Origin of the sequence: Kitasatospora sp. NPDC057738 (genome assembly GCF_042798815.1) — a bacterium.
Taxonomy (GTDB): domain Bacteria; phylum Actinomycetota; class Actinomycetes; order Streptomycetales; family Streptomycetaceae; genus Kitasatospora; species Kitasatospora lactacystinica.
Map to the genome: position 1 here is coordinate 1 of NZ_JBHVJT010000079.1, position 47,642 is coordinate 47,642.

40 protein-coding genes are annotated in these 47,642 nt (G+C 72.9%); 20 read left to right on the plus strand and 20 right to left on the minus strand.

Going from position 1 to position 47,642, the window contains the following annotated elements:
• Positions 1–93 precede the first annotated feature (93 nt).
• The 12 genes from ACFVGO_RS32380 to ACFVGO_RS32435 all read right to left on the minus strand — a co-directional run bounded on the left by ACFVGO_RS32380 (position 94) and on the right by ACFVGO_RS32435 (position 18,970).
• Positions 94–2,277: an LPXTG cell wall anchor domain-containing protein gene (locus ACFVGO_RS32380; protein WP_380635645.1), complete on the minus strand. Its 2,184-nt coding sequence runs from the start codon at positions 2,275–2,277 to the stop codon at positions 94–96.
• A 352-nt stretch (positions 2,278–2,629) separates the two neighbouring features.
• Entirely contained in the window at positions 2,630–3,343 is a 714-nt protein-coding gene (locus ACFVGO_RS32385) for an alpha-ketoglutarate-dependent dioxygenase AlkB family protein (RefSeq protein ID WP_380635647.1), read from the minus strand.
• 28 nt (positions 3,344–3,371) lie between these two features.
• Positions 3,372–3,938 (minus strand): hypothetical protein, encoded by a 567-nt coding sequence (locus ACFVGO_RS32390; protein ID WP_359908916.1) that lies wholly within the window; start codon positions 3,936–3,938, stop codon positions 3,372–3,374.
• Positions 3,935–4,291 (minus strand): metal-binding protein, encoded by a 357-nt coding sequence (locus ACFVGO_RS32395; RefSeq protein WP_380635649.1) that lies wholly within the window; start codon positions 4,289–4,291, stop codon positions 3,935–3,937. Before ACFVGO_RS32395 ends, ACFVGO_RS32390 begins: the two co-directional genes overlap by 4 nt.
• An 11-nt stretch (positions 4,292–4,302) precedes the next feature.
• Positions 4,303–4,998 (minus strand): 2OG-Fe(II) oxygenase, encoded by a 696-nt coding sequence (locus ACFVGO_RS32400; RefSeq protein ID WP_359908928.1) that lies wholly within the window; start codon positions 4,996–4,998, stop codon positions 4,303–4,305.
• 367 nt (positions 4,999–5,365) lie between these two features.
• The gene (locus ACFVGO_RS32405) at positions 5,366–6,124 is read right to left on the minus strand and encodes a thioesterase II family protein (protein ID WP_380635651.1); all 759 of its coding nucleotides are present in this window, start codon (positions 6,122–6,124) and stop codon (positions 5,366–5,368) included.
• Between the two features lie 78 nt (positions 6,125–6,202).
• Positions 6,203–7,438, minus strand: a complete 1,236-nt coding sequence (locus tag ACFVGO_RS32410) for a cytochrome P450 (RefSeq protein ID WP_380635653.1) — start codon at positions 7,436–7,438, stop codon at positions 6,203–6,205.
• On the minus strand, positions 7,435–9,342 hold the full coding sequence (locus ACFVGO_RS32415) for a non-ribosomal peptide synthetase (RefSeq protein ID WP_359908904.1): 1,908 nt from the start codon (positions 9,340–9,342) through the stop codon (positions 7,435–7,437). Before ACFVGO_RS32415 ends, ACFVGO_RS32410 begins: the two co-directional genes overlap by 4 nt.
• Positions 9,343–9,470: 128 nt before the next feature.
• The gene (locus tag ACFVGO_RS32420; RefSeq protein ID WP_359908901.1) at positions 9,471–9,914 is read right to left on the minus strand and encodes a nuclear transport factor 2 family protein; all 444 of its coding nucleotides are present in this window, start codon (positions 9,912–9,914) and stop codon (positions 9,471–9,473) included.
• A gap of 43 nt (positions 9,915–9,957) precedes the next feature.
• Positions 9,958–13,104 carry an amino acid adenylation domain-containing protein gene (locus ACFVGO_RS32425; protein WP_380635656.1) on the minus strand — a complete coding sequence of 1,049 codons (3,147 nt, stop codon included), beginning with the start codon at positions 13,102–13,104 and terminating at the stop codon, positions 9,958–9,960.
• Positions 13,101–17,174: an amino acid adenylation domain-containing protein gene (locus ACFVGO_RS32430; protein ID WP_380635658.1), complete on the minus strand. Its 4,074-nt coding sequence runs from the start codon at positions 17,172–17,174 to the stop codon at positions 13,101–13,103. Before ACFVGO_RS32430 ends, ACFVGO_RS32425 begins: the two co-directional genes overlap by 4 nt.
• Positions 17,171–18,970, minus strand: a complete 1,800-nt coding sequence (locus tag ACFVGO_RS32435) for a condensation domain-containing protein (RefSeq protein ID WP_380635660.1) — start codon at positions 18,968–18,970, stop codon at positions 17,171–17,173. Before ACFVGO_RS32435 ends, ACFVGO_RS32430 begins: the two co-directional genes overlap by 4 nt.
• 437 nt (positions 18,971–19,407) lie before the next feature.
• Here ACFVGO_RS32435 and ACFVGO_RS32440 point away from each other — a divergent pair, with 437 nt between their 5' ends.
• The 10 genes from ACFVGO_RS32440 to ACFVGO_RS32485 are packed head-to-tail and all read left to right on the plus strand — an operon-like array spanning position 19,408 to position 27,529.
• Positions 19,408–20,946, plus strand: coding sequence for an AMP-binding protein (locus ACFVGO_RS32440; protein WP_380635662.1), 1,539 nt, complete (start codon positions 19,408–19,410; stop codon positions 20,944–20,946).
• On the plus strand, positions 20,943–21,206 hold the full coding sequence (locus tag ACFVGO_RS32445) for an acyl carrier protein (protein WP_359908886.1): 264 nt from the start codon (positions 20,943–20,945) through the stop codon (positions 21,204–21,206). The genes ACFVGO_RS32440 and ACFVGO_RS32445 overlap by 4 nt, the downstream gene beginning before the upstream one ends.
• Before the next feature lie 2 nt (positions 21,207–21,208).
• Positions 21,209–22,288 carry an anthranilate phosphoribosyltransferase gene (locus ACFVGO_RS32450; RefSeq protein WP_380635665.1) on the plus strand — a complete coding sequence of 360 codons (1,080 nt, stop codon included), beginning with the start codon at positions 21,209–21,211 and terminating at the stop codon, positions 22,286–22,288.
• Entirely contained in the window at positions 22,285–23,088 is an 804-nt protein-coding gene (gene trpA, locus ACFVGO_RS32455; RefSeq protein WP_380635667.1) for a tryptophan synthase subunit alpha, read from the plus strand. Before ACFVGO_RS32450 ends, trpA begins: the two co-directional genes overlap by 4 nt.
• Positions 23,089–23,099: 11 nt before the next feature.
• On the plus strand, positions 23,100–23,474 hold the full coding sequence (locus tag ACFVGO_RS32460) for an ectoine synthase (RefSeq protein ID WP_049650325.1): 375 nt from the start codon (positions 23,100–23,102) through the stop codon (positions 23,472–23,474).
• A gap of 30 nt (positions 23,475–23,504) precedes the next feature.
• Positions 23,505–24,644, plus strand: coding sequence for an acyl-CoA dehydrogenase family protein (locus ACFVGO_RS32465; protein ID WP_359908877.1), 1,140 nt, complete (start codon positions 23,505–23,507; stop codon positions 24,642–24,644).
• 6 nt (positions 24,645–24,650) lie between these two features.
• Positions 24,651–25,334: an N-(5'-phosphoribosyl)anthranilate isomerase gene (locus ACFVGO_RS32470; protein WP_380635670.1), complete on the plus strand. Its 684-nt coding sequence runs from the start codon at positions 24,651–24,653 to the stop codon at positions 25,332–25,334.
• Positions 25,331–26,101, plus strand: coding sequence for an indole-3-glycerol-phosphate synthase (locus ACFVGO_RS32475; protein WP_380635672.1), 771 nt, complete (start codon positions 25,331–25,333; stop codon positions 26,099–26,101). Before ACFVGO_RS32470 ends, ACFVGO_RS32475 begins: the two co-directional genes overlap by 4 nt.
• A 4-nt stretch (positions 26,102–26,105) precedes the next feature.
• Positions 26,106–26,321: an MbtH family NRPS accessory protein gene (locus tag ACFVGO_RS32480; protein ID WP_359908868.1), complete on the plus strand. Its 216-nt coding sequence runs from the start codon at positions 26,106–26,108 to the stop codon at positions 26,319–26,321.
• Entirely contained in the window at positions 26,318–27,529 is a 1,212-nt protein-coding gene (locus ACFVGO_RS32485; protein WP_380635674.1) for a Glu/Leu/Phe/Val dehydrogenase dimerization domain-containing protein, read from the plus strand. The genes ACFVGO_RS32480 and ACFVGO_RS32485 overlap by 4 nt, the downstream gene beginning before the upstream one ends.
• Positions 27,530–27,594: 65 nt before the next feature.
• On the opposite strand, the gene ACFVGO_RS32490 is transcribed toward ACFVGO_RS32485, so the two are convergent.
• Together ACFVGO_RS32490 and ACFVGO_RS32495 are read right to left on the minus strand one after the other, a co-directional pair.
• Complete coding sequence (locus ACFVGO_RS32490) at positions 27,595–29,790, minus strand: hypothetical protein (protein ID WP_359908862.1); 2,196 nt, start codon at positions 29,788–29,790, stop codon at positions 27,595–27,597.
• Between the two features lie 29 nt (positions 29,791–29,819).
• Positions 29,820–31,301 carry a M20/M25/M40 family metallo-hydrolase gene (locus ACFVGO_RS32495; protein WP_359908859.1) on the minus strand — a complete coding sequence of 494 codons (1,482 nt, stop codon included), beginning with the start codon at positions 31,299–31,301 and terminating at the stop codon, positions 29,820–29,822.
• Between the two features lie 234 nt (positions 31,302–31,535).
• Here ACFVGO_RS32495 and ACFVGO_RS32500 point away from each other — a divergent pair, with 234 nt between their 5' ends.
• Positions 31,536–32,387 (plus strand): aldo/keto reductase, encoded by an 852-nt coding sequence (locus ACFVGO_RS32500; RefSeq protein WP_359908856.1) that lies wholly within the window; start codon positions 31,536–31,538, stop codon positions 32,385–32,387.
• A 32-nt stretch (positions 32,388–32,419) separates the two neighbouring features.
• On the opposite strand, the gene ACFVGO_RS32505 is transcribed toward ACFVGO_RS32500, so the two are convergent.
• On the minus strand, positions 32,420–32,782 hold the full coding sequence (locus tag ACFVGO_RS32505; RefSeq protein ID WP_359908853.1) for a hypothetical protein: 363 nt from the start codon (positions 32,780–32,782) through the stop codon (positions 32,420–32,422).
• 459 nt (positions 32,783–33,241) lie between these two features.
• On the opposite strand from ACFVGO_RS32505, the gene ACFVGO_RS32510 reads away from it, so the two are divergent.
• Both ACFVGO_RS32510 and ACFVGO_RS32515 read left to right on the plus strand, forming a co-directional pair.
• Positions 33,242–33,445, plus strand: coding sequence for a cold-shock protein (locus ACFVGO_RS32510; RefSeq protein ID WP_045694210.1), 204 nt, complete (start codon positions 33,242–33,244; stop codon positions 33,443–33,445).
• 370 nt (positions 33,446–33,815) lie between these two features.
• Positions 33,816–35,372: a DEAD/DEAH box helicase gene (locus ACFVGO_RS32515; protein ID WP_380349086.1), complete on the plus strand. Its 1,557-nt coding sequence runs from the start codon at positions 33,816–33,818 to the stop codon at positions 35,370–35,372.
• A gap of 124 nt (positions 35,373–35,496) precedes the next feature.
• Here the strand turns inward: ACFVGO_RS32515 and ACFVGO_RS32520 are convergent, their stop codons facing one another.
• Complete coding sequence (locus tag ACFVGO_RS32520) at positions 35,497–36,075, minus strand: TetR/AcrR family transcriptional regulator (RefSeq protein WP_359908848.1); 579 nt, start codon at positions 36,073–36,075, stop codon at positions 35,497–35,499.
• 89 nt (positions 36,076–36,164) lie between these two features.
• Here ACFVGO_RS32520 and ACFVGO_RS32525 point away from each other — a divergent pair, with 89 nt between their 5' ends.
• Together ACFVGO_RS32525 and ACFVGO_RS32530 are read left to right on the plus strand one after the other, a co-directional pair.
• Positions 36,165–36,611 (plus strand): DUF1772 domain-containing protein, encoded by a 447-nt coding sequence (locus tag ACFVGO_RS32525; protein WP_359908845.1) that lies wholly within the window; start codon positions 36,165–36,167, stop codon positions 36,609–36,611.
• Between the two features lie 203 nt (positions 36,612–36,814).
• Positions 36,815–37,243, plus strand: a complete 429-nt coding sequence (locus tag ACFVGO_RS32530; protein ID WP_380635679.1) for an NUDIX domain-containing protein — start codon at positions 36,815–36,817, stop codon at positions 37,241–37,243.
• Positions 37,244–37,361: 118 nt separating this feature from the next.
• Here the strand turns inward: ACFVGO_RS32530 and ACFVGO_RS32535 are convergent, their stop codons facing one another.
• Genes ACFVGO_RS32535 through ACFVGO_RS32545 form a run of 3 tightly spaced genes read right to left on the minus strand, consistent with a single transcriptional unit; the run spans position 37,362 to position 40,478 of the window.
• Positions 37,362–38,210, minus strand: coding sequence for a carbohydrate ABC transporter permease (locus ACFVGO_RS32535; protein WP_359908842.1), 849 nt, complete (start codon positions 38,208–38,210; stop codon positions 37,362–37,364).
• Entirely contained in the window at positions 38,210–39,187 is a 978-nt protein-coding gene (locus ACFVGO_RS32540) for a carbohydrate ABC transporter permease (RefSeq protein ID WP_380635681.1), read from the minus strand. Before ACFVGO_RS32540 ends, ACFVGO_RS32535 begins: the two co-directional genes overlap by 1 nt.
• Positions 39,188–39,218: 31 nt before the next feature.
• Complete coding sequence (locus ACFVGO_RS32545; RefSeq protein WP_359908839.1) at positions 39,219–40,478, minus strand: extracellular solute-binding protein; 1,260 nt, start codon at positions 40,476–40,478, stop codon at positions 39,219–39,221.
• Positions 40,479–40,801: 323 nt separating this feature from the next.
• Here ACFVGO_RS32545 and ACFVGO_RS32550 point away from each other — a divergent pair, with 323 nt between their 5' ends.
• The gene (locus ACFVGO_RS32550) at positions 40,802–42,799 is read left to right on the plus strand and encodes an alpha-galactosidase (protein ID WP_380349077.1); all 1,998 of its coding nucleotides are present in this window, start codon (positions 40,802–40,804) and stop codon (positions 42,797–42,799) included.
• 79 nt (positions 42,800–42,878) lie between these two features.
• Here the strand turns inward: ACFVGO_RS32550 and ACFVGO_RS32555 are convergent, their stop codons facing one another.
• The gene (locus tag ACFVGO_RS32555; RefSeq protein ID WP_359915536.1) at positions 42,879–43,664 is read right to left on the minus strand and encodes a DeoR/GlpR family DNA-binding transcription regulator; all 786 of its coding nucleotides are present in this window, start codon (positions 43,662–43,664) and stop codon (positions 42,879–42,881) included.
• Between the two features lie 213 nt (positions 43,665–43,877).
• Here ACFVGO_RS32555 and ACFVGO_RS32560 point away from each other — a divergent pair, with 213 nt between their 5' ends.
• From ACFVGO_RS32560 to ACFVGO_RS32575, 4 genes are read left to right on the plus strand one after another with little or no spacing between them, the layout of a single operon-like run.
• Positions 43,878–44,750, plus strand: a complete 873-nt coding sequence (locus ACFVGO_RS32560) for a sugar isomerase (RefSeq protein ID WP_359915528.1) — start codon at positions 43,878–43,880, stop codon at positions 44,748–44,750.
• Complete coding sequence (locus ACFVGO_RS32565; protein WP_380635685.1) at positions 44,747–45,661, plus strand: ROK family protein; 915 nt, start codon at positions 44,747–44,749, stop codon at positions 45,659–45,661. The genes ACFVGO_RS32560 and ACFVGO_RS32565 overlap by 4 nt, the downstream gene beginning before the upstream one ends.
• On the plus strand, positions 45,658–46,599 hold the full coding sequence (locus ACFVGO_RS32570; protein WP_380349071.1) for a 1-phosphofructokinase family hexose kinase: 942 nt from the start codon (positions 45,658–45,660) through the stop codon (positions 46,597–46,599). Before ACFVGO_RS32565 ends, ACFVGO_RS32570 begins: the two co-directional genes overlap by 4 nt.
• Positions 46,590–47,438, plus strand: a complete 849-nt coding sequence (locus ACFVGO_RS32575; protein ID WP_380349069.1) for a ketose-bisphosphate aldolase — start codon at positions 46,590–46,592, stop codon at positions 47,436–47,438. The genes ACFVGO_RS32570 and ACFVGO_RS32575 overlap by 10 nt, the downstream gene beginning before the upstream one ends.
• Positions 47,439–47,642: the final 204 nt, after the last annotated feature.

A 47,642-nucleotide genomic window follows, 5' to 3' on the forward strand; every position in this document is an offset into this window, starting at 1 on the left:
TGGCTAGGGGCGGGGCGCCGGAGGGGGCTGGGGGGGTCAGCCCCCGGGCCTGCTCCCCCCCCCCCCCCCCCACGTCAGGGTCGGGACGGGGTGTCAGTGCCGGTGGCGCCGACGGCGGGAGGCGAGGACGAGGGCCGCACCGCCGAGGAGGACGGCGGCGCCGATGCCGCCGATCAGCGCGACCTGGCTGCCCGTCGCGGCGAGACCGCCGCTACCGCCCGGCTGCTGCGGCTTGCCGGTGGGCGCCGGGTCGACGCCGTTGCCGTCGGTCGCGGTCGGCGAGGGCGCGGAGGTCGGCGTGGTGGAGGGCGACGTGGACGGGGAGGCCGTCGGGGACGGTGCGGACGTGGTCACCGTCACGGTGGCCGTGCATTCCCCGGCCGTCGCACCGGCCGGGCAGTTGCCGCCGGGCCGGTCGGCCACCACGGTGTTGCGCAGCGTGTGGTCCCCGGCGGCGGGGTCCTTCACCTTGACGGTGTAGGTGAGCCGGGCGTTGCCGCCGGCCGGCAGGTCGCCGGTCCAGGTGAGGACCGGCTGCGTGTAGGAGGGGGTGCCGAGGGTGGCGGTGGCGTCGCCGTTGTAGGTGGCGTCGTCGAGGACGGCGCTCAGGTCGTCGGTGACGGTCAGTGCGGTGAGGGGCGTGTTCCCGGTGTTGGTGACGTCCACGTGGTAGGTGACGGTGTCGCCGGGGGCGGCCTGGCTCTTGTCGGCGGTCTTGGTGACCCGGTAGCCGGTGTGCTCGGCGACGGTGTTGCGCACGGTGTTGCTGGTGCGGTGCTGTTCGCGGCCGGTCTGGGTGCCGCGGTAGGCGAGGGAGGCGGTGTCGTCGAGCCTGGTGCCCGGTACGAGGCCGGCGTCGACCCTGGCCCGGAAGGAGACGGTGGTCTCGGCGCCCGGTGCGAGGTCGGCGGTGGGGCAGCTGACGTTGCGTCCGGAGGCGGTGCAGCCGGTGCCGGAGCCGTCGACGTAACTGGTGCCCTGGGGCAGCACGTCGGTCAGGGTGACGCCGGTGGCGGTGTCGAGGTCGGCGGTGGTGCCGTCGGGGTGCCGGTTGGCGATGGTGAAGGTGTAGGTGATCTCGGCTCCGGGGTCGACGAGCCCGGGCGGGTTGTTGGTGGTGGTACCGGCCGGGGTGTTGGCCTTGACGACCTGGAGGTCGGGTTCCAGGGCCTCGACGGCGAGCCAGACCGCCTGGGGGTGCAGCGCGTCGCCCTGGCCGGTGACGCGGAGCACGGCCTGCTTGCTGCCGGCGGGCAGCTTGCCGGTGACGTCGATCGTCCGGGCGTCGTAGCCGACGTTGTTGACCGTGTTCGGGTTGCGGTCGGTCAGGTTGGTGCCAGTGCCGTCGGGCGCGACCCGGTCGATGCGGCTGGTGAAGGCGTTGTCGGGGGCGGGTCCGGTGGCGGTCGGCATCAGCAGCGGTGTCAGCCGGCCGGCGTCGGGGCCGACTTCCAGGGAGTCCCCGGCGATGGGGGCGTCGCCGTCGCCGACGATGACGCCCATGGTGGCGGCCGGTGCGCGGCCGGCCGGGGTGCGGATGCCGTCGAGGGTCATGGTGATGCTGGGCTCGGGCGGGCGGATGAGCTGGTAGCCGTCCCAGACCTGCAGGTAGCGCAGCGGCTCCTTGGCGTCCTCGTAGGCGACGACCAGGGACCATCCGCCCCAGCAGCCGACGTTCTGGCCGCCGAAGTCGGAGGTGGAGGAGCGGCCCTGACAGGCCTGGATGTCGGCCACGGTGTACTCGCCGGAACCGGCCGCCCGCACCAGGTCGGTGACGTCCTTGACGCCCGCGTGGGCGGTGAGCGGGGCCGGGGGCGTGCCGCCGGTCTTCTGGTCGAACCAGTCGTAGGTGTCGGCGGTGAGCCGCTGGTAGCCGGTGGCGCCGGGGACCTTGAACTCGACCTGGTCGGCCTTGGAGGCGTCACCGGAGGTGGACAGCCGCGAGGTTCCGACGGGGTTGGACTGCCAGTACAGCCGGGCGTTGAGCACCTTGGCACCCGGCGGGACGGTCAGGGTGGCCGCGGAGGCGGTGTTCCCGGGGGCCTTGGGGTCGGTCTTGACCCAGTTGACCCGGTTGTTGTTGTAGGCGTTGAGGTCGCAGTCGCTGTCCTCGGGGTCGCAGGAGACCACCGAGTTGGACGCCATCGTGAGGTTGCCGTGCGCCAGCAGGTCCAGCGCCGGCTTCGGACCGATCGGCCGCTGCGCCCCGCTCGTACCGGCCTTCGCCGGCGGTGCCGCGGCGGCGTGCACGGCGAACGGCACGGACGACGCGAGCACGAGCGTCGTGGTGGCGAGAGCCCCGAGTACCGCGCGACCGGGCACGCGCCGGGCCCGGGATCCGGGTATCGGCCGCACCGCGTTCGTGACGGATGGTATGCGGTCGCTCAAGGTAGGTCTCCTGGGAGTGCTTGAGGGTACGGGAGGGTGAGGGGATGCCCTCCGGGCGGGTTCAGGACGATTGGTCCGAATTCATCCGCCGAGGAAGAATATGTCACACACTGACCAGTTTGGGTTAATGCAGCGTTCACAATCGGCGCGCCCGGGGTTGACGCGGCCTCAAGGCCCTGATCCCGGCCGGTGGCCGGGCGGGGGCGGTCACCAGGCGGGGGCGGTCACCGGGCGGGGGCGGTCACCGGGCCGATCCGGTCGGAGCGGGTGCGGGGTCGGTCAGGCCCGTGACGCGCAGGGTGATGTTGAGGCGTCCCCGGGCGGGACCGATGGCGGGGTCGCCGGTGCCGGGGAGGATCTTCGGCACGGCGTGGTACGCGAGGCGGGAGGGGCCGCCGAAAACGAGGAGGTCGCCGGAGGCGAGGGTCAGGTCGGTCCAGGGCCGGTTGCGGCCGCGGGTGTTGCCGAAGCGGAAGAGGCAGGTGTCGCCGATGCTGAGGGAGACCACCGGGGCGAGGGAGCGCTCGTCCTTGTCCTGGTGCATGCCGAGCCGGGCGTCGGCGTCGTAGAAGTTGACCAGCGCGGCGTCGGGTTCGTAGGCGGCGCCCCGGTCGGGGTCCTGGTAGGCGTCGGCCACCGCCCGGCGGCCGAGGTCGGCGAGCCGGTCGGGGAGGCGGGCGACGCGGCGGCCGTTCACGTCGTCGGCGGTGCGGGTGTAGGCGTAGGGCTGCCAGTGCCAGCCCAGGCACACGGTCTGCACGGACATGACGCCACCGCCCGGCAGCCGGGTGTGCCGCATCGGGACGGGGCCGACGGCCCAGGCGCGGCACGCGGCGACGAGCTCGCGCTGCCGGTCGGGGGTGAGCCAGCCGGGCAGGTGGACGGCGCCCGGCGCGATCTCGCGGCGCTCGTAGCCGGCGGGCGGCGGGCCGAACAGCGCGGGGGTGCTGTTCACGCGGCGGCGCCCGGGGCAGGGGTGCTGTTCACGCGGCGGCGCCCGGGGCGGGGGGCGGGAAGGAGGCGGTCCAGCCGGATTCGATGCGCCAGGTGCCGCCGTCCGCGCTCGCGCCGCGCACGCCGTCCAGGACGCCGGGCCCGGCGAGCGCCGCGGCGACCGGCTCGGCGAGGGACGCGAAGCCGAAGGTGCGGTCCGGGCGCCAGGAGGTGCTGTGGCGCAGGCGCCGGGCGAGCTGCGCCCAGCCGAGCGGGGCGGCGGCGATGACGAGGGCGTCGGGTTCCCGGTCGGTGAGGCGCTGGGCGGGCCGCAGCCAGGAGGCGGCCTGTTCGGGCCAGTCGACGACGGCCAGGACGGCGTTGCCGGCGGCGTGCCAGGCGTCGGCGAACGCGGCGGCGGCCGTGCGGGAGGCGTCGTCGCGGCTGTGGCCGATCGCGACGCTGCGCAGGGGTGGGCGGCGGTGCTCGGCGAGCAGGCGCAGCAGGGCGGCGAGTTCGGGGGCGGTGTGGGGGGCGGGTGCGGGGAGGTCGCCGTAGGCGGTGCTCCCGGGTTCGGGAAGGAGCGGGGAGCGGTCGGGGGCGGGGCTGGGGTTCACGGGGTGCGGTCCTTCTGACGGGTCTTCCACTCCCGGTACCTCCCGGGCAGGCACACCGAGCAGGGCCGGTAGGCGGCGGCGATCGCGGTGGCCTCGTCGGCGAAGAAGACGCGGTGGCGCAGGTAGCCGCCGGCGGCGATGGCGCGCAGGGCCGAGGGGCAGTCGAGGCGGCCGTAGCGGCGGCCCCGCCGGTGGCCGCCGAGGGTGCCGGGCGTGGTGCTGGAGTAGGGGCGGTTGTCGGGTCCGGTCAGGGTGTAGCGGCGCGACGGGACCGGGGCGGTGCCGACGGTGGGCGCGGGCGCGGATGTGGGCGCGAGCGCGGGCGCGGGCGCGGGCGTGCCGGTGGCGGCCATGCGGCGGGGGCTCAGGCGTCGTGGAAGACGAGGCCGAGGGCGTGGCGGCGGCCGGTGCGCACGGTGCTGACGCCGTGGCGGACGGGGCCGGCGCGGTGGCCGCGGGCGGAGGGGACGGGGCGGTCGCGGGTGGTGAAGATCAGGCCGTGCCCCTGGGGAAGGACGGTGGCGGTGCCGCGGGACTGGGCGCGGGGACGCTGTTCGACGAGGAGGAACTCGCCGCCGGTGTAGTCGGTGCCGTGGGCGTCGAGGCCGATGACGACCTGGAGGGGGAAGACGAGGTCGCCGAAGACGTCGCGGTGCAGGGCGTTCCAGTCACCGGGGCCGTAGCGCAGCAGGATCTGGGAGCTCTTGTCCTGGCCGGCGGCGTGGCACCTGGCGGTCCAATCGGCGAGGGTGTCGGGCCAGGGGGCGGGGCGGCCGAGCTTGTCGGCCCAGGCGCGGGCGACGGTGAGCAGGCGGGGGTAGAGGGCTTCGCGCAGGGCGGCGACGGGTTCGGGCAGGTCGTGGGTGAAGTAGCGGTACTGGCCGGAGCCGAAGCGGTGGCGGGCCATGTCGACGGTGGTGCGGAACAGTTCGGGCCGGTCGTAGAGCGCGGCGAGCTCCCGGCACTGGGCGGGCGACAGCAGCGGCTCGGTGAGCGCCGCACCGTCCCGGTCCAACTGCTCGTGCACGCCCTGCCAGTCGAGAGAGTCGAGCGCGGGCAGGACGGCCGGGACCGGGGCGGGCGCCGCGGTGGTGGGCGCGTCGGCGGTGAGGAGGGTGTCGTTCACGGGAGGGATCCTTGGACGGGCGGGGACGAGCGAGGGCATGGGCCCGCGGACCGGGAGGGCCGCGGGCACCGCACGGTCGGGCTGTTCCGATCGTCGCCCTGGACGGGGCCGCGTGCTGGCGGCATTCGGACACCGCGTCGGGCACCGCATCCGATGGATGGCGGGTCCGGGGCCGCCCGACCGGCGAAGGGGCCGGAATCACGCTCGCGGACAAACGTCGGGCCCATCGGGTCCGCGCCGAGGGCGTACCGGCTCCACCGCTCCCCCGCCGCTCCACCGCTGCTCGCACTCGGATCCGGTGTCAGGGCGTGCGGGACCGGGTGGGCGTCAGATCCGCGACCAGGAGCGCCAGGAGTTCCGCCGGCGCCTCGATGAAGCGGTAGTGGCCTCCCTCCAGGAGTTCGAAGGTCGTTTCGCCGCAGGCCGGCCAGCCGGTCATCAGCGACGGCTCGATGCCCGTGTCCCCGGTCCAGCCGATGGCGGTGATCGGGCACGGCAGCCGGACCGGCTCGGCCACGTGGTACCGCTTGTTCATGTCGACGTCGTTGCGCAGGACGCCGAGGTAGAGCGCGAGCAGGCTCGGTTCCAGGGTGCCGCCCAGTTCCGCGACGAGCCGGCGCAGTTCGGCGGCCAGCTCGTCGTCGCTCATGCCGAGGAAGCGGCCGTAGGGTCCGTCCTGCGGCGCGACCTCGGAGGAGACGAACAGCCGGGTCGGGGCGGGGCAGCCCCGCTGGACCAGCCGTACGGCGGTCTCGTACGCCGCCAGCGCGGAGCCGCAGTGCCCGAACAGGGCGTAGGGGCGGTCCAGGTGGGGGCGCAGCGCTTCGCAGAGGTCGTCGGCCAGCGCCTCGTAGGTGGTGTGGGCGGGCTCGCGCATCCGGTTCTCCCGGCCGGGCGGCTGCACGGGGCAGACCTCGACGCCGTCGACCTGTGACGGCCACTGGCGGTACATGCTCGCACCGCAGCCGGAGTAGGGCAGGCAGAACAGCCGCGCCGGTGCCACCGGCGACGGCTCGCGCAGGAACCACTTGTTGCGGGTACGGACCGTCGGAGCGTCCACTGATGACCTTCCGGGTGGGGGGTTTCTTCTCGGGTTCGGCAGCGGCGGTGGCAGCGGCCGGGGTGACGGCTCCGGCTCCTAGCGGATCCGCGCGGTGATCGGCAGGTGCGTGAAGCCCGCGATGATGTTCGAGCGCATGCGCCGCGGCGTCCCGGCGGGTTCGAAGCCGGTGAACCGGCCGAGCAGTTCGGCGAAGAGGATCCGCAGGGCCACCCGTGCGACGGTGTGTCCGATGCAGTAGTGCGCGCCGACGCCGAACGCGATGTGCTTGTTGGGCCGCCGCCGGATGTCGAAGGTGTCCGGATCGGCGAACACGGTCTCGTCGCGGTTGGCCGACGCCAGCCACACGACGACGGCGTCCCCCGCGCGGATCGGCACGCCCCGGATCTCGACGTCGCGGGTGGCGTGGCGCATGAAGTGCTGGGTGGGCGAGGCCCACCGCAGTGCCTCCTCCACGCCGCTGCCGAGCAGTTCCGGGTGGGCCGCCCAGTCGTCCAGGACGGCGGTCCCGGCCAGTTCGGCCATCGCCGCGATCGGCGGCTGGGCGGTGGTGACGGTCGCTCCGAGCAGCAGGCTGTAGCAGTTGGACACGATCTCGCCCGGCGACAGTCGGCGTCCGTCGAGTTCCATGGTGAGCAGCACGCTGATCAGGTCGCCGCCCGGTGCGCGCCGGCGCGCGGTGACGAGGTCCTGGAAGTAGGCGAACAGTTCGCGGTGGGCGGTCACGAGGGTGGCCGCCGGTCCGGCGGCGAGCTGGAACTCGGGGTCGTCCGCGGCGATGCAGGCGTGGGCGAGCCGGACCAGCCGCGGCCAGTCCTGCTCCGGCAGCGCCATCATGGTGCCGATCACCGCCATCGGCAGGGTGGCCATGGCGGCGGCGAAGTCGTACGGGCCTCCGTCGGCCAGCGGCCGGAGCAGTTCGACGACGGCCCGGCGGATCGCCTCCCGGTCGTTCTCCACCGTCTTGATCGACAGCGCCTGCTGCAGCGGGCCGCGCAGGCGCGAGTGCCGGGGCGGGTCGGTCACGGCCATCTGCCGGCCGCCGGCGGGGTCGCCCTTGCCGAGGAGGTTGAGCAGGGTGCCCTGTTCGGAGGTGAACGTGTCGTGGTCGCGCAGTACCCGGTTGGCCTCGGCGTGGGCGACGATCGACCAGTAGCCGATGTCGCCGACCGGCTGCCAGCTCACCGGGGCGTCGCGGCGCAGCCGTCGCCACGCCTCGTGCGCCCCGCCCGAGAGGTAGAGGTCGGGGTCGATCAGATCGACCGGCCGCGGGGCGAGGACCGGGCAGCGCGTGGTCGGGGGAACCGCCGTCATCGGGGCTGCCCCTCCCCCGCCCCGTCGGCCGGGTCCCCCGTCGGGCCGTCCGTCGGGCCGTCCGGGCCCGGCGTCCGCATCCGGGCGGTGAGGGCCGTCGCCAGCTCGGCGACGGTCGGCGACAGGTACAGGGTCTGCGCGGGCAGGTCCACGTCGAACTCGCGCTGGGTGGCGACCAGGAGGTCGGTGGCCAGCAGGGAGTGTCCGCCGAGGTCGAAGAAGTCGTCGTCGACGCCGACCGGTTCGACGCCGAGGGCGTCGCCCCACAACTCGGCCAGTCGCGTCTGCACCTCGGTGAGGGGCGGGACGAACTCGTTGGGCACGTTGCGCGGCACCCGGGTGGCGGTGGGCAGGGCCCGGCGGTCGATCTTGCCGTTGCGGTTCACCGGCAGCTCGGGACGGACGAGGATCGCCCAGGGGATCAGGTAGCCCGGCAGCCGGTCCCGCAGTTCGTGGCGCAGCCGCCGGCCGAGCTCGGCGTTGCCCGCCGGATCGGGTTCCGCGGGCACGACGTAGGCCAGCAGCCGGGTGCCGCCCGCCGGGTCGGGCTGCGGCAGCACGACCGCGTGCCGCACCCCGGCGAGCCGTTCCAGCTCGACCTCGACGGCGCGCGGTTCGGCGCGGTAGCCCTGGACCTTGACCTGGTCGTCCGCACGTCCGACGAACTCCAGGGTGCCGTCGGGCAGCCATCGCACGAGGTCGCCGGTCCGGTACATCCGGGCGCCCGGCTCGCTCCCGAACGGGTCGGGCAGGAACCGTTCGGCCGTGGCGGCCGGGCGGCCCAGGTAGCCGCGGGCCAGGCCCGCCCCGGCCACGTACAGTTCCCCGCACTCGCCGACGGGCACCGGGCCGAGGTCGCCGTCGAGCACGGCGACCCTGGTGCCGCTGATCGGGCGGCCGATCGGCACGCTCCGCAGCTCCGGGAGGGTGCTGCTGGTCCAGCAGGTCGTGTACGTGGTGTTCTCGGTCGGTCCGTAGCCGTTGGTGAAGAGCAGCTCCGGGTGGCGGGCCAGCAGGTGCTGGACGTGGTTCGGCGAGGCCACGTCGCCCCCGGTGAGGACGTGCCGCACGTCGGCGAACGCCTCCGGGTGGGAGCTCGCCATCTGGTGGAAGAGCCCGGTGGTCAGCAGCAGGACCGTGACGCGCTCGGCCCGGACGAGGCGCGCCACGTGCTCCAGCGTGATGGCGACCGGCGGGAAGAGGACCAGTCGGCAGCCGTTGACGAGGGGGGCCCAGATCTCGAACGTGGACGCGTCGAACGCGACCGGCGCGAGGTGGAAGAAGACGTCCTCGGCGCGGACGTCCATCCAGTCCGCGCCCCGGACGAGCCGGTCGATCGCCCGGTGGGGCACGCCGACGCCCTTGGGCTCGCCGGTGGAGCCCGAGGTGTAGCTGACGTAGGCGAGCCGGTCCGGGTCGCCGGGGCGGGCCGGAGCCGCCGGCCCGGTGGCCGGCTCCGGCGCCGGGCGGCCTTCCGTCACCGTGACGACGGTGCCGGGCAGTTGCTCCCGCAGGGCCTCCTCGGTGATCACCATGCCCGCGCCCGCGTCCTTGAGCAGCAGCGCGTGGCGGCTCGCCGGGTCGTCCGGTTCGAGTCCGAGGTACGCCCCGCCCGCGACGAGGACGGCGAGCAGGGCCACGATCAGCTCCGGCGAGCGCGGCACCAGCACGCCCACGACGTCCTCCTGCGCCAGTCCGGCCGCTCGCAGTCGCCCGGCGAGCCGGTGGGCGCGGTCGTTGAGCTGCTGGTAGGTCAGGGTCCGTCCGTCGCAGGTGACGGCGGGCGCGTGCGGGGCCCGTTCCGCCTGTTCGGCGACCAGCTCGTGGATCGCCCGGGCGTCGAACGGCGGCCGTCCGCTGCCGACGAACGCCGGGATGTCGGAGGTGAAGACGGTCTTGGTCAACTGCTTCCCGCTTTCCTGTGCTGAAGTGTCCCCGTCGGGGTTGAACGCGCGGCCGCGTGGGCCGTCGCCGTTGGCGCCGCTGCAGCTGCTGTAGCTGCTGCGGCCGCTGGAGCTGCTGGAGCCGCGGCTCAGACCGCGGGCACGTGGAAGAAGGTGTCCCGCGCGGCGATGCGGCCCTGCGGCGTCATCCGGAAGAAGTCCGCGAACCGCAGCTCGACCTCACCGCCGTCGTGCAGCACGCCGCGGAACAGGCCGTGCACCGCCACCTCGTCGTCGGTCGTGACCACGGTGGCCAGGGTGTGCACGCCGGTGCGGATCACCCGCTGGTCGCGGTAGAAGCGTTCCAGTTCGGCGTGCCCGACCATGGGTCGGTACCCGGGGCGGTGGTAGCGGGCGTCCGGGGTGAACAGGGCGACCAGCGCGGGCACGTCCCCGGCGTCGACGAGCTGGTAGTACCGGCGGACCTGGGAGACTCCCAGCGCCGGGGCCGTCGGGGGTGCTGCCGCGATCGGGGTTTCAGGTGGTACCGGCGCTGCCGGTGTCTCGTCGGGCTGGGAGAGGGTGTGGGCCATGCCGAGGTGCTTCCTGTGATCGCTGTCGGAGCTGTCGGAGCTGTCAGAGTCGTGTGCGTGGTGCGAGGTCCGGTACGGCCGCGGAGTCCGGGGCGTCGTCGAGCGCGTCGACCAGGCGCGCCGGCGTGGGCGCCTGGAACAGGGCGCCGAGGGTGAGTTCGCGGCCGAACCCCACCCGCACCCGGTTGACCAGCCTGGTCGCGAGCAGGGAATTGCCGCCCAGCGCGAAGAAACCGTCGTCGACGCCCACCGTGGGCCGGCCGAGCACCTCGGCGAACAGCGCGCACATCGTCCGCTCCGCCGGGGTGCGCGGCCCGGGGCCGGACGGCGCCGGTGCGGGGTCCGGGACGGGCAGCGCGGCCCGGTCGATCTTCCCTCTGGGGGTCAGGGGAAAGGCGTCGAGCGTGACGATCACCGAGGGCACCATGTAGTCCGGCAGCGCCGCCGAGGCGTGCTCCCGCACCGACGCCGGGTCGAGCGCCGGGTCCCCGGCCGGGACGACGTAGCCGATCAGACGCCGGCCGGGCGGGGCACCCGGGCCGGCGACCACGGTCGCCTGGGCGACGGCAGGGTGCCCGGCCAGCACCGCCTCGATCTCGCCCAGCTCGATGCGGAAGCCGTGGAGCTTGACCTGCTCGTCCGCGCGGCCGAGGAACTCCAGCTCCCCCTCGGCGTTCCAGCGGACCACGTCGCCCGTGCGGTACATCCGCTCCCCCGGTTCGCCGAACGGGCACGGCACGAACTGGCCGGCCGTCCGGCGGGGGTCGTTCAGGTACCCGCGCGCCACGCCCGCACCGGCGACGTGCAGCATGCCGGCCACCCCCGGCGGCACCGGCGACAGCGCCTCGTCCAGGACGTACACCCGCCTGTTGTCCATCGGCCGGCCGAGGGGGACGACGTCGGGCACGGCCTCACCGGGGCGGAGCACCCGGCGGGTGGTGAAGGTGGCGGCTTCGGTCGGGCCGTACCCGGCGACCACCACGGAGTCCGGACACCGTGCCAGGACGCGCCGTACCGCGTCGGCCGGCACGATGTCACCGCCGGTCCACACCTGGCCGACCCCGGCCAGTGTGCCGGGGGACTCCTCGGCGAACACCCGGAACAGCCCGGCCGTCAACCACAGCGTGCCGACCCGGTGGTCGACGATCAGCCGGTGGAGGTCGGAGAGCGTCAGCTCCCCGGGCGGGGCCACGACCACCCGGCCCCCGTTGAGCAGCGGCACCCACCACTCGAAGGTCGAGGCGTCGAAGGCGTGCGGGGAGTGCGCGAGCACGCGCGGGCCGTCCTGTTCGCGCCAACAGCCTTGCGCGGTCAGGCTGATGACGTTGCGGTGGCTCAGGGCCACGCCCTTCGGCGTGCCCGTGGAGCCCGAGGTGTACAGCACGCACGCCAGGTGGTCCGGGCGCAGCGGCACGACGGGATCGGTGGCCGGCTCGTCGGCGAGGCCGGGGTCGGCGTCGACGACGACCTCCGGTGTGCCGTGGGACGGTTCGTGCTCCCGGGTGGCCCGGTGGGTGAGCAGCACCGCCGCCCCGGTGTCGTCCAGGACGCGCCGCAGGCGGGCCGTCGGGGCCCGGGTGTCCAGCGGCACGTAGGCGCCGCCGGCCTTGCCGATCGCCAGGACCGCCACCACCACGTCGGCGGAGCGTTCCATGAGCACGGCCACCGTGCTGTCGCAGCGGACGCCCAGGGCGATGAGCCGGTGGGCCAGCCGGTTGGCGCGGGCGTTCAACTCCGCGTAGGACAGGGTGGTTTCCCCGCACACCACGGCGGGCGCGTCGGGTGTGCGCGCGGCCTCGGCCGCGAAGGCCAGCGGCACCGTCGGGTGCGGCAGGGGCCGCGTGGTGCGGTTGGCGGCCACGACGGTCCGGTGCCGTTCCTCGGGGGTGAGGAGGTCGGGCCGGCCGATCGGCCGGTCCGGGTCGGCGGCCACCGCGTTCAGGAACCGGAGGAACCGCTGCTGGTGGGAGGCGAGTTCGGCCTCTGAGTAGAGCGCGGGGTTCGCGTCGACGTCGAGCCGGGGCTCGGTGCCGTCGGAGCGGTCGTAGACGGAGAACGAGAGGTCCTCGACCGGCCCGTTGGACAGGTTGTGCACGGTGGCCCGGACCCCCGCGAAGTCCAGGTGGTAGTAGAAGGACATGATGTTGACGACGGGCCCGAAGAGGACCCGCTCCGAGCGTGCGGGGTCCAGCTCCCTGCGCAGGTCCTCGGTGCGGTGGCGCTGGTGCGGGCGCTGGGCGGCGACCTCCTCAGCCACCTGTCGCGCGAGGGCGGACAGACCCTGTCCGGGGTGCACGCTCAGCCGCAGCGGCACCACGTTCGCCACCATGCCGGGGACGGTCGGCACGGAGGAGCCGGTGCGCCCGGTCACCGGCATGCTGAGCACGATGTCCCGTTCGCCGCTGAGGCGGTGGAGGTACGCGGCGACCGTCGCGGTGAAGGCGGTGGGCCAGCTCGCCCCGGCGGGTCGCGCGGCCCGTCGCAGCGCGGCCAGGGTCGGTGCGTCGAGGCTGCCGGTACGGCGCAGGAAGCCGTCCGAGGCGGCCGCCGAGCGGCTGGCGAGGCTGACCGGGTCCGGTCGGCCGGCCAGCCGGGCCGCCCAGAACTTCCGGTCCCGCTCCGGCTGTTCGGAGGCGTGGTGGGCGGCGTCGTGCGCCAGCAGGGCGCTCAGCGGCCCGAAGGCCGGTCCTGTCCCGTCCCTGCCCTCGACCAGTCCGGTGTAGGTCTTGGCGACGCGGCGCGCGATGAGCGACATGCTGAAGCCGTCGACCACGATGTGGTGGACGCGCTGGTACCAGAGGAAGCGGTCCGGCGCGACGGTGAACAGGGCCTGGCGGAACAGCGGGTCCCGGGTGAGCCCGACCGGCGTGGACAGGTCGGCGCGCATCCAGCGCTCGGCCGCCCGCAGCGGATCCGGTGTCGACGTGAGGTCGACGTGGTGCATCGTCCAGTCGGGCGCCGGGGTGACGACCTGCCGGGGGCCGTCGGCACCGTCGGTGAGGCGGACCCGCAGTGACTCGGTCTCGTCCACCACGCGACGCACGGCCGTCTCGAACAGCTCCGGGTCGATCGGCCCGGGGATGTCCACGTACTCGCCGGTGTTGTAGGCGGGGCTGCCGGGGCGCAGGTGGTGGGCGAACCAGATGCCGGACTGCGCCGACGACAGCGGCAACTCGTGTCCGTCACTCATCCGAGCTCCTCCAGGACGGCCGACAGCGCGTCGGCGAAGGGGGCGACGTGCGGCGGCGACAGCATGTCGTGGTGGTTGCCGGGGACCTCGACCACGCTCAACGCCCCCCGGGTGCGGTCCTGCCACCGGGCGGGGACCACGACCGGGGCACCGAGTTCGGGGTGGGTCTCGGCGCTCGTGAACAGGTGGATCGGTGTCCGCAGCCGTGCTGCCGACCGGTAGCGCCGGGCGGCGGCGCCGTTGGTGGTGAACACCCGTGCCATGCGCCGCAGTTGTTCGGTTCGCGCCCGCTCGGGCAGGCGCTCACGGCCGTCGGCGTCGTGGAGCAGCAGCGAGAGGGCGGCCTGCTCGTCGAGCTCGTGGAGGTCCCCGTCCGCCCCGTCGTCGGCTCCAGTGGTGGACGCGGGCGCTCCGACGTCGATGATCCCGAGGAATCCCGGGGGGTTCCCCTGCTCCTCCAGCAGGCGGGCCATCTCGAAGGCGACCAGCCCGCCGAAGGACCAGCCGGCCAGCAGGTACGGGCCGTCGGGCAGCACGGACCGCAGCTCCCGCAGGTAGCGCTGCGCCTGCTTCTCGACGGTGGCCAGGGGCGGCTCGTCGGTGTTGTAGCCGACGGCCTCCAGGCCGTGGACGGGCCGGGCGCCCGCAGGGGATTCGGTGAGGCGCTCGGTGAGCTGTCCGGCGAGGTGGAGGAAGGAGCACACGTCGCCGCTCTGCGGGTGCACCAGGATCAGCGGCGCCCTGCGGCGGTCCCCCTCTGCCAGCGGGACGACGATCCGGCGCAGGGCCCGGGACGCGTTGGGCAGTTCCGCGCACAGGCCCTCGACGGTGGGATGGCGGAACACCGTGTTCAGCGGCACGGTGACCCCCCACTCCCGCCGGATCGCCTCCACGAGCTCGACCGCCCTGAGCGAGTGCCCGCCCAGCGCGAAGAAGTCGTCCCGGACGCCGACCCGCGGGGTGCCCAGCACACGCTCCCAGATCCCGGTCATCAGGAGTTCCGGCAGGTCCCGCGGCGGTAGCGCACCCGCCCCGTGGCCGTGGCGGGCGGGCGCGGGCAGGGCCCCGCGGTCCACCTTGCCGTTGGTGGTCAACGGGATCCGGTCGAGTGCGGTCAGCGTCGTGGGCACCATGAACTCGGGCAGGGTCTCGCGCAGGGAGCGCCGCAGGTCCCCCAGGTCACCGGGCCGGTCCTGCCACACCAGGTAGCCGGCCAGTTCGGCGTCCGTCCCGCCGCCGCGCACCGTCACCGCGGCCCTGGCGACACCGGGCCGCGCGCACAGCGCGGCCTCGATCTCGCCCAGCTCGATCCGGTATCCCCGGATCTTCACCTGCTCGTCGGTGCGGCCGAGGAAGACGAGGCTGCCGTCCGGCAGGTACCGCGCCAGGTCGCCGGTCCGGTACAGCCGGCCGCCGGCCGCACCGAAGGGATCCGGCACGAAGCGCTCGGCGGTCAGCCCCGGCCGGTTGGCGTACCCGCGGGTGACGCCGACCCCGCCGATGTGGATCTCCCCCGGTACGCCGACCGGCACCGGGGCGCCCGCCGGGTCCAGCAGGTGGATCCGGAGGTTGCCGAGCGGCCGGCCGATCGGCACGGACCCGCCCGGCCGGGCCAGGTCCCGTTCGGCGTCCACGCGCCGGGTGACACAGCCGACGGACGCCTCGGTGGGACCGTAGCCGTTCCACAGCGTGGAGACCCGGTCGAGGAGCCGCCGGGCCAGGGCGGGCTGGAGCGGTTCACCCACGCAGATCGCCTGGAACCGGCCGCCCTGCCATCCGCCGTCCAGCAGCAGGAGCCAGGTGGCGGGTGTGGCCATGAGCGTGGTGACGCCGAACTCGCGCATCATCTCCGTCAGGCGCGGGCCGTCGACGGCGACCTCCGACGGGGCGATCACCACGCTCGCGCCCCAGGCCAGGGGCATGAGCACCTGCGGGACGATGACGTCGAAGGAGATCGAGGCCACCGAGGCGACGACGTCGTCCCCGCCGAGGTCCAGCTGCCGGCCGCGGACCACCAGGTAGTTGACCACGCCCTCGTGCGGGACCAGCACGGCCTTGGGGCGGCCGGTCGAACCGGAGGTGTAGATCGAGTACGCCAGGTTGGCGGGCGTCGCGAGCGGTGGCAGCGGGTCCGCAGGCCGGGCCGCGATGAGCCGGGCCTCGGTGTCCATCCGCACCGTCGCGGCGCCGTGGTTCGGGAGCCGGTCGGCCAGGGAGTCCTGGGTGAGCAGCAGCGGCACGTCGGCGTCGGCGAGCATGAAGGACATGCGCCGTGCCGGGAGGTCCGGGTCCAGCGGCAGGTAGGCGGCGCCCGACTTGAGGACGGCCAGCAGGGCCACGACCAGGTCCGCCGAGCGCGGCAGGCACACGCCGACCAGGCGTTCCGGCCTCGCTCCCCGGGCTCGTAGGTGCCGGGCCAACCGGTTGGCCCGGCGGTCGAGTTCCCGGTAGGTCAGCCGCTCGGCGCCGCAGCGGACCGCCACCGCGTCGGGGGTCAGCCGGGCCCGCTCCTCGACCAGCTCGTGCACGCAGAGGTCCGCGGGAAAGGGTTCGTCGGTGGCGTTGGCGGCCACCAGCAGCGCCTCGCGTTCGGCCTCGGTGAGCAGTTCCAGGCGCGAGACGGGACGGTCGGGATCGCCGGACGCGGCGTCCAGCAGCCGGAGGTAATGGCCGACCAGGCGCTCCACGCTCGCGCGGTCGAACAGATCGGTGTCGAAGGCCACCGTCCCGGTCGTCCCGCCCGGGCCGGCCGGCCCGTCGGCGATCACCAGGCTGAGGTCGACCTTGGCCGTGCCGTTGTCGACCTCGATCCGTTCGACCTCCGTCCCCACCAGCCGGAGGGAGGCGGTCGGGTCGGACAGACCGGCGAACATCACCTGGAACAGCGGGTTGCGGTCGAGACCGCGGGCCGGCCGCAGCTCCTGCACCAGCCGTTCGAACGGCACGTCCTGGTGCGCGTAGGCGTCCGCGGCGGTCCGGCGGACCCGATCGAGCAGCTCGGCGAAGCTCGGGTCGCCCGCGAGGTCGGTGCGGATGACCACGGTGTTGATGAACGAGCCCACCAGCTGGTCGAGTTCCGGACGGTTCCGGCCCGCGACCGGAGTGCCGACCGCCACGTCCGACTGCCCGCTGTAGCGGGCGAGCAGGGCCTGGAACGCGGCGAGCAGCGTCATGAACATCGTCGCGCCGTGCCGCCGGCCCAGCAGCCGCAACCGCCCGGCCAGTTCCTCGGGCACCGTGAAGGTGATCCGCTCGCCCCGGCCCGCGCGGACCGGACCGCGCGGGCGGTCGGTGGGCAGGTCCAACGGCGACAGCCCGGACAGCTGTGCGCTCCAGTAGTCCAGTTGGCGCTGCAGGCGTTCGCCGGAGAGGCGGGCCCGCTGCCAGTGGGCGAAGTCCGCGTACTGGATCCGCAAGGGCGGCAGCTCGTGCTCGCGGCCTTCCAGCCGGCTCCGGTACATCGCCGACAGGTCGTCCCACAGCAGCGGCATCGACCAGCCGTCGACCGCGATGTGGTGGACGACCACCACCAGGACATGCTCGTCCTCGTCGACCCGCAGCAGTGCCGCGCGCAGCAGTGGGGCGGTGGCCAGGTCGAACGGGCGCAGGATCTCGGCGTGGACGAGATCGAGGACCAACTGCGTCCGGCGGTCCGCGGGCTCGGCCCGCAGGTCCGTGACGGGCAGGTCGAGCGGCCGGGCCGGCTCGACCGAGGGGACGGGGCGCCCGTCCTGCTCGGGGAAGGCGGTGCGCAGGACTTCGTGGCGCCGCACCAGCTCGGTGAGGCCGTGGCCGAGGGCGGCCACGTCCAGCGGGCCGTGCAGCCGGAAGACCTCGTGGACGTTGTACATCGCGGGGCCGTTGGACAGCCGCTCGATCAGCCACATGCGTTCCTGGGTGAACGAGGTCACCTGCGCGCCCGCCGGGCGGCGTGGGACCGCGTCCCCCGGCTCGCCCTCGGCGGCCCTGCTCCGGGCCGCGCGGACGCGTTGGTCCAGCAGGGCCCGGGTGGTGGCCGGAGTGGAGCCGGTCGGTCGGCCGGGCTCGGATCGACTGTGCGGTGCCTTCACGGGTGACGGGCCTTTCCGGCGGGGAGCGGTTCGGCTTCGGCGGTAAGCGGTTCGGCGTCGGCGTCGGCGTCGGCGGGGAGCGGTTCCGCTTCGGCGGGAAGTGGTTCCGCTTCGGCGGCGCCGAGGTCCGCCAGCAGCGCCGCGTCGACGGCGTCGGCGAGTTCGGCGACGGTCGGGTGGAAGAACAGCAGGGTGACCGGCAGTTCGAGGTCGAGTGCCCGGCCGAGTCGGGACATGATCTTCGACGCGAGGAGCGAATGGCCGCCCAGCTCGAAGAAGTCGCCGTGCACGTCGTCCGGGGCGGCACCGAGCACCTCGGCCCAGGTCTCCAACACGAGAAGCTCGGTCTCGGTCGCGGTCCGTACGACGGGAGCGCCGGCCCCGTCGGCATCGGACTGCGGGGCCGCGGGCGGCACGGCGGGAGTGGCGGGGGCGGAGCGGCTCGCACGGAGGCCCGGAGGGGTCTCCCACGCCGATATCGGCCGTTCGGGACTGCCGACGAGCTGGTCGAGCAGCGCCCCGAAACCCTCGGAGAGTCGCCGCACCGTGTCGCGGTCGAAGAGGTCGGTGGCGTAGCGGATGACGCCGGTGATGCGGTCTCCGCGGTCCGTCAGGGAGACCTCGATGTCGAACTTCGCCACCTCGTTCGGTATCCGATGGTCGCTCACCTCGATCCCCGGGAGGCCGGACGGGAGCGCCGGCGGATCCTCCAGCTGGAACATGACGGTGAACAGGGGGTGCTGGCCCAGATCGCGTTCGGGCCGCAGCTCCTGCACCAGCCGTTCGAAGGGGACGTCCTGGTGGGCGTAGGCCTCCACCGCGCACCGCCGCACCCGGGCGAGCACGTCGGTGAAGCCGGGGTCACCGGACAGGTCGGTGCGCAGGACGAGCGTGTTGACGAAGAAGCCGATCAGCGGCTCCAGCTCGATCCGGGTCCGTCCGGAGATCGGCGTCCCCACCGTCACGTCGGCCTGTCCCGTGCAGCGCGCCAGCAGGACCTGGAAGGCGGCCAGCAGCGTCATGAACGGCGTGACCTCGTGGGCGCGCCCCAGTGCGCGGACGCGGTCGGCGAGTTCGGCGGGAATCTCGATCTCGACCTGGTCGCCCCGGCCCGACCACACCGCGGGGCGGGCCCGGTCCGTCCGGAGCACCGACGGGCTCAGGTCGGCCAAGTGCTCTCGCCAGTATGCGAGTTGGTTCTGCAGCGCCGTTCCGTCCTGGTGGCTCCGTTGCCAGTCCGCGAAATCGGCGTACTGGACGGGAAGGTCCGCCAGGGCGATCGGCCGGCCTTCGACGGCGGCACCGTACCCGGCGGAGATCTCCTGCCACAGCACCGACAACGACCAGCCGTCACAGGCGATGTGATGGATCACCAGGAGCAGCAGGTGGTCGTCGGGGGCGGTGCGGATCAGCCGGGCCCGCAGCATCGGAGCGGTCCCGAGGTCGAACGGGGTCGCCAGATCGGCGGCCACCAGCTCCCGGACCCGCTGCCGGGCCTGCTCCGCCGGGGCGTGCGCCAGATCGGTGATCGTCGGCACGAAGGTCTCGACCGGGTCCGTGACGTGGCACGGGCCGTCGTCGGTGTCGACGATCCTGCCGCGCAACACCTCGTGGCGCCGCACGACTTCGGTCAGCGCCCGGACGAGCGCGCCCTGGTCCAGCCGGCCGCGCAGGCGAACCGCGGTCGGGACGTTGTGGTCCGGCCGACCCGGCCGCAGCCGGTCGAGGAACCACAGCCGTTGCTGGGCGAAGGACAACAGGGTCGGAGCGTGCGCGCGCCGATCGGAGCCAGGCATGACGGATCCACCTTTCACGGCGATCGGGAACGCTCGAACGCCCCGGAAATACCCTCGCCGATTCGCTTCATCGCGATCAGTACGGCGGATAGTAGGCAGCTCCCGTCTCACTCCGCAAGACAGGAAACGGGGTTGCAGGCATCAAGACAATCTTTACGCCAGTCCACCGGATTCCTTATGTAGATCGAACACGCTCGACGGCTAGCATCGGCGCGATCGGCCGCGAAACCGTCTCTGACGTGCCGTCATGACGCGGATCGAGCAACCCACTTCCGTGGACGGGCGCCACGTGATAATTCTTCCTTCACCAGGTGGACGGCCGGGTGATCCCCTTTCGCGTCGGCCCCTTCAATGTTCCGAATGAGATCGGTGAACCCGTTGCATGAACTCATCCGTTGAATATGAACTCACTTCGTTCGCATGAACTCGGAGAAGGCATGACGCAGCAGCAGAGCCTGGTGGGTTCATTCGTCTCGCACGCCACCGGCCATCCCGGCGATCCGGCGCTGGTGTGGCACGGAGAAGAGACGACCTACGGTGAACTCCACCGACTGGCGGAGCGGGAACGCGTCCGGATCGCCCGGCTCGCCCCGACCGGGAACGAGCCGATCGGCATCCTGGCCGCCAAGTCGCCCTCGACGATCGCCCTGGTGCTCGCCTGCCTGCTCGAAGGGCGGCGCTTCCTGCTGCTGCCGGCCCCCACGCCGGAGGGGCGGACGTCCCACGCCTTGGTGGAGCGGGCCGGAATCCGGCACGTCCTGACTCCGGACAGCCCCCGGGCGCCCGGGCCGGGCGCCGGGGACCGGCCGGCGGAACCGGGGGCGGCGCGCGACACGGAGCCCGCCGACGTCTCCTTCATGTTCACCACCTCCGGTTCCACCGGGCGGCCGAAGATCGTGCCGCTGAGTACGGGGGCGGTGGACCGCTTCACCACCTGGGCCGGCGAGCGGTTCGGCATCCGTCGGGGGACCACGGTCCTCAACTACGCCCCGCTCACCTTCGACCTGTGCCTGCTGGACATCTGGACCACGCTCAAGTACGGCGGCCGCGTCGTCCTGGTCGATCCGGCCCGGGCCACCCACCCGGGCCACCTGCTGGACCTCGTCTCCCGCCACCGGGTCCAACTCGTCCAGGCGGTACCGATGTTCTACCGGCTGCTGGTCGACGCGGCCGCGGAGAGCGGCCGGCGGCTCGACACGGTCGAGCACGTCGTCTTCACCGGTGACAGCCTGCCCGCCCGCTGCCTGGCCGAGCTTCCGCAGCTGTTCACCGGCGCGCGGCTCTACAACGTCTACGGCTGCACCGAGACCAACGACAGCTTCCTGCACGAGGTCGACGGCACCGAGCCGGCGGACGGCCCGGTGCCGATCGGGCACCCGCTGCCCGGCGTCCACGCGGTGATCGTCGATGCCGACGGCGGGATCGTGACCGGGCCGGGAACCGGCGAGCTGCATGTCGCGACGCCGTTCCAGACCACCGGCTACCTGGACCGGGACCAGAACGCCGACCGGTTCGCGACTCACCGCCACGGAGGGGAGACGCGGCGCTACTTCCGCAGCGGCGACCTCGTGCGGCGCGACCGGGACGGCCGCATCACCCTGGAAGGCCGCAACGACCACCAGGTCAAGGTCCGCGGCACGCGGGTCAACACCCACGAGGTCGAACAGGTGCTGCTCGACCATCCCGACGTCGTCGAGGCGGCCGTGCTGGCCGTGCCCGACCCGGTGGCCGGCCGCCTGCTGCGGAGCGTGGTCCGTCGCGCCCCGGACAGTCGGCTGAACTCGCTGGCCCTGCGCCGGCACTGCGCACAGCGGCTTCCGCTCACCGCGGTCCCCTCCACCCTGCTGATCGTGGACGACCCGCTGCCCAGGACGTCCACCGGAAAGATCGACCGCGCGCCCATCGAGCGCACCTGCTCCCCGTCCCAGCCACAGTCCCAGCCCCAGCCCCAGCCCAGCGAAGGAACGGCCACGTGAAGCACGCCGCGACAGTCACCCGGTTCATCATCGAGGAGTTCCTGCCGGACGTCGGCGCGCACGAGCTGGATTCCGACTACGACCTCGTGGACGGCGGGGTCATCGACAGCCTCGGCCTGCTCAAGACGATCGCCTGGCTCGAGGACCGCTTCGACCTGCGCGTCGAGGAGTTCGACCTCGACCCGGACAGCTTCCGGTCCGTCGCCTCGATCAGCAGGTTCATCGAAGAGGCCCAGCCGCACCGGACGGACTCCCACTAGTCATGCACGAGGTGCTGCGAGCGCTGATCGACCGGGACCGCACCGTCGACCAGGAGCTGTGGGGGTCCTTCTGGGACCAGCTGCGCGACGGCACGCTGCGGTCCGGCGAGACGGTGGCGCTGCTGTCCTCGCTGTCCACCCGGATGCCCGATCGGGACACGCTGGTCGCGATGCTCCGCTCGCTGGACGAGCGGCGGCCGACCGTCCCCGCGCGGCTGGACGGCACGGCCAACATCGTCGGCACCGGAGGCGGGCCGGCCACGTTCAACATCTCCACCGCGGCGGCGTTCGTCGCCGCGGCCCTGGGCGTGCGCATCGTCAAGACGGGGTCCCGCGCCTATACGAGCAGCTGCGGCTCCCACGATCTGCTCGACCGTCTCGGCATCGGAAGGACCAGCTCGTACGAGCAGACCGACGACCTGCTGGAACGCTTCGGCATCGCGTTCCCGGGGAACTTCGTCTACCCGCGGGAGGTCGCGCTGCTGGCCCGGAGCATCGTGCCGATGGACCTTCGGATGATCGGCGGATTCATCAACTCCGTCGGCCCCTTCCTGGCCGCGGTGCCGGTCTCCGCCCAGCTCGTCGGCGTCTCGGACCGTTCACTGGTGCCGACTCTGGGCCATGTCGCCGCCACCGCGGCGGCCACCGTCGCCGGCCGGAGGATCTGGCTGTGCTCCAACGAGCTGGGCATCGACGAGCTCGTCAGTTCCGTCGACAACGTCGTCCTCACCAATGACGGCACCGACGGGATCCGGCTGCCGGCCGAGGCTCCGGGAACCGGGACCGGAACCGGGACCGGGCCCGGGACCGACGCGATCGCCGAACTGCGGCCGGCCGGAAGGGGCGAGGACGTGGTCGCCCACTTCCTCGGCGTGCTCTCCGGGGAGGGGACGGGTCTCGCGACGCGGACCGTCCGCCTGAACGCCGCCGCGCTGGCCGTCGCGAGCGGGCTGATCGACGGGTGGCCGGAGGCGATCGGGGCGGCCGACGACGCCCTGCGCAGCGGCGCCGCCCGCGACCTCGTCGAGCGCCTGCGCGCCCGGCCGGCGCGCCGCACGGCGGCCGCGGTGCGTGCGCGGTGAGCGGGTTCTTCGCACACCGGCCGCCGGACCGGCCCGGCCTGGCGGTGTTCCTCAACGCCGGAGACCCCCCGCTGCCCGTACTGGCCGACGTCATGCGGATGCTCGACGACTGCCGGGTGGACTGCCTGGAGCTGGCGGTGCCCTTTCCGAACTCGGTCACCGACGGGCCCGTCATCCGCCGCTCGGCGCAGCGGGCCCTGGCCGACGGCGGCGGGCTCGACGAGGTGCTCGACTTCCTCGGCGGGATCCTGCCCCGGCTGCGCCACCTGCGGGTGGCCCTGCTGGCCGACTGGAGCCACACGGTCAGGGACCTGACCGTGCCCGGCTTCGTGCGGCGGGTCGCCGACTCGGGCGTCCACGGGCTGCTGGTGCACGGCCTGCCACCGCGGCTACGGGCCGGCTGCCTGGAAGCGGTGCGGGAGGCGGGGCTGCCCATGGTCGCCACCTGCTACGCCGCGTCGACGGCCGAGGTGAAGGCCGCGGCCGCCGAGTGCGCCACCGCGTACCTGTACCTGGTGGCCCACTACGGCCGCAGCGGCGGCGGGCTCACCGCCGACCACCAGGAGCTGGCCGCCGCGCTGGCCGAACTGCGAACGAGGACCACCGCACCGATCGCCGTCGGATTCGGCGTCCGCTCCCGGGCGGACATCGCCCTGCTGCACGACCTCGGCGCCGACGCCGCGGTCGTGGGCAGCGCCGGGGTCGCCCGGATCGAGCGCGCCCTCGCCGAAGGGGCCGACGTGGTCGAGGAGTTCCACACCTTCATCCAGACCGTTTCGCCGTACTCGACAAGCCACTAGGAGGCACACCGATGATCGTCCGACACCTTGCCGACGTGAAGACCGTGGACTGGGGCAACGGGCTCAGCCGCAGGTTCCTGCTCGAATCCGACGGCCTCGGCTACACGATGACGGACACCACTGTCCGCGCCGGCACCAAGTCGCGGCTGGAGTACCGCCGCCACCTGGAGGCCTGCTACTGCATCGAGGGGAAGGGCGAGGTCGTGGACACCGACGGCACCTCCCACCCGCTGGAGCCGGGCACGCTGTACGCGCTCGACCGCAACGACGCCCACTTCCTGATCGCGAGCCCGGAGGAGGACCTCCGCCTGGTGTGCGTGTTCTCGCCCGCGCTGCGCGGCGACGAACGCCACAACCTGGACTCGGCCGATTTCTCCGAGTACTAACAGGACCGACAGGACTGACAGGACCGACAGATGATCAGGTGGAACGCCGACCAGATCGCCCTGGGCGAGGGGATCGCCCAGTGGGGCGAGGAACTCAGCTCGGGCCATCTCGAAGGGGACGCCGAAGGCGCCTTCCCGTGGGACAAGTGGAAGCTGATCCGGAGGTCCGGAATCCTCGGCCTGCCGTTCGACGAGCGGTGGGGCGGGCTGGGCCAGGACCTGCTCACCACCATGCACGTGCTCGAACAGCTCGGTACCGGATGCCGTGACGGCGGACTGAACTTCTCGGTCGCCACCCACCTGGTCGGCGCCGGGGTCCCGCTGCAACGGTTCGGCTCACCGGAGCTCAAGGCGCGTTACCTGCCGGGGATCTGCTCGGGTGAGACGATCGGGGCGCACGCGATCAGCGAGACCGAGAGCGGCTCCGACGCGCTGGCGATGAGGACCACGGCCACCCGCGAGGACGACGGCTTCGTGCTGCGGGGCGGCAAGTCCTTCATCACCAACGGCCCGGTGGCCGACGTGTTCGTGGTCTACGCGCGCACCCACCCGAACGGCGGCCCGCTCGGCATCACCGCCTTCGTCGTGGAGCGGGACACCCCGGGGCTCGTCGTCGGGCCACCCGTCGCCACCATGGGGCTGCGGACCGCTCCGCTGGGTGAACTGCACTTCGACGACTGCAGGGTCCCCGCGTCCGCCGTGATCGGCCGGGTCGGATCCGGGTTCCTGGTCCTGGACCACGTGATGAAGTGGGAGATCCTCTGCTCCTTCGTCATCAACACCGGGCAGATGCGGTACCGGCTCGACCGCTGCGTCGAGTACGCCAAGGAGCGCGTCCAGTTCGGCCATCCGATCGGCTCGTACCAGTCGATCTCCCACAAGCTCGTGGACATGAGCATCGGCCTGGACACCGCGCGGAAATGGCTCTACGACACGGCGGTTCGGCTGACGGAGGGCGAGAACGTCACGAGGGACATCGCCGTCAGCAAGCTCGTCGCCAGCGAGGGCAACCTCTCCTCCGCACTGGCCGCCGTGCAGATCTTCGGCGGCAGCGGGTACCTGGCCGAGTACGGGCTGGAGAAGGACGTGCGCGACGCGGTCGCCGGCCCGATCTACTCGGGCACCTCGGAGATCCAACGCAACCGCGTCGCCGCCATGTTGGGGCTGTGACGCCTGATGCTGGTCAAGATCTGCGGAGCCGCCTCGGCCGGGGACGTGGCCTCGCTCGACAGGGCCGGGGCCGACCTGGTCGGCCTGTGGCACGGCGTACCGGGGGGTCGCACGGACCTGACGCCCCGTCAATTGACGGTGCTGGCAGATGCCGTGCACCGAACGGCGCGACTGCGTCCGGTCCTCGTGACCTTCCTGGACGACGCCGGGGCGCTGCGCGCGGCGACGGACGCGGCCCGGGTGTCGTGGGTCCAACTGCACGGCTACCAGCCGCCGGGCCTGGTCCGCGCCCTGAAGAGCACCACGGACCTCACCGTGGTCAAGGTGCTGCACCTCGGTACGGACACCCGCGCGGAGCGGTCCCTGATCGCGGCGTACGAGCGGGCGGGAACGGACCTCTTCCTGCTGGACACGGTGGCCGGGGACGGCCGGATCGGCAGTACCGGGCAACCGGCGGACCGCGCGGCCGTCCTCGGGATCGCGGACCGCCTCTCGCGCCCCTTCCTGCTCGCCGGCGGCATCACGGCCGACAACCGGGAGGACTACCGGGAGGTGGTCGACCACCCCCTGTTCCTGGGCATCGACGTGGACACGGCGGCCAGGGACCCCGACGGACGGCTGAGCACCGACCGGGTCACGGCCCTGCGGCGCGGCTGGCGGGCGACGGACGGCAGCGGGGTGCCCGGATGACGGCCGAGTTCATCGAGGCGCTGCTGGACGCCCGCCGACCGGTGATCATGGAGCTCAAGCGGCAGGACGCCGCGGGAAACGACCTGTTCGGTGACAGGTCGGCCACCCGCCTGGTCGCCGACTACCGGGACGTCGGCGCGCCCTGCCTGTCCGTGGTGACCGGGCGGTGGTTCGGCGGCACCCCGGACCTGCTGCGCGAGGTCGTGGCCGCGACGGACCTGCCCGTGCTGCAGAAGGACTTCATCACCCGCCGGAGCCAACTGCACCAGGCCCGCGAGAGCGGCGCGTCCGCGGTCCTGCTCACCGCCGCGCTGCTGCCCCGCGCCACCCTGGGCCACCTGGTCGACCTCGGCCTGCGCCTCGGCCTGACGCCGTTCGTCGAGGTCACCACCGAGGAGGAGATCAGCCGCGTGCCACGCGCCGAGGACTGCGTGGTCGCGGTGAACAACAAGGACATCGCCACCCGCGAACGCGGCGCGGGCGACCTCGGGCGGAGCTCCTCGCTCCTGCCCGCGGTGCTGAACAGCGGCACCCGGTGCCCGGTGAGTGCCGGAGCCGTCCGCTGCCCCGAGGACGCCGCCCGCCTGCTCGGGGAGGGCTTCGCCGGTGTGCTCGTCGGGACGGGCCTCCTGCGCACCGCCAGCCTGCCGGGCTGGCTGGACGGCCTCGACGCCCGCCTCGGCACCCGCCCCGACGCCGGCCCCGAACCGGCTCCACCCGTCCGCCGCCCGGCGGACCCCCCACCCACCAGCGACATCCGGAGGTAAGGCCATGACCAGCGCGGCAACCGAGCAGTGGAAGGTCGTCGTCAACGACGAGGAGCAGTACTCGATCTGGTCCGCCGACCGCGAGTCGCCGGCGGGCTGGCACGAGGTCGGCGTGCAGGGCGCGAAGGACGAATGCCTCGCGCACATCGAACGCGTGTGGACCGACATGCGCCCCCGCAGCCTGCGCCTGCGGTCCGTCCCGGAGGACGGTGCGCAGTGAACCCGACGCTCGCGCCGCACGGTGCGCGCGGGGCGACCGGGCCCGTGCTCTCCACCGCCCTGGACCTCCCGGAGTGCCGGGCCCGGGGCTGGGTCGTCGTCGACTCCATGGTCGACGGCCTCGCCATGGGCGGCACCAGGATGACCCGGACGGTGACCGAGCAGGAGCTGACCGGGCTCGCCAGGGCGATGACCCACAAGCTGGCGCTGGTCGGCCTGCCCATCGGTGGCGCCAAGGCCGGCATCGCCCCCGCTCCGGGCGCCACCGTCGAACGGGAGGCGGTGATGCGGGAGTTCGGCCGCGCCGCGGCCCCGCTGCTGCACGGCGGGGTGTACCTGGGCTGCGACCAGGGCACCACCTACGCCGACCGGCGGCTGGCCTTCGAGGCCGCCGGGTACGACGTCACCCGCCTCCCCGGCACCACCCGCCTCACCGTCGGCTGGGCCGAACTGTGGGACCACATGGCCGACATCACCGGGTTCGGCGTGGCCGTCGCGGTGCTCGGCGCCCTACGGGCCTCCGGGGCGCGGACCCCGCAGCGCATCGCGATCCAGGGCTTCGGCACCGTCGGGCGCGCGGTGGCCGGCCACCTGGCCGCCCACGGCCACCGGGTGGTGGCCGTGGCCGACGTCCGGGGCACCGTCGAGGACCAGCGCGGACTGCCCGTCGCCGAACTCGCCTCGCTCACCAGCAGCGACGGCACGATCGACCGGAGCCGGCTGCCCGACCGGGTCACGGTCCACGGCCCCGGGCAGGCGTGGCTGCACGTCGACGCCGACGTACTGGTGCTGGCGGCCTCCGCCTCCGCGGTCGACGAGGAGGCCGTGCCCGCGGTCCGGGCCCGCCTGGTGGTCGAGGGCGGGAACCTGAGCTGCACCGCACCGGCCCGCCGGCTGCTGCGCGAGGCCGGGCACACCGTCCTGCCGGACGTGGTCGTCAACGTCGGCGGCGCGGCGGCGACCGGCTGCGTGCTCACCGGGCTGGCCCCGTCCGACCTGCCGCTCCCGCAGCTGTCCGAGTGGCTGCGCGAGTGGGTCGCCGACAGGATCGCCAGGAACTGCGAGCTGGTGCAGGAGTTGAGCGCCACGGGCAGCGCCGATCCGGTCGCACAGCTCCTCGGTTCGCGCGGTGCCCCGGCCGGGGCCGGCCCTGCCGACGCCACCGCCCCGGCCGGGGCCGCCGGAACGGGGGTCCCGGCCGAACGGTGAGGCCGCCGTGCGCGGGGCCGCCGGCCGGCCGGATCGGGCCGGGCCGGCGGCCCCGGGGAGGACGGTCAGACGACCGGGTGGAGCTCGTCGATACAGCTCAGGACGACGTCGCGGAGGGTGTCCACGATGTGCGGGATGAAGTCGCCGGTGGCGGTGTCCGTGACCCAGGGGTCCATGGTGGTGGAGATCAGGTAGCGGACCGGGAGCCGGTCGTCCTCGTGGGCGGTGACGCCGAGCCGGGCGCGGAAGTCACCGACGAAGTCCTGACCGTAGACGGCCGGATCGAACTCGGAGCCGGTGAGGATCAGGGGCGGCATCTCCTCCGGCGCCGGGACCCGGGGTTCGGTGGCACTCGGCCGGATGCTGAGCCTGGAGTAGATCAGGTCGTTGAGGTCGTTGGCCTTCTGCAGCACCGTGTTGGGCCTGCCGTCGATGACCGGGTTGAACGCGTAGCCGATGATGATCTGGTCGGAGCCGAGCTCCTTCAGCAGGGCCATGGCCTCGTCGTCCTCCAGGAGCTTCTCGTTGCTCCACGGCACGATGCGCCGACGGATGAAGTCGAGCTGCTCCTCGACGCCCTGCGCCCCCGGGTGGGCGGCCCGCTCGGCGGGCAGGCGCTGGACGGTGGTCACGGTGAACGGGTCGTCGGGGCGGGCCATGGTGCGGACGGCCGCGTAGAGCCGCTTGCTGTTGAACAGCGCCTGGCCGAGGATCCGCCCGTAGCCGGCGGCGTCCGTGCGGATCACCCGGTGGCTGAGGTAGACACCGGCCACGGCGGCGCCGGGCTTGGAGCCCTCGATGCCGAAGAGGCCGACGCTGGCGTCGTAGGCGCCCTGGTCGAGGTAGGCGGCGCCGAGGGCGACCAGCTCGCGCTGGCGCCGGTCTCGGTAGCACAGACCGCCCGCCGGATAGGGGATGTAGCCCGCCTTGTGGGGGTCGATGCTGATGGAGTCGACGTGGTGCAGCAGGTCGTACTGCTGGTTCACGTAGGCGCTCATCGCCAGGTCGGGGGTGATCCGGGCCCCGGTGTAGCCGGGAGGCGCCTGGCGGGGCGGGCGCTTGACGGCGGCGAAGTAGCCGCCCCAGGCGGAGTCGGCGTGGACGGGGTAGCACAGGCCCTTCGCCCCGAACGCCTCGCGGAGCGCGAGGATGCCGGCCAGCGGATCGACGGCGCTCAGTTCGGTGCTGCCCATCACGGCGACGTCCAGCAGCACCGGTTCGTGGTCGCGCAGGCAGGTGTCGAGCAGCTCGCGGCGTGACTGGAGCTCGGCCCGGGCGTCGAGGTCCACGGCCACCGTGCGCAGGCGGCCGCGGCCGATGCCGAGCACGGCGGCCGCCTTGGGCCAGGAGTAGTGCATCGTGGCGGGCGCCAGGATCACGCCGGGGGCGACGTCGTCCTTGAGGTACGCGCGGAAGGCCTCGTACCCCAGGTGCTGGATCGTGTACTTGTCGACGATGCCCAGCCGCTCGTCCTCGATCCCGCAGGCCTCGCGCACTCGGGCGGGCAGGTCGAGGACGGTCTCCGGCCGCAGGTTCACCAGTTGCCAGGGGGTGAGGTCCGGCAGCAGGTGCTCGGTGCCGTCCGGCAGGAGGACGGTGAGGTTCCGGGCGGCGGCGAGGGCGGACTCCCGGCGGACGGCCTCGGCGACGGCGACGGGGTGGTAGGTGAGGTTGCGGGCCGACCAGGCGGCTTCGAGGTTCGCGACGGTGCCGTCGCAGGTGATGTGCCCCCAGGAGGTGTCCGTCCGGTAGCCGAGCAGCCGGCACAGGTCCTCGCCGACGGTCCTCTCCAGCTGGGTGGTGACCGGCGAGGCCTCGGCGGCGACGTTGTTCGGGTTGGAGAGCATGGCGGCGAAGTAGCCCGCGATGCCGGGGATGGTCAGGTCCCAGTTCATGTGGCCCTGGAACCGGTAGCTGTACGCCGGGACGGAGCCGCGCAGCGACTTCAGCAGGGTGTCGAACTCGGAGCGCAGGGTCTTGACGTCCTGGTGGTAGCCGTCGGACGCCTTGATGTCGTCGGTCACGTAGGGCGGGTCGTCCGGGTAGAGCTCGCGACGGTCGGCGGCGTTGGCGCGCACGGCGTCCAGGACGAGCTCCTCCAGCAGCCGCTGGTTCTCGGCCTTGGGGCCGAGGAACCAGGCGGCGAGCGTCGAGGTCCCGGGGGCCGCGGCGAGGTCGAGGTCGGCCCGATGGCGTTCCAGGGCCTGGGCGAACCGGGCGCGGGGTGTCGTCGGATCGGGCTTGGCGGGGGTGTCGGTCATGGCGGTGCTCCTGCGACGGGGTGGGAGGGCTAGGAGAGGGAGGGGGTGGCCGCCGCGGCCCGGGTCTGCTCCGTGCCGGAGCCGATCGGGGTCTTCGCGGCGCCGAAGTCCTGCAGCAGGTAGCTCTGGGCCAACGTCATGTGCTCCAGCTCGTCGAGGCTGACGCTCTCGTGCAGTGCGTGGATCATGCACTTCGGCTCCTCGCAGCCGATCACCAGCACGACCGCCTTCGGGCTGTTCGCCTGGAGGAGGGTGACCAGGGGGATGGAGCCGCCCTGCCCGGCGTACTGGGTCGTGGTGCCGGGGTACGCCTTCGCCAGCGCCTTCTCCGCGGTGTCGTAGCCGGGCAGCGTGATGTCGGCGAAGAAGCCCCGGCCGAGTTCCTGGGGCGCCGAGACGACGACCTTGGCGCCCCACGGATTGACGTCGGCGCTGTTCAGGAACTCGCTCAGCTTCCCGGCGGCCTTCTCCGGGTCCTCCAGCGGCGCGAGCCGCATGCCGATCCGGGCGGTCACCGTGTCGATGAGCTGGTTGACCGGCTGGTCGTGCGGCGGGAGTTTCGAGGTCAGGCCGATGACGTTGATCGAGGGCCTGGTGTACAGCCGGTCGCCCAGCTGGCCGGTGCCCAGCAGCTTCATCCCCTGGACGACCCCGGCGTCGGCGCGGAACGCGTCCTCGCCCGGCTGCACGCCGTCCCACTTGTCGGAGCGGAGCCCCGGCACGGCCACGTTGCCGTCGGCGTCGTGCAGCCGGGCCAGCATGCGGGCCAGCACGATGAAGGCGTCCCCCGCCGGGCCGCCGAACATGCCGCTGTGCCGGGTGCCGTCGACGAGCGTGGTGACCGTGACGTCCACGATGGCGAAGCCCCGCAGTGACTTGGTGAGCGTCGGCTGGCCGAGACTGGTGTTGCCACCGTCCGCGACGATGATGACGTCCGCCTTGAACTTCTCGGGGTGGGCCTGGATGTACGCCTCCAGGGTTCCCCGGCCGGCTTCCTCCTCGCCCTCCAGGACGACGACGAGGTTCACCGGCGGCTTGCCGTCCAGCGCCCGCAGGGTGCCCACGTGCATCATCACCCCGGACTTGTCGTCCGCGGCACCGCGGCCCTTCAGCCGGTTGTGCTCGTCGATGCTCGGCTTGAAGGCGTCGGGCCACTTGGTCTCGTCGGTCTGCACGACGTCGTAGTGCGCGTACAGCAGGACGGTGGGCGTGTGGGGCCCGGCGTCCGGGCAGTGGTAGGTGCCGTGGACGAGCTTGGAGTCGAACTGCTCCCCCGCGCCCCCGCCGCCGATCTCCACCAGGTCGACCTGGGTGAGGCCCGCCTTCTGCAACAGCTTCTGCGCCGTCGTGGCCGCGTTGTCGAGGTCCGCCTCGTGGGATTTCGGGTCCTTCGTGTCGTAGATCGACCGGATCTTCACCAGCTCGATCAGGTCGTCGGTGATCCCCTTCATCAGACCCTTGACCTTGTCGGGCAGTCCCTGCCCGTCACCGTCCGTGGTGACCGTTCCCATGCTCGCTCCGCCTCCGTCGGCGTGGACACGACGCGCGGGCGCGCATCGCACGAGTCATGGATAGAGTGCGAACCACCATGGCGCGGCACCGACGTGCGCGGACCCTCGGACGGCCACCCGGGCGGAGCAGCAGGCCGCCGGACGGCGCTCCACCGGCGTCCTGGCGGCGATCGCCGAGGCCACCGGCCGACCTGCCACCGCCCCCCTTCCATCCGGTCCTCTCCAGGAGCCCCCGTGCAGCACGTCACCCTGAACAACGGCGTCCGGATGCCGATCCTCGGCTTCGGCGTCTACCAGATCCCGGCGGACCGGACCGAGCAGGCCGTCTCCGAGGCCCTCGCCGCCGGCTACCGCCTGCTGGACACCGCCGCCGCCTACGGCAACGAGGAAGCCGTCGGCCGCGCCGTCGAGAACAGCGGAATCCCCCGCCAGGAGCTCTTCGTCACCACCAAGCTGTGGATCCAGGACGCCCCCGCCGAGGCCAACGCCCGCCGCGCCTTCGAGACCTCACTGACCAGGCTCGGCCTGGACCACGTCGACCTGTACCTGATGCACCAGCCCTACGGCGACGTGTACGGCCAGTGGCGCGCCATGGAGGCCGTCAACCGCGAGGGCCTGGCCAAGGCGATCGGCGTCGCCAACTTCTACCCCGACCGGCTCCTCGACCTGATCCTCAACAACGAGATCACCCCGGCGGTCAACCAGATCGAGACCCACCCCTTCTTCCAGCGCCCCGCCGACCAGGCCCTCATGCGCGAGCACGGCGTCCGGCACCAGGCGTGGGGCGGCTTCGCCGAAGGCAGGAACGAGCTGTTCACCAACCCCGTCCTCGCCGGGATCGGCGAGGCGCACGGCAAATCCGTGGCGCAGGTCGTGCTCCGCTGGCTGGTCCAGCGCGGCATCGTCACCATCCCCAAGTCGGTCAACCCCGACCGGATGGCGCAGAACATCGACGTCTTCGACTTCGAACTCGACCACGACCAGATGTCCGCCGTCGCCGCCCTGGACACCGGCACGACGCTGTTCTTCGACCACCGGGACCCCGAGATGGTCGCCTGGCTCAGCCAGCGCCGCCTGGACGGCTGAGCGCCGGAGCGGGAGCACGGCGGCCGGGGCCGTCAGGTATCGGAATAGCTGAGGTCCCCGATCGTCCAACTGCTGATGTCCTCGATGGCGATGCGGTACATGCCGCCGGTGTGGGGCAGCGCGAAGTCGCCCTGCAGGATCTTCGCCCGGTGGAGGTGGAGGTGGGTGGGCCGCGCGGGCGGGCCGTCCGCGGGCGGGGCGAAGAGGGCGGCGAACGGCTTCAGGTGGTCCGAGGCCTGGAGGACCTCCGCCACCCGTTCCCACCACAGGGCCACCGGTGCGAGTCTGCCGGTGATCACCGCGCCGGGGACCACCACGGTCAAGGCCATCTGGTTGCTGTGCTCGGACTCCACCATCGCGGCGATGTCGACGAGCAGCCCATCAGGGTTCGACATGATTCCCAGGGTAGGGCACGGCCCGGTCCCCGTACGTGTCGCGGGTGAGGCGGTCGCCGACGGCGACGTGTCCCGTTCGGAGTGCGCCGGGGCGCGGGGGTGCGCGGTCGGACACGGCGCGCCCAGCGGATTCACCCCGGTGGGAGGCGCCGCCACGGACCGTGCACGTCAGCCAACCATCCTGTCCTCAAAGCCTGTTGGGCCCCTGCCTCGCTCGGGACCGGCGGCCCCGGGCGAGGCTCCCCCGAAACCGGAGGTGAAATATCCGCCCGTTGCCCGCTCGGGCCTGCTAGAGTCGTTTTAGTTGCAGTAGTGGTTCCCATGAACTTTGTGTGCGCCTGCTGATGTATTCCGCAGGCGCATTTTTGTTTCCCGGCTCTTCCCCGGGTGGGTGCTCATCGCGGCGACTCGGAGCTCGCGCTGTGCGTGCTTCGGAAAGCCCCTTGAAGGAGATTTTTAATGGCTAATGGCACCGTGAAGTGGTTCAACTCGGAAAAGGGCTTCGGCTTCATCGAGCAGGAGGGTGGCGGCCCGGACGTGTTCGCCCACTACTCGAACATCAACGCCAACGGCTTCCGTGAGCTGCTCGAGGGCCAGAAGGTGGAGTTCGACGTCACTCAGGGCCAGAAGGGCCCGCAGGCCGAGAACATCCGCCCGCTGTAATTCTTCTGCCACGGCACCCGCCAAGCAGCGAGGGGCCCGCACCGCGTACACAATGCCCGGTGCGGGCCCCTCGGCGTTGCCCCGGGCACGCCCCCGGCCATCGGGCCCCCTGACACGCACCGCCACCGGCGGTCGCCCCACGCGAGACGCACAGCGCCGCGTCCGAATCACCCCCCTGCCGTGACATCTCAATGCGAGGTCCTCGCTCCCGCCCTTGCCGGTGGGCGCCGACCGCAGGTGGCGTGCCGCACGGTTGCCCCGTCCACGCCCCACCCGTCACAGCTCTCGGCCCGTTCCCTTGCGGTCTCCGTCGGCGCGCCGCGCCCCGGAGCCTTCCCCGTGACGTGCCGCCCCGAGGAAGGTCTCCCGCATGAACCGCTCCACTCGCTCCTCGTACCAGAACGCCAACTCCCGTTCCGGCCGCGCCCACGGAACCCGCGCCGGCGGCAGCTCCTTCTACGGAGACCGGCCCTCCGGCGGCCGTACCGCCCGTCAGGGCTCCTCCGCCCAGCACGAGTTCGCGATGCCGGTGAGCACCACCCCGGCACTCCCGGCTGTCGAGGCGTTCGCCGAACTGGACATGCCCAAGGCCCTGCTCTCCACGCTGACCCGGCAGGGCGTCACGGCGCCGTTCCCGATCCAGGCCGCGACGCTCCCGAACTCGCTGGCCGGACGCGACGTCCTGGGCCGGGGCCGCACCGGTTCCGGCAAGACCATCGCGTTCGGCCTCGCCGTGCTGGCCCGCACCGCCGGCCGGAAGGCCGACCCCCGCCAGCCGCTGGCCCTGGTGCTGGTCCCCACCCGCGAGCTCGCCCAGCAGGTCACCGACGCCCTCACCCCGTTCGCGCACGCGGTACGGCTGCGGATGACGACCGTGGTGGGCGGGACGTCGATCGGCCGCCAGGCCCAGGCGCTGAACCGCGGGGCGGAGGTCGTGGTGGCCACGCCCGGCCGGCTCAAGGACCTGATCCAGCGCGGCGACTGCCGGCTGGACCGGGTCGACATCACGGTGCTCGACGAGGCCGACCAGATGGCCGACCTGGGCTTCCTGCCCCAGGTCACCGAGCTCCTCGAACAGGTCGCCGAGGGCGGCCAGACCCTGCTGTTCTCCGCCACGCTGGACCGCAACGTCGACCGCCTGGTGCGGCGCTTCCTGAAGGACCCGGTCACCCACTCCGTGGACCCGTCCGCGGCGACGGTCAGCACCATGGAGCACCACGTGCTGCAGGTGCAGAACTTCGACAAGAACGCCACGATCGCCCACATCGCCTCGCGTGACGGCAGGGTGATCATGTTCATCGACACCAAGCACGGCGCGGACGGCCTGGTCGAGGACCTGCTCGCGAACGGGGTCAAGGCCGCCGCCCTGCACGGCGGCAAGTCCCAGCCCCAGCGCACCCGCACCCTGGAACAGTTCCGCACCGGCCAGGTGACCGCGCTGATCGCCACCAACGTCGCCGCCCGCGGCATCCACGTCGACGGCCTCGACCTCGTCGTCAACCTCGACCCGCCGGGCGACCACAAGGACTACCTGCACCGCGGCGGGCGCACCGCCCGGGCCGGCGAGTCCGGCACCGTCGTCACCCTGGTCCTGCCCAACCAACGCCGCGCGATGGCCCGCATGATGACCACCGCCGGCATCACCCCCGTCACCACCAGGGTCAGCGCCGGCGACGAGGAACTCGTCCGCATCACCGGCGCCCGGGTGCCCACCGGCGTTCCCGTCGTGATCCCCGACCCCGTCGTCGAGCGGCCCCGCCGCAGCGCGTCCACCAGCCGGGGCCGTCGCGGCCGCGGCGGCCCCGCCAACCCCGGCGGCAACACCCGGGCCAACACCGGCGGCACCACCCGGGCCGCCTCCGGCCGCGACAACCAGGGCTCCTCCGACCGACGCCGGGCACCCCGGCGCGCCGCCCTCTCCGCGTAGCACCCCTCCCCCGACGGGCCGGCTCACCGCACCGACCCGGCCGCCGCTCCTTGACGCCCGAGGGCCGCGGCCGGGGCCGGCCGGACGGGGCCGGTGGCCCGCGCGCCCCCGCCCGTCCGGTGTTTCAGAGCACGGCGAGCCGGTCCACCAGCAGTTCCACCCTGCGCCCGGTGTCCGGCGGCGGCAGTCGTCCCGCCCGGGTCAGGGTGGCCAGCCCGTGCAGGGCCGCCCAGAACACCTCGGTGAACAGCGCCGGGTGGACGCCGTCGCCGGCGACCTCGCCGAGGCTTTCCAGCAGGGCGGCGAAGGCGTCCTTCAGCGGCTCCGGGGTGTCCTCGCGCGCGAACGCCAGGCCGCCGTCGAGCTGGAACATGGCGTCGTAGACCGCCGGGTTGCGTTCGGCGAAGTCGAGGTAGGCGCGGGCGAGGGCGGTGACCCGGGCGCGGGGGCCGTCCGCGGCGGAGCTCGCGGCCCGCAGTGCCACGGCCATCTCGGCGGCGCCCTCCAGGGCGACCGCGCCGATGATCTCGCGCTTGCCGCGGAAATGGCTGTAGAGGACGGGCTGGCTGTATTCGATGCGCTCGGCGAGCCGGCGGGTGGTGACCGCGTCCCAGCCCTGCTGCTCGGCGAGTTCGCGGGCCGTGGCCACGATGAGGCGCTCGCGGTCCGCCCGTTCGCGCTGCTTGCGTTCCTGTACCGACATGATCCGATCCTAGCACTGCTAGACAATCGAGCGGCGGCAGTACTAGCGTTGCCTCATCAGCTAGCAATGCTAGATCCCAGGGGGTAGCCATGCTCAACGCACTTGAGGTCTTCACCACCGTGGTCGTCGGCCTGATGGTGGGGGTGGAGTTCTCCGTCGCCTTCGTCATCAACCGGATCCTCGACGCACTCCCCGAGGACAGCGGTCAACTCGGCCGCGCCCACGGGGGCCGGATGCTCGGCGCCCTGATGCCGTTCTGGTACATCGGCTCGCTCGTCCTGAGTGCCGTCTGGGCCGTCGCCGGTTGGCACCGCCCCGGCGCCGGCCTGGTCGTCGTCGCCGGCGCGCTGCTGATCGTCAGCGTGATCATGTCGGTCCTGCTGCTCGTCCCGATCAACAACCGGGGCAAGACGTGGACCCCCGAGAACCGGCCCGCCGACTGGAAGCAGCAGATGAACCGCTGGGACCGCTTCCACTACGTCCGCGTCGCCGTCATCGTCGCCGCCTTCACCCTGCTGGTCACCGCCCTCACCTGAGCCCGCGGGCGCCACCGGCCACCGCCCCTTCGAGGTCGTGAGCCGACCGGGCCGTCCCCCGACCGGGCGACACCTGCCGGGCGGCGTCCGCGACCGCTCGGCCGCCCGGGTGCCCGGCCCACCGGCGGCGATGCCGACGGGGACCGCGAGGTTCCTCAACACGCCCTTCCTCTCCCGGCGTTGGCAAGCGGTACGGTGCGCGGATGCATACACGTGTGACGGGCATCGCCGTACGGGGCGGCCGGATGCTGCTGCTGAACCAGGACACCGAGGGACCGCGGAGGTGGTCCCTGCCCGGCGGGAAGGTCGAGGACGGTGAGACCTTGGCCGGAGCCCTGCGCCGGGAGATGGTCGAGGAGACCGGACTCGAAGTCGAGGTCGGTTGCCTGCTGTACGTCTGCGACGTCACGGCCGCCGGCGTCGTGCACATCACCTTCGAGGTCGCGGTGACCGGCGCCCGGATCGGCGACGTCGCCGCCGGCGCGGACACCCGGCCGATCCGGGGCGTGGAGTGGGTGAAGCTCGACGACCTTCCCGCTCACGGCTTCTCCGAGCGGTTCGTGAAGCTGGCCAGGGCCGACTGGCCGGGTGCCGGCACGTACATGGGGCCGAAGTCGAACATCGGGCTGTGACGAGTGCGAGGACGGTCGCCCGGGAGCCCGTCCCGGCCCCCGGTGCCCGGCGGAGCTGCCACGCCGCGAGGCCGCGTTCCGCGGGGCGACCTCGTGGCGTGGCAGCGTGGTGGCCCGGCTACTTGACCGAGCCGGCGGTGAGTCCGGAGACCACGTGGCGCTCGATCACCGCGAACAGGACGACGACCGGCACGATGGCCACCAGCGAGGCGGCGAACACGTAGTTCCACTGCACGCTGTAGGCGCCGATCATGTTGTTGATGCCGACGGTGAGCGGTTGCCGGTCCGGCGAGTTGGTGAGGGTCAGGCCCATGATGAACTCGTTCCAGGCCGAGATGAACGTGAAGATCACGGCGGTGACCACGCCGGGCAGCGCGAGCGGCAGGGTGACGCGGAACAGCGCGCCGATGCGACCGTTGCCGTCGATCATCGCGGCTTCCTCCAACTCCCTGGGGATGGAGCCGATGTAGGCGCTCAGGATCCAGATCGCGAAGGCCAGGTTGAAGGCGGCGTTGGCGAGCACCAGGACGATCGGGGTGTCCAGCAGGTCCAGTGCGAAGAACTCCCGGTAGAGGCCGACCTGCAGGGCGGTGGGCTGGAACATCTGGGTGACCAGCACCAGCAGCAGGAAGGCCTTGCGGCCGCGGAAGCGCACCCGGGCGGTGTAGTACGCGGCGGGCAGGGCGACCAGCAGCACCAGCAACGTCGAGCCTCCGGCCACCAGCAGGGTGGTCCGCAGGTTCTGGCCGAGCGTGGTGTCCGTCCAGACCTTGGTGAAGGAGGAGAAGTCGAAGTGCGTCGGCAGGTAGGAGTTGTCCCGCAGCTGGCCGGCCGGGCGTCCGCCGGTGATCAGCATTTCGACGTACGGGAGCACGAAGAGCGCGGCGAGCGCCCAGGCCAGCGCGGTGAGCAGGACGGTCCGTGCGCGCGGGCGGTGCTTCGCCGGCGGCGGCTGAAGGATGGTCATCAGCTCTCCTCCCCGTTCCAGCGGCTGACCTTGAGGAAGACGATCACCATGAGGATCACGACGCCGAAGTTGACCACGGACATGGCGGCGGACTCGGCGACGTCGTAGCCGCGCAACATGTACATGAACACGGTGGTGGTGGCGGTGTCGGCGTTCGGGCCGCCCTGGGTCATGCCCCAGATGACCGGGAACGAGTTGAAGACGTTGATCAGGTTGATCACCAGACCGACCAGGAAGGCCGGACGCAGCAGCGGCAGGGTGACCTTGCGGTAGGTCTGCCAGGGCGTGGCGCCGTCGACCCTGGCCGCCTCGTAGACCTCTCCGGGAATGGTCTGCAGTCCGGCCAGCAGGGTGTAGGTGGTGAACGGCAGTGAGACGAAGACGGCGACGAGGACCAGCCAGGGCTTCGCGTGGGCGGCGTCGCCGAGCCAGGCCCGGGAGTGGTCGATCAGGCCGAGGTCGAGCAGCAGCCGGTTGAACACGCCGGCGACCTGGTCGAGCATCCAGCGGAAGCCGATCGCGGTCATCAGCACGGAGGCGGCCCAGGGGGCGACGAGCGCCCAGCGGGTGACGCGACGGCCGGGGAAGTTCTGGCTGAACAGCTGGGCCAGCGCGAGCGAGATCAGCATGGTCAGGCCGACGACGACGACCGTCCAGACGACGGTCCAGGTGAGCACTCCGGGCAGGCGGGGGTCACCGAGGAGCTTGCGGTACTTGATCAGACCGGCCGGGCCGTGGTCGGTGCCGGTGGTGTCGATCCTGCGCAGTGAGGTGGTGACCATCTCGACGACCGGCCACACGACCACGCCGAGGATGAGCACGATGGCCGGGGCCAGCCAGGGCAGTGGCCCGAGCCGTTCGAACAGGGAGCGGCGCCCGGGCGCGCGGCCCGCGGGCGGGGCCGACGGACTCGTCGGCGGCGCGGCCGGCCGGGCGGGGTCGCCGGGCCGGGCGTCTGTGCTGCTGGGGAAGGACACGGTGTGGGGATTCCTTGTGCGCTCGTCAGGGTCACTCGCCGGCCTGCTGCGCGGCCTTCTGGAGCGCGTCGAGGGTCTTCTTCGGGTCGCCGACCGCGCTGCCGATCTGGGTCTTGATCTGCGCGGAGACCGCCGGCCAGGTCGGGTCGCTGAGGGGGTAGAAGGTGGCGGTGGGCAGGATCTGCAGGAACGGTGCCAGGGCCTTCTCGTCCGGGTCCGCCTGGAGTGCGGTGAGCGCGGACTGCGTGACCGGCAGCAGGCTGTACTGCTTGTCGAACTTCACCGCGTTGTCCTTGGCGTAGGCGAAGTCGAGGAAGGCCTTGATCTGCTCCTTGTGGCCGCCCTTCTTGAAGGCCATCATCCAGTCGGCGACTCCGAGGGTGGCCTTGCCGGTGCCGTCCTTGCTGGGCATCGCGGTCCAGGTGACGTCCATGGCCTTGACGTCGTTCAGCTGGGTGGGGATGCCGTTGAGCATGCCGACCTTGCCGGAGGCGAAGTCCTTGGCCAGGTCGGTGCGGTTGACGGAGGCCGGGCTCTGCTCGGTCAGACCCGCGTCCACCCAGCTCTTGAGCTGCCCGAAGGTGTCGATGTTGGCCTGGGAGTTGATGCTGTACTGGCCCTTGGCGTCCTGGTAGCCGCCGTGGTTCTCCAGCATCCAGATGAACGACTCGCCCTGCGCCTCCTCCTTGCCCAGCGGCACGCCGAGCGGGATCTCCACGCCCGCGTTCTTCAGCGCGGTGGCGGCGGCGGTGAGGTCGGCCCAGGTCCTGGGCGGGTTGGCCGGGTCGAGGCCGGCCTTCTTGAAGAGCTCGTTGTTGATCAGGAACATCCGGGCGCTGGAGATGAACGGGATGCCGTACTGGGTGCCGTCCTGCTCGCCGGCGTGCGCGATCGCGGGGAGGAAGTCCGCCGTGGTGCTGCCGGAGAGCACGTCCTGGGCCGGGTAGAGCTGGCCGTTCTTGGCGAAGTCGGCGTAGCCGCCGGTCTGCAGGATGTCCGGCTGGTTGCCGTTCTGCACCATGGTCTTGACCTGGGTGTCGATGTCGTTCCAGTTGATGACCTGAAGGTCGACCTTGATCCCGGGGTTCTGCTGCTCGAAGGCCGAGATCACGCCCTGCCAGTACGTCCGACTCGGGTTCTGGCCGTTGGAGCCGTAGTCGGCGGCGACGAACCTGATCGTCGTCACGCCGTCGGCGGAGGTCGAACCGGAGGCCGAGCCCTTGCCGCATCCGGACAGCGCGAGTGTTCCGGCCAGGGTGGCCGCCGACAGGGCGAGCAGGCGCCGCTTCATCTCTGGTACCGCCTTTTGCGAGTGGGGCCGACACCGCGGTGGCCCGAGTGGGGGATGGTGCGATCTGCACGAAGGTGCGCTATGCGACTGATATTTGCTCAATATCGAGCAGCTGCGCCGAACCGAGTTTGCCTCGGGGCCATCCCGGCAGGCCAGCCGCGTTACCGAAGCGTTGCAGTCGAGGAAGAGCGGCGAGGCGGGGCAGGACGGCGTCTTGACGCGAGGCGCCCGGCCGCCCGAAGCTGCTCCGCAGGTGATCGAAACTGCTTCATGAAGCGATGATTGAAGCAGTTTCACTCAGATCGAAAGGATCCCCCACACCTGTGACCAGACGACTCCTGTCCCGCCGGGCCGCGTCCCTTGCCGCGACGACCGCCCTCCTCGCCGGGGCCGCACTCGGCGCCACCCCCGCCGCGGCGAACGACGGCGTCACCGCGCCGGCCGCCAACCACACCGCCTCGGCCGCCCCCAACGGTCCGATCGGCGCGCTCCCCCCGATGGGCTTCAACAACTGGGCCCGGGCCCAGTGCACCCCCCAAGCCCCGCTCGACGGTTCGGACCCGCTCCACTACTCCTTCCAGCAGTACATGGAGGACAACGCGAAGGCGCTGTCCGACACCGGCCTGATCGCGGCCGGCTACCGGACCGTCACCGTCGACGACTGCTGGATGTACCGCAACAGCGCCGGCTACCTGCACGGCGCGCTGAACTGGGGCGGCGCCACCGACGTCCGCGACACGACCAGGCAGCCCGGCTTCGACCACGAGCTCACCGGGTACGGTGACTACCTGCACGGACTCGGTGCCGAGTTCGGCATCTACGAGACCTCCGGCACCCACACCTGTTCCACCGCCACGCCGAGCTCCCCCAACCTCCCCAACGGCAGCGAGTACCACGAGCAGGACGACGCCAACTCCTTCGTCTCCTGGGGTGTGAACGCGCTCAAGTACGACAACTGCGGCGACCAGGAGCCGGTGCGGACGCTCGACACCCGGATGTCGGGCGCCCTGAACTCGGCGGTCGCCGCCGCGAACAAGGCCGGAAGGCCCACCCCGAACGTGATGTTCAACATCTCGGCCCCGGCCGGCTACGGCAACGGGCCGGCCAAGTTCGCCGCGATGCGGTGGGTGCGCCCGCTCGGGCAGCTGTGGCGGGTGGGCCCGGACATCTACAACGACTACGACAACGGCGCCACCGACCCGTGGAACCAGCCGCTGGGCCGGCAGTCCTCCTACAACTTCGGTGCCTACCAGAGCTTCGACAACACCGTCGAACTCGGCCGCTACCAGGGCCCCGGCAACTGGAACGACGCCGACATGCTGCTGATCGGCGACAACGGCATGACCACCGCCGAGGAACGCAGCCAGATGTCCCTGTTCTCCGCCCTGGCCGCGCCGCTCGTCATCTCCACCGACGCCCGCAAGTTCGAGCCCGCCTACCTCGCCGCCCACCCGGCCGAGGCCCCGCACCTGAAGGCGTCGATCGGCATCCTGTCCAACCCGGAGGTCATCGCCGTCGACCAGGACCCGCTGGGCGCCGGCGGCCACCGCGTGGCCGGCGGCGGCGCGAACGCCGACGGCACCCCGGCCGCGGCCTCGGGCATCGACGTCGTGGTCAAGCCGCTCGCGGACGGCGGCCGCGCGGTCGTGGTCACCAACAAGGGTGCCGCGAGCGCGAGCTACACGCTCGACCTGAACGCCGTCGGCTTCAACGGCGGCGGCAGGTACACCGTCCGCGACCTGTGGGCGCACCGGACCAGCCGCTCGACCGGCACCGTCGCCCTCACCATCGGCTCGCACGACAGCGCCATGCTGCGGATCACCCCGCCGAAGGGCGGCACCGCCACCCCGCGCGGCCAGATCACCGTCTCGCGCGACGACTGGGGCAAGGCCTCGCTCTGCCTGGACAACCACGCCTCCGGCACCGGCGCCGGAAACCCGGTCGACGTCTCCCCCTGCACCGGCGGCAGCAACCAGCAGTGGCAGCTGAACACCGACGGATCCGTCCAGCTCCTCCAGGCCGGCGCGGCCGGCCTCTGCCTGACCGCGCAGGACGGCAGTACCTCCGGGGCGCTCAACGGGCAGCAGGGCCAGTGGGTCGGCGTCGCGGCCTGCGGCTCGGCCCCCGGCCACCAGAGCTGGAGCTACAACCGGGACGGCAATCTGAAGCTCGCCGGGACCAGCTCCTGCCTGGACGTCTACGGCGGCACCACGACAGCCGCCGGCACGCCCGTCGACCTGTACCCGTGCGGCGCCGCACCGGACGCGGTCCAGAGCAACCAGACCTGGGCGGCACCGTTCAACACCCCGCCTTCGGCCTGACGAAACGTCATCGTCCCCGCGGCGCGGGCGGGTTCCACGGAACCCGCCCGCACCGCGGGCTCCGGTCCGTGGGCGGGTGCTACACGCAGTGGACGTCCACCCCGCGGGCGGTGAACCGCTCCACCAGTTCCTCCGGGGCGTCGGCGTCGGTGACGAGCGCGTCGATCGTGCCGGTGTCGCAGACCTGCGCGAACGCGCGCTTGCCGAGCTTGGTGGAGTCGGCCACCACGATGACCCGCTCCGCCCGCTCGGCCATCGCCCGGTTGGCGCTCGCCTCGCCCTCGTCGTGGGTGGCGGCGCCGAACTGCGGGTCGACGGCGTTGACGCCGAGGATCGCGTAGTCCAGCGAGATCGCCTGCAGCATCATGGTCGCCAACGGTCCGGTCAGCTCGTAGGACTGGGGCCGGGCCACGCCGCCGGTGACCACGGTCTTCACGTACGGGCGCACCGCCAGCTCGTTGGCGATGTTGATCGCGTTGGTGACCACGGTCAGCGCCGTCTGATTGCCGTGCCCGGCCAGATCGGTCCGGGTGGCGAACTCTCGGGCCACCTCGGAGGTGGTGGTGCCGCCGTTGAGCCCGACCACCGCACCGGGCGGGACGAGCGCGGCGGCGGCCTTCGCGATGCGCTGCTTCTCGCCGGCCTGGCGCGCGGTCTTGTAGCGGAGGGGCAGGTCGTACGCGACTTCGCTCAGCACCGCGCCGCCGCGGGTGCGGGTCAGCAGCTGCTGGCGGGCGAGCTCGTCCATGTCCCGGCGCACGGTGGCAGCGGAGACGCCCAACAGCTCGGCCGCCGTCATGACGTCGATCCGGCCCCGATCACCAAGGATCTCCAGCAGCCGCGACCATCGCTCATCCGGGCTCATCTTCTCTCCTCGACTCGGTCGTCCCTGGTCACGAGCCTATCCGCCAGCCGTCATCGACCGGGTGGCGCGATCCTCTCGATGAAGCAGTATTGCTCAAAGATGACGCATTGAGCTATGAATAGAGCAGTTTCAAGCAGATGCTTGCAGCATGAAGCAGTGCTCGGCGCGGACCGATCCCCGAGCACCACCCGTGCCCCCAGCGAGGAGAGCCAGATGAGTCACGTCGAGCGGGAGATCGCCAGTCAGCCGGAGTGCTGGCGCAAGGCACTGGAACTGGAGCCCGCCGGGCTGCCCGAGCGCGGCGAGCGGGTGGCCGTGATCGGCTGCGGCACCTCGCTCTACATCGCGCAGGCGTACGCGGGCCTTCGCGAGGGCGCCGGCCTCGGTGAGACCGACGCCTTCGCGGCCTCCGAGTTCCCGGCGGCCCGTGGCTACGACCGCGTCGTCGCCATCACCCGCTCGGGAACCACGACCGAGGTGCTCGCCGCGCTGGAGCGCTGCGGCGGGACGCCTACCGTCGCACTCACCGGCGACCTCGCCACCCCGATCGGCACGGCCGCCGGCACCGTGGTCGACCTGGAGTTCGCCGACGAGAAGTCGGTGGTGCAGACCCGCTTCGCCACCACCGCACTGGCGCTGCTGCGCGGCCACCTCGGCCTCGCCCCCGCCGACCTGGCCGCCCACGCCGAGCGGGCGCTGGCCGCCCCGCTGCCCGAACGGGCCACCGAGGCAGGCCAGTTCACCTTCCTCGGGACCGGCTGGACGGTCGGCCTGGCCCACGAGGCGGCCCTCAAGCTGCGCGAGGCCTCCGGGTCGTGGACCGAGTCCTACCCGGCCATGGAGTACCGGCACGGCCCGATCAGCGTCACCGGCCCGAACAGCGTGGTGTGGTTCTTCGGCGAGCCGCCGACCGGACTGGTCGACCAGGTCGAGCCGACCGGCGCCGTGCTGTCGGTGAGCGCGCTGGACCCGATGGCCGACCTGATCCGCGCCCAGCGGCTCGCCGTCGAACTGGCCAAGGGCCGCGGACTGGACCCCGACCAGCCGCGCAACCTCACCCGCTCCATCGTGCTCACCCGGCCGTGACCGCGACGGCGATCGCCCTCGACGTCGGCGGAACCTACATCAAGGGCGCGGCCGTGGCCCCGGACGGCCGCCTCTGCCACACCGAGCGCTGGTTCACCCGCGCCGAACGCGGGCCGGAGGCCGTCCTCGAAACCGTCCTCGACTGCGCCGCCGAACTCGCCGGACGCTTCCGCCCGGCCGCCGCGGGGATCGCCGTGCCCGGCATCGTCGACGAGGCGGCCGGCACCGCGGTGCTGGCCGCCAACCTCGGCTGGCGGGACCTGCCCGTCCGGCACTGGCTGTCCGAACACCTGGGCATCCCCGTCGCGTTCGGGCACGACGTGCGGGCCGGGGGCGTCGCCGAGGCCAGGGCCGGCGCCGGCCGCGGCAGCCGCAACTTCCTCTTCGTACCCGTCGGCACCGGGATCGCCGCCGCGCTGATGGTCGACGGGAGGCCGCTCACCGGCAGCCACACCCGCGCCGGCGAGCTGGGCCACCTGGTGGTGCGCCCCGGCGGCGAGCCGTGCGCCTGCGGCCGTCGCGGTTGCGTGGAGACCCTCGCCTCGGCGGCCGCCGTCGCCCGCCGCTACACCGCCGCCACCGGGGAGGCGGGCGTCACCGCCGAGCAGGTCGGCCAGCGCGCCGCGACCGGGGACCGCGCGGCCGCCGCCGTCTGGAGGGAGGCCGTCGACGCACTCGCCGACGGCCTGGCGAGCGCGATCACGCTGCTCGACCCCGAGCGGATCGTGATCGGCGGCGGCCTCGCCCGAGCGGGCGAGCCGTACTTCGCGCCACTGCGGGCGGCGGTGGCGGCGCGGCTCTCCTTCCAGACGATGCCGGAGCTCGTACCCGCCGAACTCGGCCACGAGGCGGGCTGTTTCGGTGCCGGACTGCTCGCGCGGGACCTCCTGGGCGAGGGAGCGGCGGAGTGATCCTCACCGTCACCCTGAACGCCGCCCTGGACATCACCCACCACCTGGACCGGATGCGCCCGCACGGCAGCAACCGGGTCCGGGCGGTGGCCCAGCGCGCGGGCGGCAAAGGCGTCAACGTCGCCAGGATCCTGCACGCCCTCGGCCACCCGACCGTGGTCACCGGCCTGACCGGCGGCCTCACCGGCCGGGCGATCCGCGCCGAACTGGCGTCCGCCGGCCTGGCCGACCGCATGCTGTCGATCGCGGGCGAGTCCCGGCGGACGGTGGCCGTGGTCGAGGAGGACCTCGGGGACACCACGATCCTGCTCGAACCCGGCCCGGTGGTGAGCGCCGAGGAATGGGCGCGGTTCCTCGACCACCTCGACACCCTGCTGCCGCGCGCCGCGGCGGCGGTCCTCTCCGGCAGCCTGCCGCGCGGCGTGCCCGAGGACGCCTACTCCCACCTGCTCCGGCTCGCGCACGCACACGGCGTCCCGGCGGTGCTCGACGCCGACGGGGCGGCGCTCAGCACGGCGCTGGCGGCCGGACCGGCCCTGATCAAGCCGAACGCGGACGAACTCGCCGCCGCCACCGGCCTGACCGATCCGGTGGCCGCAGCCCGCGGGCTGCGGGCCGCGGGCGCCGGTGCGGTGGTCGCCTCGCTCGGCGCCGACGGCCTCGTCGCCGTCACCGCGCAGGGCGGTTGGCGCGCCCGCTCGCCCGAGCGGCTGGCCGGCAACCCCACCGGCGCCGGCGACGCCGCCGTCGCCGCGCTCACCCTCGGCCTGGTCGGCGGAACGCCCTGGCCCGACCGGCTGGCCGAGGCCGTGGCACTGTCCGCGGCCGCCGTCGCCGCACCGCTGGCCGGCGACTTCGACCCCGCCCTCCACCAGGCCCTGCGGTCCCGCGTGGACGTCCGTCCCTTCGCAACCGAGGAGTTCGACCCATGCCCCTGAGCGGAACCGGCGCGATCGCCGCCGCCGCTGCCGAAGCCGCGTGCGGCGTCGGCGCGTTCAACGTCATCCAGCTGGAACACGCCCAGGCGATCGTCGCCGGGGCCGAGGCCGCCGGTGCGCCGGTGATCCTGCAGATCAGCGAGAACGCCGTGCGCTACCACGGCGCCCTCGATCCGATCGGCGCCGCCACCCTGGCCGTCGCCCGGGCCGCGCGGGTGCCGGTCGCGGTCCATCTGGACCACGCCACCTCCGTGGAACTCGTCCACCGTGCCGTGGAGTTGGGCTTCACCTCGGTGATGTTCGACGCCTCGGTGCTGCCGTACGAGGAGAACGTGCGGGCCACCGCCGAGGTGGTGCGGCGGTGCCACGCCGCGGGTGTCTGGGTGGAGGCCGAACTCGGCGAGGTCGGCGGCAAGGACGGCGTCCACGCCCCGGGTGTGCGCACCGATCCGGCCGAGGCCGCGGCGTTCGTCGCCGCCGCCGGCGTGGACGCGCTCGCGGTGGCCGTCGGCACCTCGCACGCGATGCTCACCCGCGACGCGGCGCTCGACTTCGAGCTCATCGGACGGTTGCGCCGGGCGGTGCCGGTCCCGCTCGTCCTGCACGGCTCCTCGGGTGTGGCGGACGGGGACCTCACCGCGGCCGTGGAAGCCGGCATGACCAAGGTCAACATCGCCACCCACCTCAACCAGGTGTTCAGCACCGCCGTCCGCCGGGCCCTGGCCGACGACGCGCGGCTGGTCGACACCCGCCGCTACCTCGGGCCGGCCCGCGCGGCCGTCGCCGCCGAGGTCACCCGCCTGCTCGGCGTCCTCAAGGCGACAGCACCGGCGGCCTGAGCCGCCACCACCGCCCGCAGCCCGACCGGGATCACCACAGCACGGCGACGGCCGCCCGCCCCCGAGGGGGACGGGCGGCCGCGTCGTTGCTCAGGCGGGTCCGACGGTGCGGAACGCCTCGCCGCCGAGCACCCAGCGGCCGCGGCGCATGACGGCGACCAGGTCGTAGCTCTCGGAGTCGACCACGACCAGGTCGGCGAGCTT

Excerpts from the sequence above, each read along its gene's own strand:
- ACFVGO_RS32395 (WP_380635649.1), bottom strand. The coding sequence starts at position 4,291 with ATGGCCGCCACCGGCACGCCCGCGCCCGCGCCCGCGCTCGCGCCCACA.
- ACFVGO_RS32410 (WP_380635653.1), bottom strand. The coding sequence starts at position 7,438 with ATGACGGCGGTTCCCCCGACCACGCGCTGCCCGGTCCTCGCCCCGCGG.
- ACFVGO_RS32420 (WP_359908901.1), bottom strand. The coding sequence starts at position 9,914 with ATGGCCCACACCCTCTCCCAGCCCGACGAGACACCGGCAGCGCCGGTA.
- ACFVGO_RS32425 (WP_380635656.1), bottom strand. The coding sequence starts at position 13,104 with ATGAGTGACGGACACGAGTTGCCGCTGTCGTCGGCGCAGTCCGGCATC.
- ACFVGO_RS32435 (WP_380635660.1), bottom strand. The coding sequence starts at position 18,970 with ATGCCTGGCTCCGATCGGCGCGCGCACGCTCCGACCCTGTTGTCCTTC.
- ACFVGO_RS32440 (WP_380635662.1), top strand. The coding sequence starts at position 19,408 with ATGACGCAGCAGCAGAGCCTGGTGGGTTCATTCGTCTCGCACGCCACC.
- ACFVGO_RS32450 (WP_380635665.1), top strand. The coding sequence starts at position 21,209 with ATGCACGAGGTGCTGCGAGCGCTGATCGACCGGGACCGCACCGTCGAC.
- ACFVGO_RS32460 (WP_049650325.1), top strand. The coding sequence starts at position 23,100 with ATGATCGTCCGACACCTTGCCGACGTGAAGACCGTGGACTGGGGCAAC.
- ACFVGO_RS32465 (WP_359908877.1), top strand. The coding sequence starts at position 23,505 with ATGATCAGGTGGAACGCCGACCAGATCGCCCTGGGCGAGGGGATCGCC.
- ACFVGO_RS32470 (WP_380635670.1), top strand. The coding sequence starts at position 24,651 with ATGCTGGTCAAGATCTGCGGAGCCGCCTCGGCCGGGGACGTGGCCTCG.
- ACFVGO_RS32475 (WP_380635672.1), top strand. The coding sequence starts at position 25,331 with ATGACGGCCGAGTTCATCGAGGCGCTGCTGGACGCCCGCCGACCGGTG.
- ACFVGO_RS32480 (WP_359908868.1), top strand. The coding sequence starts at position 26,106 with ATGACCAGCGCGGCAACCGAGCAGTGGAAGGTCGTCGTCAACGACGAG.
- ACFVGO_RS32490 (WP_359908862.1), bottom strand. The coding sequence starts at position 29,790 with ATGACCGACACCCCCGCCAAGCCCGATCCGACGACACCCCGCGCCCGG.
- ACFVGO_RS32495 (WP_359908859.1), bottom strand. The coding sequence starts at position 31,301 with ATGGGAACGGTCACCACGGACGGTGACGGGCAGGGACTGCCCGACAAG.
- ACFVGO_RS32505 (WP_359908853.1), bottom strand. The coding sequence starts at position 32,782 with ATGTCGAACCCTGATGGGCTGCTCGTCGACATCGCCGCGATGGTGGAG.
- ACFVGO_RS32510 (WP_045694210.1), top strand. The coding sequence starts at position 33,242 with ATGGCTAATGGCACCGTGAAGTGGTTCAACTCGGAAAAGGGCTTCGGC.
- ACFVGO_RS32515 (WP_380349086.1), top strand. The coding sequence starts at position 33,816 with ATGAACCGCTCCACTCGCTCCTCGTACCAGAACGCCAACTCCCGTTCC.
- ACFVGO_RS32520 (WP_359908848.1), bottom strand. The coding sequence starts at position 36,075 with ATGTCGGTACAGGAACGCAAGCAGCGCGAACGGGCGGACCGCGAGCGC.
- ACFVGO_RS32525 (WP_359908845.1), top strand. The coding sequence starts at position 36,165 with ATGCTCAACGCACTTGAGGTCTTCACCACCGTGGTCGTCGGCCTGATG.
- ACFVGO_RS32530 (WP_380635679.1), top strand. The coding sequence starts at position 36,815 with ATGCATACACGTGTGACGGGCATCGCCGTACGGGGCGGCCGGATGCTG.
- ACFVGO_RS32535 (WP_359908842.1), bottom strand. The coding sequence starts at position 38,210 with ATGACCATCCTTCAGCCGCCGCCGGCGAAGCACCGCCCGCGCGCACGG.
- ACFVGO_RS32545 (WP_359908839.1), bottom strand. The coding sequence starts at position 40,478 with ATGAAGCGGCGCCTGCTCGCCCTGTCGGCGGCCACCCTGGCCGGAACA.
- ACFVGO_RS32555 (WP_359915536.1), bottom strand. The coding sequence starts at position 43,664 with ATGAGCCCGGATGAGCGATGGTCGCGGCTGCTGGAGATCCTTGGTGAT.
- ACFVGO_RS32560 (WP_359915528.1), top strand. The coding sequence starts at position 43,878 with ATGAGTCACGTCGAGCGGGAGATCGCCAGTCAGCCGGAGTGCTGGCGC.
- ACFVGO_RS32575 (WP_380349069.1), top strand. The coding sequence starts at position 46,590 with ATGCCCCTGAGCGGAACCGGCGCGATCGCCGCCGCCGCTGCCGAAGCC.